This is a genomic window from Alloiococcus otitis ATCC 51267 (genome assembly GCF_000315445.1).
Lineage (GTDB): Bacteria > Bacillota > Bacilli > Lactobacillales > Carnobacteriaceae_A > Alloiococcus > Alloiococcus otitis.
In genome coordinates, this window is the sequence record NZ_JH992958.1 from 47,625 (window position 1) to 105,295 (window position 57,671).

The window sequence follows — 57,671 nt, forward strand, 5'->3', positions numbered from 1 at the left end:
AAACTCCTTTATTGCTCAGTAATTGTCGCGTTATTGCTCCAGAACTCCTTTATCGCTCACCGATTGTCGCGTTATTGCACCCAAACTCCTTTATTGCTCAGTAATTGTCGCGTTATTACGCCAAAACTCCTTTATCGCTCACCGATTGTCGCGTTCTTGCTCCAGAACTCCTTTATTGCTCAGCAATTGTCGCGTTTCAAATCCAAAACTTCCCAATTCTGAATTATTCTCTAGTTTCAACTTTGAAAGTACCAGTATCTAGATTCTCATATAACGTTTGTTGTTTGAGAGATCCAGTAAATACCTTATACTTAAGCCTAAATTTGATAATAACGATCGTTTTAAAAGACCCAGTCCCCTGTGGCAACTGAGTTGTCGCCTGTCCACAAGCCGACAAATAATGAACCAGGATACACCAATACCAACTTTTCAGTTTAAAACTCTCCAAATAAAAACGAGCCACAGATCCTTCTGCGGCTCGTTTCTACTATCTAGCTATATTCAATTGAGCTAAACGATCATGCTTATCAATTTTTGCAAAGTTCCAGCCTCAAACATAATGTAGAATCCAAGTATGACAAGGACAACCGGGACTATGACTCGTTCGTATTTTTCAACTGTTTGAGAGATAAAGGGGGCCTCAGACAATTTTTGGCTAAGCTCGCAAAGGATAACAATTCCGATAACAAAAACGAAGAGGGCGACCACTATTTCCTGCCAGGCTAAGGAAGCAAAGTAAGGCAGGTAGACTCCCAAATTGTCCCCACCAGAAGAAATAGTGAGGAGGGTTACGGTCCAAAAAACTTGGCGAGACGGGTTTTGCTCTAGCTGGTCAATTAAAGACTCATCCACCTCATCATCTTCTTCTCCCTGAATGGCAAGGCGGATTCCTAAGAAGATCGGAATCAAACCCAACAAACCCACTAGCCAATCTTCAGGAAGAAAGTTGACCACATAGGCTGCAAGCAAGCTGACCCCTACTAAGATCCCGGTCCCCAGGTACTGGCCGGCATAAATGACAGCCTTGTGCTGGTTGCCGGAAACTTGGGCAAAGATTAGAGTCAAAATAACCAGGTAATCGATGCTGGTTGCTACAAAAACTCCCGCTGCCGATACGATAGTCTGGAACATATCTCAACAACTCCTTTGTCATAAATTCTAGCCTTTAGAACCAAAACCAACTGGCGATTTTCACCGAAGTAAGTCACACCAAAAGTGAGTGAGTTAATCTCGGCAGGGTTAAAAACACCAAACCCTTAAAAAGTGGAGATTTAGACTTCAATTTCCACTTGACTGCCAGTTTGTTGGCGCTTGAGGACAATTTTAGAGGAAATACGGGCTTTAAGCTCTTCCACGTGGGAGATAATCCCAACCAACCGGCCAGTTTGGTTGAGTTCCATTAAGACTTGGACTGCCTGGTCTAAGGAGTCGGGGTCCAAGGTGCCAAAGCCTTCATCCACAAAGAGGGTATCGACTTGGACACCACCCAATTGCCCTTGGATGACATCACTTAAGCCCAGTGCCAAGGAAAGGGAGGCTTTGAACATTTCTCCACCAGACAAGGAAGAGACCGGTCGTTTCTTACCGGTAAATTGGTCGAAAACTTCTAGGTCTAACCCCTTGCCACCACTTCCCTTAAAGTTGTCCCGCTGTCGTTCTAGGTTAAAACGGCCACTGGTCATCTGGTCAAGGCGCTGGTTGGCGGCTTGTAAAATCTCATCAAAGTAGACCCCGAGGACATAACGTTCAAAGGAAATCCGGTTGGTCTCGGACGATTTACCACCTGCCAGGTCACTCAGGTCTCCATAAAGGCTAGCCGTCTTGTAAAGGTCTGCCTGTTCTTGGTAGTATTTTTGGATGTCTGCTAAGTGTGTTTTGTTGGCTTCTTTGCGAACATTGACCTGGTCTCGTTGGCCTTGGAGCTCTACCTTCTGTCGACCCAGGTCTTCTTCCTGGGCTTTCGCCTCTTCTAAACTCAGCTGGTCTTCTGCTGGGGGCAGTTTGCCTTTAACGGTCTTCAAGGCTGAAGTCACTTCAATTTGTGCCTGCTTGTGTTGGTCAATTACATTTTTCCGCCGGTCCATTTCCTTGTCACTAACCAAGTATGCTTGGTAGTCGGTCCCCATTTCACTCTTAGCGACTAAGTCATTGAATTCTTGCGAATATTCCTGGAATTCTTCTTCCAGTTCTTCGATCCGGTTTTTTGTGTAATCAAGACTGGTTTGCTTTTGGGTCAGGTCTTGGTTGACTTGGACCTGATGAGCTTCCAAGTCTTTTTCCTTTTTCCGAATACCCTCTATCTCAGTCGTGATGGTTTGAATTCTTTCTTCCACCTGACTTTTAGACTCCTGGGTCAGCTGATCTTGCAAGTTCTCCACTTCTTCTTTCAATTTGACTTGTTCGGCCTGGTCGCGGTCCAAGTTGGTTTTGATTTCCTGCAAGTCGGCCTGGAGAATTTCCGCTTCTTTTAATAAAGTTTCAACTTGCTTTCGCCAAGCTTCTTCTTGGGCAAGAGACTGGTTCAAGTCTGCTATTTGGTCAGCTGCTTTCTCAGCTTCCTGTTTCAATTTTTTCCGGTCTTTATGGGCCTGGTGGTGGGCTTCTTCCAAATCAGATTGGGGAACTTGGTAAGGTTTTAAAATTTTTGTCAGGGATTCTTGCAAATGGTTCAAATTGCTTTCTGCCTGGGTGAGGGCTGATTGGGCCTGGTTTTTAGCTTCTTCACTTTTATCTAAGGCAGCCTTGGTCACTTCCCCCTGGTCGAAATGGGCCGGTGCTGGGTGGTGGGTGGACCCACAAACCGGGCAGGGCTGGTCCTCTTCTAATTGGTCGGCTAAAAGGGCCGCTTGGTTGGCAAAGTAGGCCTGGCCAAGTTTGACATAAGCTTGGTCAGCCTGGTTATAAGCCTCTTCTTTTGCCTTAACCTCTTCTTTGCTAGCTTCGATTTTCTTGGACTCTGCCAAGGCATTGGTCAAGTCTTTTTCCTTGCGGTCGGCATCCTGTCCTGCTTGGTCTAGCCTTATCTTTTTAGCTTCTACTTCCTTCAATTCGGTCCGCCATTTTGGCAATTGCGTCAACTTTTGGTCGAGCTCAGTCTTGGCAGCTTGACTTGCTTTTAATTTCTCCTGCTTGTCTTTTTCCTGGTTCCGGGCTTGGGCCTGGTTAGCTTTCAATGCCTCAACCTCTTTAAAACGCTGGGACAAGTCTTCCCAAAGTCCCTTCTCTTTTTCCAATTGCTGGCGGTTTGCTTCCATTTTTGGGATAGCAGCAAGTTTTTCTTGGTGGGCTTGGATTTGGTTTTGGACCTGTTGTGCTTCCTTTTCCAAACCTGCTAACTTGCTGTCCAGTTTCTCTTTAGCTTGCTGGTTTTGGCTTAAGTTATCCTGGGTCTTGGCCCGTTTTTGGTCAACTTCCTGCAAGTTTTTAGCTTGATCAGCCTGGTCTAAACTCTTCTGGTAGGCTTTGATTTGGTCCTGAGCCTGGTCCAAATCTTTCTTTTGCTGGGAAAGTTGGTCTAGTTCTTGCCGGTGTTCAATGTACTTATCAAGTTGGTTCAAGTCCCCCTCTAATTTCTTAATAGCCTGGTCTAGGGCACCGACTTGGGCTTGGTCCCGGTCAATTTCCTGACTAAGACCCTCCATCATGCCAGTATAGTCTTTTTCTTTAACAGCCTGGCTGAGTTTAGGGTTTTTATCCCAATCTGCCACTTGAATGGCGTCAACGACCTGGGCCAATTTAGTTTGGGAGTTGTCTAAGTCTGCCTCGTAGGACTTGTAGCGATCGGATAAGAGCTTTTCAAAGATCTGGAAAATATCCGTTTTAAAAATATTGCGGAAGATTGCCTCCTTGTCCTTACTACTTGCAGTTAAGAGTTTACGAAACTCCCCTTGAGGTAGCATAACAATTTGCTTGAATTGGTCAGCTGTCAGCCCCAACAAGTTCTCCATTGCATCTTTAGCTTCAGATATCTTGGTCTCCCAGACCTGGCCATCCACCTTAAGGGAAAACTCCGCGTTCAACTGGACCCCATCCTTGGTCTTACCGGGGCCAGTCTGCTTGGGCTGACGGTAAACTTGGACTGTTTTTTCGCCCAGAGTAAAAGTCAATGACACGTAGCACAGCTGACTGCCATCTGCGTAGTCTGACTTAAGATTGCTGGCATCCCGGACCTGGCCACTGGCTGACCCATAGAGAGCGTAGGAGATAGCATCAAAGATAGTCGTTTTGCCAGACCCTGTTGGCCCAGTCAAAAGAAAAAGAGAGGCTTGGTTGAACTGGCTAAAATCAATAACAACCCTGTCCTTAAATGGACCAAAGGCACTCATGACTAATTGAACAGGTCTCATTTATTCGTCTCCTTCCTGGATTGCCTGGTTGGCCAGATTGGCAACTTCTTGGACAATTTCCAACTGCTGGTCGGTCAGGGCTTGCCCCCTGTAATTTTGGAAAAATTGCTGGAAGAGGTCGTCAATAGCCAATTGTCGCATGTCGCTGACATCTTGACCCCTTGCAGGATCGACTTGTCTTCCTTTTAAATTGACATAATCGATCCCCATGGCATTGGGATATTTTTTGCGCAAACGGGACATGGCATCCATGATATAAGCCGGGTCTTCCAGGTCAAAAAAGATATAGTCGTCAGACTGGCCCTGGATCAAGTCGTCAAAAGTCCCGCGCAAAACCCGCATGTCCCGGTCTGGGATGAGGTCTCGGGTTTCAAGCTTCAAGACCGGGTCCCGGTCCTGGTCGATATCCAAAATAACCACTTGCTTGTGGTGGTTGACTTCAGATTTGGAGTACTTGAGCAAGGAGCCACTGTAGCGAATGGACTCCCGTTTAACCTGTTGTGGGCCGTGCAAGTGACCCAAGGCTACATAGTCAAAGTCGTCGAAAATAGAAGCATCCACATATTCAGTTGTCCCAATACTTAAGGGGCGTTCAGAGTCCGACTCTTCAATCGAATCCCGACTCTGGTTGACAACATAACCATGCATGGTTAGGATGTTAAAGGCATGAGGGTCAAAGTCAGGGCCTTGGACAATCTGGTCAACCTGAACTTGGATGGCTTCTTCCAGATTTTTAATCTGGTCTTCCATGTCCAATTCTTGCCGGACCCAAATATGGTCCGCAAAGGGCATGAGGTAGACATGAACCCCGCCCAAGTCAACCATCTTAGTCTTGGGCTTAAATGTTCCTTCTATATAAACATCATTTAGCTTGAACAAACCATTCCCAAATTCCAATCGTTCATTGCTGTCGTGGTTGCCCGCAATCATCAAGATAGGGATCTTCACTTCAGCCATCATCCGGTTGAGGAAGTCATTAAAGGCTAACACTGCTTGTTTAGGCGGAACCCCCCGGTCGTAGAGATCGCCTGCCATCAAAAGAGCATCAATTTTCTCTTCCTTTATGATTTCAATTAATTGGTCAAGCATGGCTATTTGGTCGTCCAGGAGGGAAAACTCATTGACAATCTTCCCTAGGTGCCAGTCCGCCGTATGTAAAATCCGCATCTCTTCAACTCCTTACATCCATTTCTCTTGTTTGAAATTGCTTCTATTATACCATGCTTTAAGGGTAGACCAATAATAAGAACCTATGTTTGGTTTAAAAATTAAAGAATCCTATCGCCTCGGTTAAACCCTTCAAATTTTAACCAATTGCTAGTCGCTAACTTTGTCTTAGATTGGGTTTTTCTATCGCACAACTTGGCCATCAAGCAACAAACTTATTCTCAAACGAGCACTTTTGCTCGAGACTTTTTAGTCGCTTTTCTTGAACGGAAGGCTAACTTTAAGAAATCGGGTTCTGCTTCTTGAACCGAGTGTCTTCTTTAAGGCTATAATTTTTTTCTCAAATTATTCCCTTTATTTTAGAATTGTTATTGGCAAAAATATAGCCCACCCATAGGCTATGGGTGGGCTATTTAACTTCTATTTGACCTTTTTACCAAGGGCGTTTTCTTTGTTGATTTGGGTGATGCCACCCATGTAAGGGACCAGAACTTCTGGAATGTCAATTGACCCGTCCGCATTTTGATAGTTTTCCATAATCGCAGCAACTGTTCGCCCAACTGCCAGACCAGAACCGTTCAAGGTGTGGGCTAGGCGGACATTGCCATCCTCATCTCTCAAGCGGATCTTAGCCCGTCTAGCTTGGAAGTCGTAACAGTTAGAACATGAAGAAATTTCACGGTAGGTATCTTGGGCCGGGAGCCAAACCTCTACATCATAAGTTTTAGTCGCAGAAAAGCCCATGTCCCCTGTACTCAAGACAATTCGGCGGTAAGGCAAGCCCAATTTAGCCAGGATGTCTTCGGCATTTGCAGTCATTTCTTCTAACTGGTTAAATGAATCTTCTGGAGTAGAAATTCGGACCATCTCAACCTTATGGAACTGGTGCAAGCGGATCAAGCCCCGGGTGTCCCGGCCAGCTGAACCGGCTTCTGACCGGAAGCAGGGAGATAGGGCCGTTACCTTGAAAGGTAGGTCTGCCTTGTCCCAAATATTGTCTCCGAAGTAGTTGGTCAAGGGAACTTCAGCGGTTGGAATCAAGCTCATGCTGCGGTCATCAACATTATCCACCCGGTAGGTATCTTCGGTAAATTTAGGGTACTGACCAGTCCCGTACATGGCATTGTCATTGACCAAATAAGGGGTAATCATTTCTACATAACCATTCTCATGTTGCTGGGTGAGCATAAAGTTATAAACTGCTCGCTCCAAGCGAGCCCCCAAGCCTACATAGTATAAGAAGCGAGAGCCGGCAACCCGGGCCCCATTCTCAAAGTCTAAAATTCCTAATTCTTCCCCTAACTCATAGTGGGCTTTAGGCTCAAAGTCAAACCTTGGATGATCGCCTTTACGGTGGATTTCCTCATTAGCATCTTCATCTTCGCCAACTGGAATGCCTTCAGCCCCAATATTAGGAACCCGGGCCATGATTTCAAATTCAGCATCTTCTAATTCCCGGACTTGCTTTTCTTTGGCTTCAATTTCTTTTCCAAGGTCCCGCATTTCTTGGACTTGGTCGTCAGCGTCTTGACCCGCACGTTTTTGCTTGCCGATCTCTTCAGAAACGGTATTCCGTTTATTCCGCAGCTTGTCTAACTCAGCTACCAGATGAGTTCTTTGCGTGTAATAATCCAGGGCCTTTTGCAAGTCTTCCCGGCTAGTCCCGCGGGTCTGTAAATTTTGGGCGACAGCTTCAAAATCATTTTTCAACTGCTTCATGTCAATCATTTTTGCCACTCTCCTAATCTTTTGTATAAAAAAACTGTTCCGCCATCCTAAAAGATGACCAGACATCTTTTAGGGACGAAACAGTTTAATACCAATTCATTGCGCGGTACCACCCTACTATTTGAGTACAGCTATACCCAAACACTCAAACCATAACGGCGGCTACCGGAATGACTTAGTCAACTAGACTTACGTCTTCAATCTAAACAGGGGGATTCATGGAGGGTTACTGACCATTCGCATCCACCATGGCCTTTCTGTAAATAACCCATCCACTACTAGTCCTATATTTTTCAGAATATTTTGTTTGTGGATAAACTCTACCACTTTAAAGGGATAAATGCAAGCCCTTTATTTTTTATTTTTCGACACCTGCTTGGTAGAAGACTTTGCGGTCTTCTTCAGGAACCATTGATCCACCGGTTCCCCAGGCAATGTGGGTGGCATTATCCATGTTCAAGCCTTTGTCTTTAATGTATTTTTGCCCTTCTTCAGACTTGAAGAGGTAGGCAGGCCCCGATAGTCCAGCAGTTGCAGCGGGTTCAAGGAAAATCTCTTCTGTATCGTAAAGACGGGTCAAGTTATGGTTGGCTTCATCATCGGTTAAGGTGTAACCTCCGTCAAAGAAGTGTTCCATCACCTGTGACACAAATTGGGAAGTACGAGGCACAGCTAGCCCGTCCATGACGGTTTGACCATCGATCCCAAAGTCGCCGACGTGAACCCCGGAGAACTGACCGGTTAAAATACCGATTAGCAAGGAAGGAACATGGGTTGGTTCAGCAAAGAAGGCATTAACATTGTCGCCAAAAATGTGTTTAGCCCCAAAGGTAATGCCACCTGGAGAACCACCAACACCACATGGTAACCATAAGAAGAGTGGGTGGTCATCATCCACTTTAATGCCGTCATCTTCTAGCTGTTTAGCCAGACGTTGAGCAGCTGTGGTGTAGCCCAAGTAGAGGTAGATGGAATCTTCATCATCGACAAAGTAAGAGTTAGGATCTGCTTCAGAAGCTCGACGTCCCTGGTTGACCGCTTCAGTAAAGTCAGTGTTGTGCTCAACCACTTCAGCTCCGTTTTTGCGCAAGAAGTCTTTTTTCCATTGTTTGGCATCAGAGGACATATGGACAATCGATTGGAAGCCAAATGCTGCGGCAGTGACCCCGACCGAAATACCAAGGTTACCGGTTGTCCCAACAACCACACTGTAATTACTGAAGGCATCTTTAAATTCATCTGAAGCAAATTTAGTATAGTCATCATCAAACCCGGACAATAGACCTTTTTCGATGGCTAACTCTTCAGCGTGGTGGATGACTTCATAGATAGCCCCACGAGCTTTGATAGTTCCAGCGATTGGCAAGAGGTCATCCCGTTTGACGTACATATTACCAGCTATGTCAACATCGTAGCGTTTTTCCACATCTGCTTTAAAATTGTCAATTCGAGTGTAAGGACCTTCGATAATGCCTTTTGTTTCCTTGGTGTCATCAAAAGCAATTTCAAACCATGGTGCAAAACGATCCCAACGGTCGGCTGCATCCTTAATGTCTTCGGCAGAGAATTGGACTTGGTCTTTTTCTGCTTCAAAGTTTCCTTTCTTGTCATTGACCCAGAAAACTGGTTTCCCATCCACAATGTCATGGATGTAGGGGTTTCCTTGGGTCCATTGTTCCACTGTTTTTCCGGCAATTTCCTTAGCCATAATTAACACACTCCTATTGATAAATTAGATAGTTAACTTTATTCAAAACGAAAGGGTAGTTTGATAGTGGTGTGACGAACTTAAGAATTTTCACTCGCATTCAAATCAGCTGTTGTGGTAATTGGGAGGTGGCGGTTGTGCCAAATTTTAGCAACGATAAAGGCAACGACGGCTCCGATGACCACAGTGATCACGGCTGCTATTATAACTTGTTGAACGGGGTTATAGGCAAACATAACGGCCAAACCGGCAAATGGGGTTGCTGTACTGGAAGCCATGTTGTTCATCCCCATCAAGGCAACCACTGAACCGGATATGCCTCCGCCAATAATATTGGCTAGGTAGATGGGAAGCGGGTTGGCTGATGTCAGGTCAACCTGGGTCTTCGGCTCAACAAAAACAGACAAGCTTTCTCTCTTGCCACCCAAGTTGAGCTGGCTGTACATGACCAAGTTGATAAAGGATGATGACCAAATGGCCATGGTGGTCGCCGCCATTGGGAGACCGGTCAGTTGGAGCATAGCAGACAGTGCCATGGACGAAATTGGGGAAGAGCCCACAACTGCCATAATGCCACCAACGACAAAGCCCATCACTGCTGGGGCACTTTCAGCGCTGGCTGCAATAGCCCGACCAATATTGGATAGGAGGGCTGTGACTACCGGGTCACTGATCAAGGCCAGTCCTCTTGATAAGGGAGCTAAGAACAAGATCATTACCAAGAGGTCAACGCCTTCTGGAATTTTGTCTTCAATCAACTTCACTAAGTAAGACATGACATAGCCCACAACAAGACCTGGCAAAATCCCAAAGCCGTAGATGGAAGCCCCGATTAAAACCGCATTGACTGGAGAACCGCCAATTGCCATGATGACCAACAAAGCGGTGGCTGACCCACCCAATGAACCAGCGGCATCACCTAAATTTGTAAAAAACTCGATGCCGAAGACATTCCCAACAAATGAACTCAGGAAGGCTTCGACCAAAAGAGTTGCCACCGAGGCATCCGCAAATGCACTCATGGTCTTCCGGCCATAGGGAGCCTTGAAGGTAAACAAAGTAAAGAAGGCCAGCACCAACAAGAGCAATACAATACCAATAACTAAATCCACCTAATTAGCCTCCTTTCTTTATCGTATTGATAATAATTTATTATCATCACAATAATAGCTTACAACCACTTGAAAGCGCAGTCAAGTTATCTATTGAACATATTTTGATGAATTTTATTGGCTCGCCATGAGAAAGCCTTTTAAATATTGTAATATTGAAGGTTTAGAAGATGAAATTTATCTTTTATCTCGGATGATTTGGCATCTAAACTGAAAATTACTGTTATCCTTTTCACTTATTTTTTGCATTCTAACGGTGAGCGAGGATAATTTATTATCAGGATAAGAATCTTAGTCACTGAAATTTATCGCACAAAAAAGAGCATGGACCCCATCTTAAGGTCCATGCTCAAAACAGTAACTGACACTGCCATTAGTTCATTTTTTCTTTTTGAATTTTAGTCCTGTAGCGGTAAATGGTGGGTTCAGAAACCCCCAGAAGGTCTGCCACCTCGGTAACTGCTCCCTTCAGTTGGAAAATATTTTTCTCTTCTAAAACTTTAACAATATCCAGCCTTGCTTCCTGGGTCAGGGTCAAGTTATCGGTTTGTAAGTCCACACCAATGAATTGTTTGATGGTATCCTTGACACTTTCTGATAGGATTTCAGTGAAATCGTCTTCCGCTGGTTGAGCTTCTAAACTTTCAGTCTGCAATTCACCCGGCAGCAAGGACAGGTTGAGGTCTTTTAAAATGGCATTGGCCAAGTCCACCCGGCCAGAATAGTCTAGGTTAAAACATAACATACCTTCAATAGCTTGATTATCTTCGTCCATAATAAAAAAGGTCGACCCCTGCAATCGCTTATTATCCTTGGTAACGGTCTTGTAGTGGGTCACATAGTGCCGCTCAAGGTAAACTTTGGACTCGATTAATTCCAAGGCAAATTTGGTTAAAGGGGAATCCTCGGTTCTGCCACTAATATGGCCGTTAATAATCGTGTCGATATAAGTCTTATCCTCATTGATCACATGAAAAACAATTTCGTAGTGGTCCCCCAAAATGCGGCTCAAAAATTCAATCAATGACCTTATTTGTTTGATACGGTTGGCGTCCATTGGTTTCTACTCCCTTAAAATAATATCCTTACTTCCAACAATCCAGATCTGCAAATTTCGACCTATTGGCTTTGTTTGATCAAAAATACCAGTCCACCTCTCTTCCAATTTGTATTTATGTACTGGCAAGGCTGAAGATTGACAGCGGTTTCAATACCTTGTCTTTCGCAACAGCCAGTGGCCCCACGACTATCTTTTGTGAAAGCACTTTAAGATATCACTTTCATTATATGAAAAGCCAAGATTAAATACAAGTGGCAAAATAAGTTTGACGAGGCCATTAGCTACAAGCATCTTAGCTTCCAGCCCGGAACAAGTTTTAGATGTCTTATTAATTTTTAATATAAGGAATGCTCCATTCCTTGATTTTTGACTAAAAGTCTGTCTTTCTCTTGCCTGAAGCGTTATCCTATGATTAGATGATAGGTGTTTTACTTAAACTTTACACTAAATTGACTGGAAGTCTACATGTCCCTTGTATAATAAGGCCAGTATTTATGAAGGAGTGAATATTTTGGAAAAAATGATGCAGAAATTTTGTCTAATGTCGGCCACTACACTAGCTTTAGTCGGGTGTAACAACGAAGGTGATACAGAATCAGCTGAAGGTGGCGACACTTCTCCTGAGACCTTACAAGTTCAGTTTGTCCCAACCAACAACGATGGTTCAATGGAAGCTATGGCTGAACCTTTTGAAGACTACCTGTCTGAAAAATTAGATAGAGAAGTTAACGTGACACTGGCGACTGACTTTTCTACCATTGTCCAAGCCATGGGGTCAGACCAAGTTGACTTGGGGATCATGCCACCAGCTGCCTATGTCCAAGCTCGAGACATGGGAGCGGCTGAAGCTGTCTTGTCCTCAGAACTGGAAGCTTATGACCGTGAAACTGGAGAACCGCTTGAAGGGGAAACAACCCCATCTTTCAAAGGAGAAGTTCTCGTTAAAGCAGACAGCGACTTGCAGAACTTAGAGGACTTGGCTGGGGCTAACATCGCTACCTTGTCTCCTTCTTCTGCTGCTGGTTACATCTATCCTGTTGCTGAAATGAACGAAGCAGGTATCGACCTCAGTGATATCACCTTCACCACTGTTAACGACATTCCTTCTCAACTAACTGCTGTCCTCAACGGCCAACAAGATGCTGCTTTTGTCTTTGAAGGAGCCCGCTACGTTTTCCAAGATGCTGTCGGTGACAACGATTTAGTTGAAGATTTGCGTGTCCTTTACCTGACTGAAGGTGACATTCCAAACGACGCCATCGCTGTTCAACCTGACATGGACCAAGACTTAAAAGACCAAATCGCTGAGGCTTTCAGACAAATGCCTGAAGACGAAACCGGTCAAGAAGTCATGGGCTTATGGGGCCACCAAGACTACACTGAACCCGATGAAGAAGCCTACGATACCCTAAACCAATACACTGAACTGGCTGCTGATTAAGCTTGCAGTCCGTTCATCTTGTCCTGTTCGTTTTCGAGTCATGTATAGGAGAGAGATAGATGATTGAATTTAAAAATGCCCGCATTGTTTACAGCAACGGAACTGTCGGCTTGAACAATGTCAACCTCAAAATTGATAAGGGGGAATTTATCGCCATTATCGGACTTTCTGGTGCCGGCAAGTCCACCCTCCTGCGGTCCATTAACCGCCTGATCGACCTCACTGAAGGTGAAATTTTTATCGACAACAAGTCCATTACCCAGGCCAAGCCTAAAGAATTACGCCACATGCGCCGGAATATCGGTATGATCTTCCAACACTTCAACCTGGTTAGAAGAAACACGGTCCAAAAAAATGTCCTCTCTGGTCGTCTGGGCTACTACAGCAATTGGGAATCCTTGATTGGTAAATTTTCCAAAGAAGACTACCAAAAAGTTGAACAAGCTCTAGACCAAGTCCGGCTGGGTGACAAGTTGAAAACCCGGTCCGGTGACTTATCAGGTGGTCAACAGCAGCGGGTCTCCATTGCCCGGACTTTGGTTCAAGAAGCTGACATTATCTTAGCAGATGAACCTGTTGCTTCCCTGGACCCCATTACCTCTAAGTCTGTTATGGATGACATCCGGACCATTAATCGTGACTTAAACAAGACTGTGTTAGTCAACATTCACTCCATTGACCTTGCCCGGGAATACGCCGACCGCGTTATTGGGATGCGAAGTGGGGAGATTGTCTTTGACGGTCCAACCGAAGAAGCCACCGACCAGCGATTAGGTGAAATTTACGGACAAGATATCTTCTCCGACCAAGACAAGAGGGAGGCATAGGCTTGAAATTAAAAGATACCATTCACGACAAGCTACCCCAAAAGCTCCTCATATTGGTCATTATCCTCCTCCTCTTCTTCATGTCGGCCCAAGCTATAAACTCTTCTTGGTCAGATGTCTTTTCTGACCAGTCTTACTTAGTCAACTTTCTAAACGGCTTTGCCCGACCTGACTTCTCCTACATCCCTGACCTCTTGGTTCCGATTTTGGAAACCCTGGCCATGTCGCTTGCTGGGACCTTTTTTGGTGTCATCCTAGCCATCCCTGCAGCTTTTTTAGGGACTGAAATTGTGACCAAAAACAAGCTGGTTACCTTCATCTTCCGGACCTTCTACTCCCTTGTCCGGACTATTCCTAACCTTCTTTTGGGGGCAATCTTTGTAACCATCATTGGGATTGGGTCTTTCACTGGGGTTGTAACCATCACCATCTTTACCTTTGGGATTGTCTCCCAGTGGCTTTATGCAGCAATCGAAAACATTGACCTGGGCCCCTTGGAATCTGATGAAGCTGTTGGGGCAACCCGCTTTCAAATTGCCCTTAACTCCGTTTGGCCCCAAGTAGAATTTTTGGTCTGGTCCTACAGCCTTTTTGCCTTTGAGATCAATGTCCGAGCTTCTGCCGTCTTAGGATACGTTGGAGCGGGTGGGATTGGAACCATGCTGAATGCCCAAATGAGCCTCCTCCGCTATGACCGGGTAGCCGTCATTATCCTCTTTATCCTGCTCATGGTTGTGATCATTGACTGGATCACCGGCTTAATTGAGAAGGAGATGGCCTAAATGAGTCAAAAAAGATTAAAATTCGATACCAAAAAATTCTTCTTTATTATCTTAATCCTGGTTATCCTCTCCATGCTGGCCCTGGACTATTCCAACCTGAGTCAGTTTTCTTTGGATAACCTAGTTTCGACCTTTATTGGTCTGACCAGTCCGGAATGGGCTTATATCTATACGGGGACGGGTGAATCCTTAATCCCACTAATGGTCGAAACCATCGCCATTGCCTTTTACGGAACCATCATCGGGTCACTCATCTCCATCCCCTTTATCCTACTTAGTTCCAATATTATCTGGGGCCAAAATAGCTTTGTCCCAAAAGTAGGCCGATTTTTGTTAGATATCTTGCGAGCTATCCCTACCTTGATTTATGGTTTAATCTTCGTTATTGTGGTCGGTCCCGGACCCTTTGCCGGTGCCCTGGCCCTGGGTCTGCAACTAGTTGGAACCTTGTCCAAGCAAGTTGCGGAGGCCATGGATGCCATTGACTCAACACCCATTGAAGGCTTGGAATCTTCTGGCTCAACTAGCTTCCAAACCTTCCAATACGCTATCCTGCCACAGACCATCAGTCCTGCCTTCACTTATATTATGATCAACTTCGAAATTTCCATCCGGTCCGCTACCACACTCGGTTTGGTTGGGGCTGGTGGGATCGGGGCCCCTATTATCTTCGCTTTACAAGCCCGTAACTGGCCCCGGGTCTCCATTATACTCCTGGCCATCATTATCATTGTCTTGATCTTTGACCAACTGTCTTCCTTGATCCGGAAAAAATTAGGATAAGCTAGGTGAGCTTATGCAACAAATTCAAATTTTATCTACGACCGATGTACATGCTTATACCCAAGAAGGTTTAAACCAGGTGGTTGACTTTATCAACGATTCCAGCCTCCTAATTGACAATGGGGACTTCCTAACCGGGAGTCCCCAAGCTACTTTCCACTATATTCAGTCTGACCCTAGTCCCTTTGTTGAAGTGGCCAACCGCCTGGGCTATGACATTATGATCCCAGGCAACCATGACCTGGACTATGGCCTAGACTGGTTAGTCACCCAAGTCCAGAAGCTAGAGGCCACTTATATTTGTGCTAATCTCTTTGACAGTGAAGGTGAGCGAATCTTCCCCCCTTATGCCATCAAGACGGTCCAAGGGGGGAAAGTTGGGGTTATTGGCCTCTTAACCGGTGGCTACAGCCAAATCGCCCGGCCAGAAGTGCGCCATCAAACCTTGGTGGGAGATGCCCTGGAAGCAGTCGACCAATGGCTGGACGAACTTGCTAGTCAAGTTGACTTAGTCCTAGTAGCCTACCACGGTGGCTTTAGCCTGGACCCCATGACAGGCCACCGCTACAATTACCCTAACTTGGAAGACCAGGCCGGGGAAATCCTGGCGGCTTATCCCCAGATTGACGGCCTTATTGCCGGCCACCAGCACTTCACCAATGCTGGGATCACTCCTTCTGGCACAAGCTATGTCCAGCCAGGAACTCGGGGCCGCTACTTGGGCTACCAGTCCTTTAATATTAAAAGCGATTGGCCGAAGCAAGCTCCGGGTAGGACTAGTGAAGAAGGAAAAGTCGATGACCGTCCCGCCAATTCAAGTCACAGAAAAGCTAAGCCAGTTGGAAGCAATCCCCTACCTTTCGGAAAAAATACTGGTCAAAAACAAGTCACTGCCGACCAGGCCAAGCTAGTAACCTTACAAGCCGACGAAGCTGAGACGACCGACCCAAACTATGAAGTCTGGTTGGGAACTTCCCTCCAGGGACAAGACTTAATCGACTTTATCACACATAACTTTCAAGCCGACCTCTACTTTTTAGACTTTCCAGAGAACTTGACCTACCGAGACCTCAGCCACTACCTGGATGTGGTCATCCCCCTTAAAAGTTACGCCTTCAAGGGATGGGAAATTAAAAAATACAGCAAAAAATTGGCCCTACCCGCTTCCAGCAAGGACCAAGTCAACCTGGAAGCAGAGGCCCGACACCGCTTAGATGACCAAAAAACCTACCAAGTCCTGGCTTCGGGTGAGATCAACCTACCCCAAGCCCGCCTAGTTACTCCACATGTCTACAATTTATTTGACAACTTTATGTTATGGCATAAGCGGTAAATTGACAGTACTAAAAACACTGAAAGCCCCGAAGTTTCAATGGAGAAGCTTTGGGGCTATTATATTTAGCAAATATTTTACTGATCCATTTATATACCACTGGAAAAGTAGTCTATAAGCTCAAACCAAGTACCCCTCTTCGAAAGTCCCCCAACATTTTCTCAAAATTGTTCTACCAAGAGATAAATATTACATTTAGATTAAATTACTTTAGTTATATTATCTTAAAACATTTTCCCCTTTACATTCTCAAAATGGATACCTGGTTGGAGTGGCTACCTTCATTTTGGTATGGGATAAGGCTTTAGCCATGGTCTGGGGTTTAAAATCTAACAAATTTTTCAGATATATTGGTATCCATTCATATTTTTGGTAAAATAGATTACATTGATATAAAATCACAATTTTACATTTTCTTTACATATAAGACAAATCCAGTAAGGAGCCAGTACTTTTGAGAAATTTTAATCAATCTGAGCCTTTTACTTTTTTTAACCAGATTTTCCGCTTTAGTGTCAAAAGCAATTTGATCTGGTCCCTCTTCAACCTCCCAGTCTTCCTCTTTATCATTTTACAGATCTTTGCCAGGGACTTTACCGCAGCCATCCTGTCCACCATCCTCTTGCTTTTCTCCTTACCCCTCCTTGTTTTCCCAGCCACAGCCAGCCTCTTTGCCTTGATCCGGGACTTTATTGTCAACGAGGAAGAAGACCAGCTCATGAACCGCTACCTAGGGTATTTTAAGGGCAATTACTTGCGGAACTTTGCGGACGGCCTCCTCTTTAATGTAGCGATGGGCTTGTTGGCCTCCTTTTATACCTTTATCTCATCCCTCTCCATTGTCCTCAACCTTCTCATCATACTTGCCGGACTCCTCTTCTTAATCTTGACTTGCAACTACCTCATCTTTGCGAGTTATGGCTACAATATTGGCGAAGCCATAGCAAGTGCCGTCCAACTAATCTTTTCCGACTACAAGATCCCCCTCTACCAATTGATAGCCCTAGTCATTTTCCTATTAGTAGCTCACTACATTCCGATTTTACTGCCCTTCTTTGCCGTCTCCCTCTTTATCTGCGCCCTAATCCTTATCATACATTACCGGCTGGGGCAGGATTCTTGATTCAAATAAGACTAAAACACCCCAGCTCTTGACAGACAGGAGCTGGGGTGTTTGTTAGCCTCTTCATTTAAATCTATGAAAGCGATAGGTAGCAACCCCTACCAAATTTCATCCTCGAACGGGTCGTCTTCTTCCCCTTCCAGTCCGTCTTCCAGGAGGTCGATCTCCGTGTCGATTTTAACGATCAGGTCTTCGATAACCTGGCGAAAGTCTTCCAATTGCTTGATGGCTTCCTTGATCTTGCCTTGGACCATATAGTCGGTAAAAAAATGTCCAGCCAAAGGCCCCAAATATTGTCAGACAGGGTGTCACTAACCGTCTCCGGTAAGACCATGTCCACATCGGCCAGCTCTTGGCGCAAATGGTCAACTGCATAATATCTGTAATCTCCTCATTGGCCACTTTGATTCTTTGCCGCTTAACCCAGGAGACCATAAAGTCGCCGCCAAACATATCCTAATTGCCCCAAAACTTAGCCTTGCCCAAGGTATCAGCAGCTGAGTCAATCTGGTCTAAAACGTCAACCGCTGCATCCCTAGCTTCCTCTAATTCAATTAACCGGTCCATGGCTGTCAACCTCCTTATTTGTTCATATTATACCTTGTTTTGGCCCAAAAAGGACCAGAAACGTCATGAATTTACAAGAAATCTTCTGCGGTAAAAACTTCCCCGGGCTCAACTTGGAAAGTGTCCAGTCCTTCACCCTCTAAAGCCTGGCGGAACTTGTCAGGTTCAAAAGTGTGCCAAGCAAGAGTCTTTTTAGCCCCGATAGCCTGGGCAATTCCCAACAAGTCCGCCTTAGTGGCATGACCGCTCACCCCAAAATTTTGAAAGCTGAAGCCCTTGTCCTGTAAAAAAGTCTGAAGCTGGTCAAAGTGGCTGTCAAAGTCCCCAAGGGGTTCACCATTTAAGTGGAGGTAGGTCCCAGGCAAAGACAAGTCTTCCAGTCGTGATAAATGGGCAAAACTGTTTTGCAGGACATACTGGTTGGGCTCGGCCTTGATATTATCCCAAAAAACTGTCCCAGATCTTGCCGTTCCGTCTTCAGGCAAAACCAGCAAACTCTCTTCCGGGAAAAAAGCTGCGATAAGCTTGGCATAAGGCTCTTCCCAGACAATTTGCCGGTTAGCCTGGGTGGCCACTTGGTTTAACTGGCGCAAGCGGTCAACATTGCGAGGATAGGGGTTGATGACCAAGAAATCATCCTGGTTTAAGGCTTGGTCAAAGGCTTTTAACATGACTGCTTCTGAGTCAAAGCCTTCCTTATCCTCGTCAAAGCTAAAAGCTGTTCCTTCCATCAAAAGCAGGTCCGGCTGAAACTCACGGGCCAAGTCCACCATCTGGTCGGTCAAGTCTGGCTGGTAGCCAGATCGGCGGAGGTCACCGGAGTGGAGAACCTTAAAGCCGGAAGCCTGGATAAATACAGCAGAAGCCCCTACCACATCATGGTCAACTGGGAACAATTGCAAGTGGAGGTCATCGTCCAGGGTCACAAGCTCCCCTGGATCAAGCGGGATAACTTGGGCTGAAATTCCTTCTTCCTCTCCCACTTCCACTAAAGTTTGAAGCAGGCGGTAGGAGTCCCGGGATAGGTAGATTCGGGCAGAAGCCGGAAGAAATTTCAAAGCCCCCATATGGTCGATATGCAGGTGGGAAATGGCTATAAGCAAGGGCTTGTCCCGGTCTGCTTGAAAGGGTTGGATGTTTGGAGAGTGCTCCAGTTGGTTGACTTCAAAGACATGATGGAGTTTGGGCAGGGCCTGCTGGTTGATTTCCCGCTCTAGGTCAGACCAGTCCGGCCGGTCGTCGGCAGGCTGGCCCGCACTCAGGCCAAAGTCCATAAAAAACCGAACCCGGTCGGTATTGATCTCCAAAATATTGCCCCCAATGGTATCGATCCCACTGTGGATAATAAACTCTTGACTCATTTTGCCACTCCTTGTTTCGTTTTCTTGGGTCGTTGCTTTAGATTTGACTAGTCAATCAAGCATGAACAGACCCATTCTTCATTATGTACTGAAAGAGACGACTGGCCAGCCGCCTCTTTCCTAGCCTGGTCGTGTTAGTTCAAAATTTGTTCGGTTTGCTCTTGCAAGCTGTCTAGAGCATCTTGTGGTGCCACCCCGTTGACCGAAACTTCTTCCATGGCAGTAACCATGTTGTTGCGAAACTCGCCATAACCTTCAAAGGTCGGGGAAGACATACCGTAGCTGAGCATCTGGGTTGGTGCTTCGTATTCTGGGTTTTCTTCCAGGTAATTTTGGTAAAGGTCTGAGTTGATGGCTTCTTCTCGGACTGGAACATAACCAGTATCAATAGCCCATTGAGCTGCATTTTCAGGTTCCAGGAGGAAGGAAAGATAAGCAACGAAGCCTGCTTGCTCTTCCTCAGAAGCTGAGCTAAACAAGCCCAAGTCGTTACCAGCAAAAAAGGTTAATTCGGTGTCATTGAAGGTTGGAATTGGAGCAGTTGACCAATTAATCCCTTCCGCAGCAGGGGCGACGTGGGTGGTCCCTGCAGAAGATCCGATGTAAAGGGCTGAGGCACCGTTGCCGAAAGGTCCTGACATAAAGCCGTCTTCACCAGCTGTTCGAGCCTGGCCATCTTCTAACATGCCTTGGATCAATTCTAAGGCTTCAACCGCTTCAGGGCCATTCAAGTCAACAGTACCAGAGTCTGGGTCAACAAAGTCCGACCCGTTTTGCCGGGCCATGGTTTCCCACTCCATTTCAAAGCTGTTTTCAAATCCCATGGCGTAGGCATCGTCTCCAGCTTCAATCATTTGGTCTGCTAAGTCTAATACTTGGTCCCAAGTTTCTGGCACCTCTACCCCATATTCATCTAAGATATCTTGGTTATAAAACATAATCCGGGTCGACTTGGAAAATGGCATGGCGTAACGTTCCCCGTCAAATGTTCCGCTTTCCAAAAAGCCAGGGTAAATGTCATCAATGGCTTCCTGGTCCAAGCCATTGGAAGTCAAGAAGTCATCAGTTAGGGGGACGATCAAGTCATTGCTAGCCCATTCTGGGACATCGGTTGGGGTAAGCTGGGCCATGGTCGGGAGTTCATCGGAAACGGCTGCTGCTGTGACGGACTGGTTCAAGTCCCCATATTCCCCTTGGCTTTGCTCATTGACAAAGTATTGGTCTTGGGACGCGTTAAATTCATCGGTTAAGGCCGTTAAAGCCTCCTGGTGGGGGCCATTCATGGCATGCCAGAAGGTAATTTCAACAGTCTCCCCATTTGAAGCTTGGTCGTCTGATCCTTCTTGGTCTGATGCTTCACCGCTAGTCTCTTCACTTGAAGCTTCTTCACCATTTGACGGGGCATTCTCTTCTTGGGTCTGGTTATCTTGACCTTCCTGGTTATCTTGACCATTGTCCCCACAAGCTGCTAGGACAAAACCAGCTAACAATAGGGTTCCCAATTTAGGCCATTTGGATTTGATTGTCATTTTTTCTCAAGCACTACTTTTAAAATTTAAACCTTTTACATCTGACTAGGCAACCGGGCAACAGCTTTTTGGGACCAACCACCTCCTTTAATGACTATTGGTCTACCCTTCAACTGGCAAGCTAACCGATGAATTCTAGTTAATCAGCCAGAATAGCTTCAATCGTTAGCTAACCTTTTACGCCAGTGCTGGCAATCCCTTTGATGATGTATTTTTGCAGGAATAAGTAGATCACTATCATGGGCAGGACCACAATAGTAGCAGCCGCCATCAAGAGTTCATAATATGTTCCAGCTTCTGTAGTAAAGGCTTGGAGGCCTACTGGGAGGGGCCTTATGTCTGTTTCATTGGTGACGATCAAGGGCCACAAGAAGGCGTTCCAAGAGCCGATAATTTTTAAAATGGTCACCGCTACAATGGCTGACTTGGACAAGGGGACGACAACTTGCCAGAGGAATTTAAAGTCACTGCATCCATCAACCTTAGCAGCATAGTAGAGTTCATCCGGGACCGCTTCAAAGTTTTGCTTGAGCATGAAGACGGAAAAAACAGAAGCCAAGAAGGGAATAATCATGGCCGCATAGGTATTGATCAGACCCATCCGGGACAGGGTGAGGTAGTTGGGGATCATCAAAAGCTCAAAGGGAACCATCATGGTGGCGATAAGAATAGTGAAGAGGACATTTTTAAAGTAGAAGTTCATCCGGGAAAAAGCAAAAGCTGCTAGGATGGTAAAGAGGAGTTCCCCTGCCGTTGACAGGCTGGTAATGACCACCGAGTTAAGGAAGTAACGGCCAAAGGGGGCTACTTCCATGGCCCTGACATAGTTTTCAAATTGCAGGCTTTCTGGTAGCCAAACGGGCGGTTGGGCCACAGCTTCAGCTGGGGTTTTCAAAGAAGTAGACACCATCCAAAAGAAGGGCAAGATCATGGTAATAGCTCCCAAAATAAGGATGGCATAGGCGACTATTTTTAAAATTTTAACCTGGCTGGTTGTTTTTTTCTTTTGCCATTTTCATCACCTTTCTTAGTAGTGAACATAGCGCTTGTTAACCCACATCTGCAGTAGTGTAAAGACAAGGATGATCAAGAACAAGATGATCCCTGCAGCCGAGGCAATCGCATACTGGTTTTCTTCATAGAATTTTTGGAAGATGTAAAAGACCATGGTCATGGCAGAATTAGCTGGTCCCGGCCGGCCGTTAAAGAGGGAGTAGACCTCGTCAAAAACCTTGAAACTGTTAATGACCCCCATAACGGAAACTAGGAAGGTCGTTGGTCCCAATAAGGGCAAGGTAATATTGGTAAAACGCTGCCAAGGACCAGCCCCATCAATTTTGGCTGCCTGGTAGTAAGACTCATTGATATTGTTCAGACCAACCAGGAAAATAATAATATTGAAGCCGAGCCCCTTCCAAATCGACATAATCACCATGGCCAAGAGGGCATAGTCTGGATTGTTCAAAAACTCAATGGGCCCAATATTCAAAAGGCCTAAAAAATAGTTTACTAGACCGTAATTGGTGTGGTAGAGCCAGCGCCAAACAATAGATACAGCGACAGTCGAGGTGACAAAAGGAAGGAAGTAGATGGACCGGAAGAAGCCTGACAGCAAATCAATGGAATTGAGCAAGATGGCAATCCCCAAGGAAATAAGGATGGAGAGGGGGACCACTCCCAAAACAAAGATAAAGGTGTTTCGGATGGCTGACAAAAATTGAGGGTCTTGGAAGAGTTCAATGAAGGGATCGATCCCGTACTCCTTCACTTCCTGGGTGTAGAAGTTGAAGTCAGCGTAAAAACTCATTTCAAAGGACTTGAAAATTGGGTAGAGGTTAAAGGTGCCGATAATCACTAACATGGGCAGGAGGTACAAAAAGGTCTTGCCAGTGGACTTCCAAGTGGGTTTTTGCATCTTAACTCACCCTCCCCGAAACTTGCGTCAAAGTCTGATCCGCCCGGTTGAAGCAGTGGACAGCTTCAGGGCTTGCCACTAGTCTCAGAACTTGACCTTCTTCTGGATGAAAGGCTAGGTTGGTGGCTAAGACCCCTTGGCCGTCCTTGTCAATATGTACGGTGGTGTCTTTACCGACTCGCTCAACCAAAGTCACCCTACCTTCTAAGAGGTAGTCATCTGATTCAGTTGCGACTAAATCTTCAGACCGGACACCCACTTCTGCAATCTCAGTAATGGGCAGGTCCAACTTGTCGGCAAAGCGGGGACTAACCTGGTCTATGGCCAGGATATTTATGACAGGGGTGCCGATAAACTGGGCCACAAACTTATTGGCTGGTTTGGCATACAAATCGACCGGGTTCGCGTACTGCTGGATAGCTCCAGCATTTAAAACCATGACCTGGTCGGAAATACTTAGGGCTTCTTCTTGGTCATGGGTAACAAAGATAGTCGTAATCCCTGTTTCTTGTTGGATCCGTCTGATTTCTTCCCGCATTTCAATCCGCAACCTAGCATCCAGGTTAGAAAGGGGCTCATCCATGAGGAGAACGGAAGGCTTTTTAGCCAAGGCCCGGGCAATGGCTACCCGCTGCTGCTGGCCCCCAGACAATTGCTTGGGCTTCTTGTCTAGCTGGTCTTCAATTTGAACTAATTTAGCCAGGTCTGTAGCCCGGGTTTGCCTTTCAGCTTTGGAAACCTTGGCCATCTTCAAGGGGAACATGATATTCTCCAGAACCGTCAAGTGTGGGTAGAGGGCATAGTTTTGAAAGACCATGCCGACCTTACGCTTGACCGCATCCAGTTTGGTTACCTTCTTATCCCCAAAGTAGATATCCCCCTGGGTAGGAAAGGTCAAGCCAGAGATTAGCATAAGGGTGGTAGACTTCCCGCAACCAGACGGTCCCAGGATGGACACCAATTTCCCTTCTGGAATGACAAAGTTAATATCCTTCAAAACTGTTTTATCGTCAAAAGTCATCTCAATATTTTGGAACTTCACCTGCAAGAAGATCACCTCTTTAAATATTCCTGGCTCTTTGCCAGTATTTTAGTTTCTCATGCTTTCGTTAAAACCAGTCACATATTTGGGTAAAATTTGTGTAAATTGGAGTCAAGGGTGAGTTGATTTATCAAGCCCAACCAAAAACATGTTTTGCTTTAAAAATCGAAAAAGCCGTGGCAAGAAGTTTTTAGCCAGCATAAAGTTCGAGTTTCTCTAGACTTTTCTCATTTCCCCATGACAAAAACCCTGCACCGGGTTTGGTACAGGGTTCTCTTTTCCTAACATAGCTAGGATTCATTTTTAAACGACAAACTGGATATAAGACCGGTCATCAAAAGAATAATTGCCTGGGTCAATCCCTTTAGTCGAAGGATTTTCATGCAGACAGTGGGGGTCTTTTTCATTGACCTGTTCTAGGTAGTCTTCCGTAGTTTGAAAGTCTTCCTTTAAGTCAGGATAGCCATCAGATGCTAGGGTCACTAGGTCTCCTTCTTCTACATCAATTTCCGTAATCAGACTAGACGGGATTGGGTCACCATTTAAAACGGAATAGCCAAAGGGAACTTCCCGGTTCATAAACCGAGTTGTCTCTAAAATGTAGGGTAGGATCTCTTTCCTAGCTACTTCTTCACCATTTTCGTATAGGTCTTGACCCTGGTCTTTCCGGACAGCTGTAATGAAAGACCGCAAGTCAGCCAAGATATCATCCATCTTCTTAGGGGACTCATATATTTTATCATTGACCCGGACCTGGCAATCACCTATGATATAGACTTTTTGAACCGCCTTTAGGTAAATAGCCATGACAGCTTGTAAACCATAGCGTCTTTTGTCCTTGGAAAAAGGAACATTCTGGTAAAACTCGTCATAGTCTTGGTTAATAGATTCAATAACCTGGTCTAAAGATTCAATTGTCTTTAAGTTTTTTAAACTGCAGAGAATAATTTGGCTCGCAATCCGCCCAGTTTTCTGCCCTTGATAGGTAAAATCTGATTTAGAAGTGACGCCATCGATCACAGCTAGAGCTTGGTCAGAAGTAAAAATAGCATCTTCACATAACTTTTGGTCTGGTCTTTTTCCTTTGAGAAATTTTTTGATTAACTTAATAATGATCACCTCGCTTAGATAAATCAGTATGGTAGGCTAACATATCATTAAAAATAACAAATTCAGGCTGGCTCACTCTTATCGTTAAATCCCCGTCTTGGACTTGCTTGTTCATTTTGGCTTTAAATGCTGCAAAATCAGCTTTTTCTTCCTGGTTAAAAGGTCGGTTGGTATAAGCTAAGGTAATATGAAAAGTGTAAGTATCTAAATCATTACGATCAACTTGAGTCTCTTCTACTAAAGCTTTGCGATATTCATATAAATTTTTAAAGCTATCTTTATCATAGGGTTCTAGCCTAAAGCGAAAAGCTGAAAATTCAGCAATTTTCATTTTTATTGGACCTGAAAATGGAACCTGATCTACCTTCTCTTTCAATATAGGATCAATTTGAGCAAAAGCTTGGTCAGGTAAATAGGAGGGCCAAACCTCTTGCCCCCTATCAATATCCCGGATCAGGCTTAGAATGGTCATGTGCAAGGATGAGATGGGTAGGAAAGATAACTTGGCTGCATAGTCTTGCTTTTTTAGTGCTGACTGAATTGATTTAGCCAAATGGATAACATCTGGGTCGTCCAAAGTCAAGTCCAAGTATTCTATGACAGTATTGCCGTAATAATCAATAGCATTTCCCTCCCTGTCAAACTTATTAGGGTCAATTATACTGTTTATAGTCAATAGCATCATCTCTTCTATAAAAATCTCAATAACTCCCAAACAGAACTCAACAAAATTAATTCTGGAAGAGTGTCCAACAGCTTACGATAATAAACCAGGACCAACTTATCGGTTATCATAAGTTGATCCTGGTTAGAATTGAGGATATCCCTCTTATATTTATCCAACACCAAGGTCAGCTGAAGTATAACCATACTATTTCAGTTCCCCGGCTCTTTTATTCCTATCAGATAATAGTGAATGATAAAAGAAATTGGATTGTTAAGATTAGAGCCTAATTGTTGGCTGACCGGTAGCTAAACAATTGTTCAGGCCAATCAGTTTGAATAATTCGAGCACCCATACTGGTTAGTTTACCCCAAACCTTGTCTGGTGAATCAAAGAGAGCGACGTGGTCATCCAAGCCAGCATAGAGGTCCTTGGTATCATTAACCTGTATGGTGTTAATTTGACTAATCCAACCCTTTTCATCCTGTAATTGCTGGATTAAGTCTGCCCCGTACAAGTCATCTTCTGGACTAGAGGCCAAAATTTCGACACCAATAATGTTAATATTCTCAGCCTGGACTAATAAGTTTAACTCCTCTTTTGTGCTGACAATACCCATGTACATGTATTTTTCAGGGTGGTTAGATAACTTGTCTAAGTCATCTTGGGTTACTTCACTTTTCAGAAGAAAACGCTTCTTGTGGGTATCTGCAAATTGGTCTAAAAATTCTAAAAATTCTGGCCAATAGTTCCAAGACTTGTCAAATTGTAGGATAAGGTCTTGAGGGCTATCAATGATAAGCTCTTTTAAGCTTTCAAGACTTCGGGTCGTCCGACTCCCAAAAGCATTAATCAGTTTATGGGTCTCTAATTCTTCGAAGGTCAAGTCACGAATATCAAAGTCTTCGCCAAACAATTGCTGTTCTTGTCCTGGGTGGAAAGGCAAGTAAACCCCATCCGCTGTCGCCACAATATCAAGCTCGGCAATTTCACAACCGCTAAGTTTAGACAGTTGCATGGCTTGGGAAGAATTTTCAATGACATTCCCACCCCAGCGACCCCGGTGGTTGGCTATTAAAAAGGAATTGTCCTGCAAATAACGGTCTAATAGTTCCCGATAGTTTTGAAAATCAACTGTTTTGTTCATTAATTAACACAGCTCCACTTTGAGATTTGCTCTTCAATCTGAACTTACCTTTAATACCAGTAAAGAGGCTAGAAATCTTACTCATACCACCGAAGTATACTAACCAAACAACTAGAGCGTTAATGATAATCAAGATAACGGAGTAGACTAAGTTCAGCGCGATACTATCAGTTGCGTACTCACTGGACAAGTTATTTCTAATCACAATACCTAAAGTTGGGTTCAATGGGTGGTATAAGAAAGCTGACAAGTCGAAGTCATCCAGCTTACCGTTGAAGTTTAGGGCGAAGAGAGCAAGTACTGTTGGTAAGATAAGGGGTAAAATAACCTTGAAGAATGTATACATTTTCTTCGCACCTAAAATAGTTGCTGCCTCTTCTAAACTATCATCAACAGTGTAGAATGCCGATTTAGTAAACCGTAGTGTGTTTGGAATAGAAACCACAATATAGCCAATTAACATAATCATGGTTGTTCCTGTTAAGACTTGATTGAAGACAACAGTTTTAGGTTGATTATAGTAGAGGATCATACCTAAGGCAAAGAGGACACTCGGTAATAGCCATGGAATATGTAGTAAGTATTCCAGTACGGTCCCCCATTTACTTTTTGTTTTATATATGAGGCGGGCTGCATAGATGGTAATAACTGCAACAACAGTCGCACTGAGGAAAGAATAGATGACCGAGGTTACAAATGGACGGTAAGCAGTTGAATCACTTAGGATTCTACCGTAGTTTTCTAGGGTAAAACCACTAAAGGATAGAGTTCCTTCTGCAATTGATTGGTAGTCCATGAATGAGAACAAGATAACTGTTACAAATGGAAGAAGGTGGGCTAAGGCAAAAACATAAGCAGTAATGTGAGCCAAAACATTAGTTGCTGGGTTGTTAATCTTCATTTTTTTCTGTTTGACCTTCGTTTTAGAAACAGAAGCAAAGTTAGAATTCCGTTCAGTACGTTGAATCACATAAAGAACGATGATTTGGAAGACACCTAAGAACAAGGATAAGAGGGCTGCTAGCATGCGTGAGTTCGGTCTATTAGCAAAGGTCAAAATCAAGGGCATAATGGCATCATAGTCTTGACCACCTACAATCAGGGGAGCAGAGAAAGCTCCAACCCCTTGTTGGAAAAGTAAAATCACACAGGTATTAATCACTGGACGTAACTGAGGTAAAACAACATCTTTTAGAATTTCCCATTGGCTAGCACCCAAGTTTCTGGCTGCTTCAATGGTTGAGTAATCGATGGAACGAACAGCGTTTCTGAAGAAAATCATATAGTTAATTGTACAACCGAAAGTCATAACGACGATAACAGCTGCATAACCGCTAAACCAATTCGGATCTATGTTTGGATTGATTTGACTAAGTAGTTGAGTTGCAATTCCGTTAGGACCGTAGACGAACATGTAGCCGTTGTTAATCAACAACCCACCAAAAACGAGCGGAATCATGTAGACAACTGTTAAAAACTTAGAACCTTTAACATCAAAGTATTCGATAAACAAAACTTGTAAAATACCGACAATAGAACAAGTGATCGGCAAGAGAAGTCCGATCATAAATGAGTTCCTTAAACCTGTCATGGCCCGGTCACTTTGAATGATGCTAGAGAAACCATCAATAGTAAATGAACCATCTGGGAAGAAAGTACTCTTCAACACTTCCCAGTTGGGGAGAATTAGGAATGCAAAAATAAACCAGACTAAAACAGCAATAGCAAAGATATTGAATATCTTATATAAATCAAACTTGTTTTCCTTCATGGTATTAATCCCCCTTAAATTTCATAATGTGCTTAGGATCAATATATAGCTTAACCTGAGTGCCTTCCTCCATGGGTTTTTCGGAACTGACTTTTTGGTAAACAACAAGCTCGAGGTCATATTCTTCACTGTAGAAAATATAGTCGATATACTTACCGTAAAAATCGATATGGCGTAATTCTGCACTAAAGCCATGTTCAGCATTAGCATCAAGAATCTGAATCCGTTCCGTTCTCACATAGAAGGAATCGTATTGGCTGGCTATATCTGGTGAAATTTGAGCCACTAAACGTTTGGTCAACTTGTTAGAGTCACCAATAAAGGTACATACAAACTCAGTTGCAGGGTTGTAATAAACATCATATGGTGTCCCAACTTGCTCAACGCCTCTATTATTAAAGATAGCAATTTGATCCGATAAGGTGAGGGCTTCTTCTTGGTCGTGGGTGACGTAAAGTGTAGTCAAGCCAGTTTTAGCCTGGATGGATTTGATTTCATGACGTAAACTTTTACGTAATTTTGCATCCAAGTTAGATAAAGGTTCATCCATGGCCAAGACTTGTGGTTCTTTAGCAAGCGACCGAGTAATGGCTACCCTTTGTTGTTGTCCCCCAGAGAGTTCAGATACGTTTTTTTGTAACTGTTGCTGGTTCAAGTCAACCATTTCAGCCATTTCTTGGACCTTTCTCTCAATGACAGTCTTACTTGCCTTTTCAGTTTTTAAACCAAAGGCAATATTTTCGTAAGCAGTCATGGTTGGGAAAAGGGCATAGTTTTGGAAAATCATCCCAATCCCCCGTTTCTCAACGGGCAAGTCATTCACAACTTGCCCACTGATTTTAATATCGCCGGATGAGTGTTGAATAAAGCCAACAATCGCTCTTAACATAGTACTTTTACCAGATCCAGATGGACCTAGGAAGGTAAAAAAGTCACCCTTGTTGATTTCAAGATTCACATGGTCGAGCGCTGTAAAGTCACCGTATTTAATTTGAACATCTTCTAAACTAATCATGCTCATGTATATCCACCTCCAAATGAATTGATTATCTTATAAGATATTTAGTTCGACGTATTCAATCCACTCGTCTAGGTGGTCACCAACCCAATCATAGTCTAGGTCGACTGGTGTGGTATTTTCCATAATTTCATTTAAGCGTTCATCGACACTATCAGAAGCATTTGCATTAACTGGGACTTGACCGTGTTCCTCTGCAAAAGCAGCCATGACTTCTTCTGAACCAAACCAGTCAATAAATTCTTGTTCGACTGTGTTATCTTCACCGTCATTAATAATACCAATTTGTTCAGTGGTTTGGATAACTCCTGGGTCGAGGTCAAGAACTCCAATATTAACATCATATTCTTGTTCAAAATTGGTAACGTTCCCCATAAAAGTGAAGGAGTATGGAACTTCACCTGAAACGAAATCTGGCATCCAAGTTTCAGGACCACCTTCTGGCATAGTGACACCATTTTCGAAGTATTGAGCAACGTTGTCTAGGCCTTCCTGGGTTACGCCCATTTCTTGGCTATCATCTCTATGTTCAATAAGGTTAATGTACATAACCGCCGAGTTGGTAGCCCCACCTAAGGCATTTGGCACAAAGTATCTGTTTTCATATTGAGGATCATTGTAGAAGTCATTCCAGTGAGTAGGCAATTCACTTTCGTCCACTTCATCTTCGTTGTAAATCGCAAAAACTCTGGCGTAATCAACTGGAGCGTAAAGGTCATCATCACGAGTTGGAACGTCTTCAGCAATTTCGTCTTTCCAGGCTGGAGCGTGAGATTCTAATAATTCTTCATCAGCAATTTCTTGGAAGCTAAATTCATTAAGACCAAAGACAATGTCAGCAGTAGTAGATTGACCTTCTGCCAGTAATCGGTTGGTCAAGTCTGGCCCGCCCAATTGTACGAACTCAATGTCAAAACCCGCTTCAGCAGCTCTTTCCTTGAAGAACTCATCCCGGCCTGTCAAGGGCAGTTTAAAATTGTAGGTTTTCGGCAAGATAAAAATGTAGGTTTTTGGCAATTCAATTGTAGGTAATCGGTAGTTTTTTATTTCATTCGGTATGATTTTCCAGTGATCTTGAATACCTTCACGTGATGTACCAGACGGTCAAGTATCGCTGCCGCAATCTCTGAGTTCTGAAATAATTCCCCCCAACGGGATAACACAATGTTGGTTGTTATGACAGTTGAATTCTTTTCATACCGCATCGTCATTAGTTGAAAGAATAAGTCTGCTTCAATCTTTTGAATAGGTAAGTAGCCAATCTCATCAATGATAAGCAAGTCATAACGTGCATAACGTTTTAATACGCGCTCTTCTGTCCCTTTTTCAAAAGCTGAACGAAGACGTAAAAGTAATTCATGACAACTAATAAACAATGTACGATAGCCTTGGTGGCAAGCTTCAATCCCTAAGGCAATTACCAGGTGGGTCTTACCCACACCTGGATTACCAATAAATACAAGGTTTTCTTTCTTTTCCATAAAAGCCATATGTTTGAGGTCAATGATTTCGTTTTTATTAATACTTGGTTGGAAATCAAAGTCAAACTCCTCTAAAGAAGTTCTTTTGGGGAAATGAGCGCGCTTAATCACACGTTCAATCTTTTGGTTCTTTTGATAGTGTAGTTCTTGGTTTGTCAGTTCTAATAGAGCCTCAGTTAAAGAAATTTCATTTTTGTTTGCGACATCGATATAATTGGGCACATATTCTCGCATATGGTTTAAATTGAGTTCTTCTAGATTATATAAGAGTTTTTGATAAGCGCTACTCATTCGTTGGCTCCTCCAAAAAGTCATACTGTTTTAAACTATTTTCAATATAGGACTGAATATCATCTTCATCCTTATGACTTAGGACATCAGATTTTAGAATTTGAACCATATCATCATAGTTATAATTCAATGGTTTCTCCGTTAATAAGTGCGAACGGATGCGTTCTCCGTTATAATAGATGTGCACGTGCGATTCGTTATCGGAAAGGGCTAATTCAACTTCTTTTCCAATATAACGAGGATCTACCGAGTACCTACATTTGCGGAACAGAACCATCGCTTCCTTTGTGACTTTACGGCAAATAGAGTCATTGAAATATGGCGTTAATAGGTTTTCTGGTAGCTCATGTAGGTGCTCTTTTTCTTTATCCTTCCATAGGAAATAGGGTGTTTCTCCTGTAGCTTGAGACACTTCCCGATTAAGGTCGTGGCAAAGCATATCTACGATGTGGATAAGGTCTGTACTATCATGGAATTCATGATTATAGACACGTAATCGTTCAACTGTTCGGGCAAGTGCTTCCACACTTCCTTTTGTTTGAGGGCGAAATGGACGGCAGACCATCGTTCTAAACCCTGCATCTTTACTAAATGCATAGAATCGTTCATTCAATTGTACTTTTGAAAACTGAGTTCTTGATTGATCGACAACTGTTTTCATATTATCAAACCAAATTTCTTCTGGAACGCCACCGGTATGTTTAAAAGCCTCATTTAAACACTGAAATAATGTATCTTGTTTGCGGTCAAACGTCAGTGTTATAAACTTCATTTTTGAAAATGGCAATACATAGAGAAAAATATTAAAGCAAATAATTTCTCCTTGTTCACTGATAAGATGTATGTTTTCTTTCCAATCAACTTGAGCAGAAAGACCCGGCGTATGTTCAACACGGATCGTCGCTTTCTTGACTCGCTCTTTCTTTAACTCACGACAGTAAGTTTTTACCAAACTATAGCTGCCATCAAAACCTTTCTTCTCAATAAATCGGAAGATACTATAGGCACTACAGTGGCCTTCTAGCTTTTCGTGAATCATGTTTTTAAACGGATCCAGTTTGCTTCCACGTTTCTTACGAGGAGAGGTTGAGCTTTCTCCTTTCAATGCTTCATGATAGGCTGCCTTAACCGTGCGGTAATCGCACCCAAATTGTTGAGCTAAAGCAGAAAAATTAGGTTTAATACCGTCTATCATATATTTTTTCACTCCTTCTCGAATATCTCTTCTCATCCCAATACCTCCATTTCTAAAGGGATAAGAAGAGTATATAAAAAATGTAGGAAAACCAACAATTTTAAATTGCCGTTTTCCTACATTTTATAGCTGCCGTTTACACGGCCTTCACTGGAAGCATTAGAGTAAATAACGAGCTGTTTGTCTTCTCTACTCTCCTCAGCTGAATCTCCAGACCCATTGTTACATGCTCCTAGTAGAAGCAAACTTCCAGAAAGCATGGCGAACTTAGCGATTTTCTTCATAATCAAAAAACTCCTTCTCCTATAAATATTTCCCTTTTTTAGGTAATATGTAATACCATGACCTATAATATCAAGCGTATGTTTATTTCTTGTATGGAGTATGTGTAGTATATGTAAATATTGTTAATTAAATGTATGCATGTAAAGTAGAAAAATATACAAAAAATTTCCCTTCAAAGATACAATAAGGTATCTCTAAAAGGAAATTGTAATTATTTTTAACAATACTACAGCAATCCTGCTAACCTAGGTAGAAATAGAGACAGTTCTGGTAAAAATGTCATCAGTATTAATAGTACTACCATTCCAATTAAATAAGGTAGTAGGGGCTTAAATACCTTCTCAATAGATACCTTACTTATCCCACAAGCTACAAATAATACAGACCCTACCGGAGGAGTCATAGTACCTATACACATAGCTAATATTAATACAATACCGAAGTGAACTGGGTGCATTCCCAAATTAGTTGCTATAGGAAGGAAAATGGGGGTAAAAATAAGGATTGCTGGAGTTATATCCATAAAAGTTCCTACAATTAATAAGATAGCTATCATGATAAGATAGATCAATATAGTATTATTCGTTAGTCCTAGTAGAGCCTGACTAATAGCACCAGGTATTCCAGAATAGGCCATTATCCATGACATAGCAGAGGAAGCAGAAATCAATAACAACACCATACCACTTGTTCTTGCACTATCTATAATTATATTTTTGAATGACTCCCAATTTAAGCTACCATAAATAATTGATAAAATAGTACAATATAATACAGATATGCCGGCCCCTTCAGTCGCTGTAAAAATTCCAGAAACAATACCTCCTACGACTACTACAATCATCCCTAAACTTGGCAATGCGTCTAAAGTAGCTCTTAAACGCTCCTTATTTGAAATATGTTGTTTAACCTTATAGTTTCTCTTCTTAGCATAAAAATATGCAATCAACATAGTTATAATCCCCATTAAAATTCCAGGAACATAGCCAGCAAGGAATAAGGCTGATACGGATACCCCTCCGGAAATAGCAGAGTAAACGATAATTGAACCAGAAGGTGGGATCAGTAAGCCAGAAGAAGCCGAGGCAATGTTAACACTCGTTGAAAACGCTGGATCATATCCCTCATCTTTTTGAATTGGACTTAATGTTCCCCCAATAGCTGAAGAAGCGGCAACAGCTGATCCGGATAAAGCTCCAAACAACATATTTCCTAACACATTGGTATGAACTAATGACCCAGGTATTTTACCCGTAAAAGCATTAGAAAAATTCACTAGTCTCCTTGCTATACCCCCGTTATTCATAATATTTCCGGCTAATATAAATAATGGAACGGCCAGTAATGAGAAACTTTCTATTCCTGTATACATTCTTTGAACGGTAATAAATACTATTTGCTCCAAAGGTAATAAAACTAAGCCAGTCATTATAGTTGAAGCTATGATCCCTATTGAGATGGGCACACCAATAGCCAACAATATAAAAAATGAAACAAATAAAACAAGTGCTGGTAATAGAGAATCCAATTTAATTATCCTCCCCACTTGATTGATTTAATACAATATCTTCGTAGATATTTGCACATTGTATAATCGAAATTAAAATACCTGAAATAGGACCGACTCCATACACTAATGATCTAGGTATAGCTAGTATGGGTGAGCGAACTCCAGTAACGCTAAGTGAAATTTGAAACCCACCCACTACTAAGACAAGGAAAACTACTATTAAGCAAACTAAGTCAATTAAAACGGATAACCATTTATTTTGATTTGATTTTAAATAATTTTGTAAAATTGTTAAGGACATATGTTCTCTGGTCCCAAAAACATAAGCTGCTCCGATAAACCCAGTCCATATCATTACATATCTGATCAACTCTTGGGTCCAATCTGATGGATTATTCATAACATATCTCATAAACACCTGATAGATTGTCAAAATAGCCATTCCCGATAATAAGATCGCAGCTATATAACCTAGTAAATTTTGTGCGTACCTTTTTAAACTTAATATTGCTGAACCCATCATATTCACTCCCTTTCAAAATAATTCTGTTTAATTATTTCGTATAATATCCACTACCTGCTCTATTCCTGGATCCATAGCTACATAGGAATCAATAATGTGTTCTGTTTTTTCCTGAAAAGGTTTAATATCTATATCTTCATAAAATTCTACATCCATCTCATTTTTCGCCATATTAATAGCTTCCTCAACTTCTTTATCCCATAAATCATAAAATTCTTCAGTGATCTCTTCTGCCACCTCTAGAAACATTTCTTGGTCTTGAAGGTCTAGCCTTTCCCATAGTTGCTCATTAACTACTAAAACATCAGGTATACGAGCATGTTGGGTATAGGAATAAGCTTTGGCAACTTCACCATGGTATCCATTTGTCAAAGATATCTCATTATTCTCTGTACCATCGATCAAACCAGATTGAAGAGAAGGATATACTTCACCATACTCCATAGCAATTGGGGTACCACCCATAGCCGTAACCATCTCCATTTGGGCACTCAATTCTTGCACACGAATATTTAACCCGGACAAATCTTCTGGTTTAAGTATTGGTGTATCCTTGGTATAAAAAGACCGTTGACCAGCCGTAAAGTATGTGAGGGTAATAAAGCCATTGCCTTCTTCCATAAAAAATTCTTTCATAGCATCAGAATTCATCACAGTCTTAAAATGTTCCTCGCTTTCAAAGAGGAAGGGTAAGCCAAATGCCTCATATCCCATACTGTAATCAGACATTTGAGGTGCAGCTACCTTGACGATATCTAAGACTCCAGCTTGCATTTGTTCCAACATTAAAGGCTCACTACCTAATTGCCCGTTAGGATAGATAATTATTCGTATTCTGCCATTACTTCTATCTTGGATTTCAGTTCTGAATTTGTCTAATGCCGTATGAACAGGGTGGTCTTCATTCATATTATGACCTAATCTTAAGACTAAGGGATCATCTACACTAGCTTCTGAACTATCATTTAAAGCCTTTCCATTGGTGCAACCTATTAAAATAAAGCAACAAAATAATAGAATATAAACTATCTTTTTAAACGACATTCTTCTCCCTCCAAACTACATTCCTATTAAATCGTTTTCAATAAAATCAATAATAACCTCATAGTTTTTTCTTTGATTTGGATATTTAATCATCACAGATTTAGTATCGTGATTGTATCGCCAACCTATTGAAGCTTTAGCGAATTCTTTATTATTTAATATATGAGGTAACATTTGATCATCAATCGCTACACTGTAAGCAGATTTTTCAGGTTTTACAACATCTAAGATTATATTTTCTATTGGGGATTTATAGTTCCCTTCCTTTTTAAATCTGACTATCGTTTTAGATCCCACTTCTACATTTATACTTGTATTTAAGTAATCTCCCTTTGTATAGTTATAAGTTGTCCCATCATCTTCATATAATTTAAATTCTGTATCTTTATCTGGAGTTATTATTAACTTCAAATCTTTTACTCTATCTTCATGTAGGTCATTAATTTTATTAATAGCTATGGGAATAATGGAACCACCTTTTATAAACAATGGGATCGAACTAATATCCACTTCTAATGAAATGTTCTGGCCTCCAGAATATTTCTTACGTGAATAATAATCGTAAAAAACTTCTCCTTCAGGAAGGTAGATACTTTTTTCTGTTTGACCTTTGTCAACAACATTAGCTACTAGTAAGCCATCTCCTAACATAAAATTGACGTCCTCATCATAGGAATTGACATCATCTTGAAAGGCGCTTACAAAAGCTTCTACAATTGGCAGACCAGTACGATGTGCTCTTTCCATCAAACTATAAAAATATGGCACTAATTGATACCTGAATTGCATAGCTTCTTTTATTATGGGAAGGTATTCTTCAAACATCCAAGGTTCAGTAACGGTATTGTCAAAATTGGTAGAATGAATTGAAAACCTAGGCTGAAAGATTCCATGCTGTATCCATCTAACTAGTAATTCAGCTTCTGGAGCTGGACCGTAAAAGCCAGCGATGTCACACCCATTATTTGCCACGCCGGATAGGCCCATACCTAAAATAGTTGAAATATTATATTTTAATGTTTTCCAGTCCGTATAATTATCACCAGCCCAGGTTTGTGCAAACCTTTGAATGCCACTTTGGCCTCCTCTACATACAATAAATGGTCGTTGATCTTGATAAATTTCATTAATGGCCTCTTCAGTAATTTGACACATAATATTGGCCATAACGGGTCTTGCTTTTTCTATTTTAGCTCCTTTGCCTTCAAATGATACTTTGCTGTCATCATCAATAATACCGTCATATTCACAATTATCATTCCATATTGAAGTTGTTCCCTTTTTAAGAATGTTCTCTTTCAACATTTCTTTCCAATTATCTCTGGCTGACTTTTTCGTAAAATCGACATAGGCTCCTGGTCCTCCCCACCAACTTGCTACACTTGGTTGGCTTGAAGTGCTATTCTGTACAAACATATCTTTATTTTTCATTTCCTCAAACAAAGGGTGTTCTAGTAAAATTCCAGGTTTTACGTTAGGAGAAACGCTTACATTTTTTTCGTTTATAATTTCAAAAAAGTGTTCAGGATCGCTAAACCTGTCTTTGTTCCATTCGAAAACACATCTTTTTAGTCCATTTTTAGTTTCTATATTGGAATAACCGGAAGATAATTGGAAACCATCAATAGGAATATCATGTTCTTTCGTGGTTTTAACAAATTCTTCAATTGAGTCATCAGCATTTTTTGGAAGTTCAGCATAATACATTGATGACCCCAAGTAACCAAGAGCATACTTAGGAAGTAAAGTCGATTTACCAGTTAAATCTGTATAACGCTCAATAACTTCTCTGACTTTAGGTCCAGCAATTAAGAATAAATCAATATCTCCTCCATCCGTTCGATATCTATTTTGAGCTGGCCAATAATTACTATGAGATTGGCCAACATTAAATTCAGATCTATAAGTACCATGATAATAATATCCTACTGCCTTTTTATGATTTTCATTCAATTTAATATAAAAGGGAATGTGTTTGTATAAAGGATTCCGTTTAATAGGGTTATATCCCATTGCATCTGTTTGACCTATTAAGATTAAATCTTCGTACTTGTCTAACTTGCCAGTTGTTTCACCAAAGCCATAAAAGTGGTCCCCGTCAAATATTTCATGTGTATGTGATCGTCTATTATTATTATCTTTTACATAAGCTAGTTGGGGTATGTCGCGGTGAATCATAGTATTATCTTCATCTTTAACTTCTATAATAAAAGGCGATTTCCATATTTTAACAGTCAATTTATTTCCAGTAATTAGATAGTACCCTTTGACTTCAGTCAATGTTGATTCAGCGCATTCAATTCTATTACGACTTTTTCCCATAAAATTGTCCATATCATCATCCCAAGCTGTAGTGACAAGGCTATATGATTCTTCCACAAAGTCTTGATCAAAACCAGCTCGGATTCTGATAATATCATCAGTTAAAAACCAGAGTCTTAATTGAATAGAATTGGTGGTTATTTTGTAGTAAGACTCCATCTTTTCAACAAGTTTGACATCTTTACATATATCCATCCTGTCTCCCCTCTTTCATATAAGCGAGTAATTCTGCTTCACTGGGCAAGCCTTCGTTATCTCCAGGGTTTTGGACTTGGAGGGACCCGATGGCATTGCCAATCTGGACGGCTTGGGCTAGGCTTTGGCCAGTTAAGAGGCCATGAAGGACACCGGTGGCAAAACCGTCCCCTGCTCCAACACTATCTACAACATGGTCTACCTGGTAACCTAGGATAAATTGGCTTGGCTGACCTTGTTCAAACAAGCTAGCTCCTTCAGCCCCATTTTTTACCACGACGGCCTGGACTCCCTGGTCAAAATAAAAGTCAGCAATAGCTTGACCATCTCGACTGCCAGTAAGAACTGCTGCTTCATCAATACCTGGCAGGACAATATCAGCCAAGGAGGCAAGCTGGTTTAAGGTCTCAACCATGAGGGCTTGGCTTTCCCACATGGCAGGGCGAATATTTGGGTCAAAGGTCACCAAAATACCTTGGTCTCTTGCTTCTTTCATCAAATGAAAGCTAATTTCCCGGATCTGAGGGTTGATGGCTGGAGGAATGCCAGTTACATGGAAAATCTTCATATCTTTAAAGTTCAGTTGAATATCTTCTTTTTGCAAATGGGTAAAGGCAGAGTGAGATCGGTAGTAAAGGGTCTTGGGATCTCCTTCTGCCACCTTGTTTTTAAACATTATCCCGGTAGGACCTAGCTTAGACTGAGAGATATATTGGCTGGCTACTCCCATGGCTTGTAACATCTGGATGATATAGTCGCCAAAGGGGTCTTGGCCAACTTGTGAGATATAGGCTGGCCGGTGGTTGAGTCGAGACAAGCCAATTGCCACATTCAATTCAGCTCCAGCCAGTGATTTAGTAAATTTATTAACAATACTGAGTGGGCCCAAGTCCTCGGCCGTAAATAAGACCAAGGCCTCACCCAAAAGTGTGATTTCTGCCATCCTAATACCCTCTAACTTCTTTTAACTTAGCCACAAAGCGACTGGCATTAATAGTAATATCGTCTTGGCCCTGAGCATTTTTGGTTAAAGCACTGCCGACTCCTACCGCCCAGGCACCTGCCTTGTACCAGTCTTCGATATTGTCTAGATCCACACCGCCAGAGGGCATCATTTCCACATTGGGGAGGGGACCGTGGACATCCTGGATGAATTTAGGACCGAGTAAACCGCCAGGAAACAGTTTAACCACGTCCACTCCCGCTCTTAAGGCAGTCACTATCTCATTGACTGAAGCACATCCCGGCAGATAAGGAGTGGTATAGAGGTTACATACTTCGGCAATTGCCGGGTCAAAATGGGGACTAACCACGAACTGGGCTCCTTTTTGAATAGCTAGGCTGGCCGTTTGCGCATCCAAGACCGTACCTGCTCCTACTAGCATGTCAGTGTCTTGGTTAGCTTGGACAAGGCTGGCAATGGCTCTGTCAGCTTCCGGAGTGGTAAAGGTGACTTCGATATTTTTAATCCCAGCTTGAAAGGCCGCTTGGGAAATCGACACAGCATGGTCCTGGTCTTTCCCCCGAACTACCGCAAAAATATAATGGTCATGCAATCGCTTTAAGACCTTCATTTTTTTCATATTTCTACCTCCTATAAATCAAGTATCGTCTTAGACACCGGAATAAGCAGAAAAGCCTCCGTCAATGGCAATGATAACCCCATTTACAAAGCTAGCGGCAGTTTCATCCGCTAAGAATAAGATGCCACCAACCAGCTCTTCTGCCTTGCCAAACCGTCCCATTGGGGTATTGTTAATAATTTTCTCCCCTCTTGGGCTTAGGGTCTCGTGGTCTGCTTCAAACAATAAGTCAATATTTTGCTTGGAGACCAAAAAGCCAGGAGCGATGGCATTACACCGGATACCCACCTTGGAAAAGTGGACAGCTAGCCACTGGGTCAAGTTTGAAATAGCAGCCTTGGCTCCGGAATAAGCAGGAATCTTGGTCAAAGGGGTCAAGGCATTCATGGAAGAGATATTGATAATGTTAGCTCCTGGACGGCCAATCATCTCCTTGGCAAAGACCTGGGTGGGAAGTAAGGTGCCCAAGAAGTTTAAGTTAAAAACAAATTCAATCCCTGTCTCTTCTAGGTTGAAGAAGGACTTAACCTCCTTGTCAAGGTCTTCAGAGTGGAATTCATTGTCGGTGGTTGCCTTAGGATTGTTTCCCCCAGCCCCATTAATCAAAATATCACAAGGGCCAAAATCAGCCTTGATTTGTTCATTGACTGCTTTAAGCGACTCCTTTTCTAAAACATTGCATTCGTAGGCTTTAGCCTGGTTAGGATTGTTTTGGTTGATTTTATCTGCCACACTTTGAGCGGCTTCTCGGTTGAGGTCTAGGAGGGCAACATTGGCCCCTAGTTGGGCAAAGGCTTCCGAAAAAGTAGAGACCAAAACACCACCTGCCCCTGTTAAAACAACTGTCTTACCGGTAAAATCATGTTTGCCAAATTTTGACATTGCTTATTCTCCTTTCAATTTGGGCGTGTCGAAATGAGGATTCTTGCCAAGAGCTTTCATATTTGCTTCATATAAACCATTTAAGTAAGTCGCACCCAAAGCCCGATCATAAAGACCATAGCCAGGTGTTTCCACCTGGTCATGCCATATTTGCCGGCCATGGTCTGGTCGGAGAGGGCCAGTCCAACCGTAGTCTACCAGTAGCTTAATAATAGCGTTCATATCAATACTGCCGGCTTCAGACAGGTGGGCAGTTTCTTGAAAGCCCCATGATCCAACAGCCACATTCCGCATGTGCATAAAGTTAATCCGGTCGCGTTTCAGGGCATATTCGGTAATTGCTGCAACATCGTTTTTTTCACTAGAGGCATATGACCCTACACACATGGTTATCCCATTGTATTTTGAGTCGTAAAGGTCCAGGAACCGTTTGACCGCATCGAGGTCAACGATAATCCGGGGCAGGCCAAAAATGTCATAAGGGGGGTCGTCCGGGTGAATGGCCATTTTAACCTGGGCTTCTTCTGCCACAGGGATAATTTCCTTGATAAAGTAAGCTAAGTTATCCCATAAGTCTTCCTTGCTGATTCCCTTGTAGTCATCCATGACCTCTTTTAAACCTTCCTTATCGTAAGACAGGTCCCATCCAGGTAAGGTAAGGTCGCCAGACAAGGGGTCCAAGTCTTCAATGTCTGCCTTAATCAAGGCTAGGGAATGGGACCCGTCCGGCAAGGGGTGGCTCAGGTCAGACCGGGTCCAGTCAAAGACTGGCATAAAGTTATAGCAGACAACCGGTATCCCTACCTGGCCGATGATGCGGATGGTTTCTTTGTAATTGGCGATGAGTTGGTCTCGGCTCTCCTTGCCAAGCTTAATATCTTCGTGGACAGGGACCGATTCAATACAGACCAATTCTAAACCAGCTGCTTCAACCTGGTCTTTAAGGGCCTGGATGGTCTCGGCCGGCCAAACCTCCCCTACTGAAATATCATAAACAGCTGACACAATCCCTTGCATACCTGGGATTTCCCTTATTTCTTGCAGGGAAACCGGGTCATCCGTCCCGTACCAGCGAAAGCTCATCTTCATATTAGTCTTCCCCTTTCTCAAAGAAGTTCTTGGCATTCTTGTAGGCGATATCTTGGACGATAGCTCCTGCCCAGTCAAAGTCGGCTGGAATTTCCTCCTGGTCAATCCAAGTCCCAATGTAAGAGGATAGGATCCGTCTGAAGTAATCGTGGCGTGGGTAAGACAGGAAGGACCGTGAATCAGTCAGCATGCCGACAAAGTTTGAAAGCAGGCCTTGGTTGCCCAAAACCTCTAGCTGGTCTAAGATACCGGTCTTGCTGTCGGCAAACCACCAGGCTGCTCCAAATTGCAACTGGCTTTTAATGCCCTGGTCATTGGCCTGGAAGTTGGCTAGGGTATTAGCTAGGACCGTATTGTAAGCTGGGTTAAGGTTGTACCAGACCATCTTAGGCAAGTCGTTTCTTGCTTCCAGTTCATTTAAGAAGGCATTGAGGTTCTCAGCTAGCTTGCTTTGGGTCCCCATAGAGTCAAAGCCAGCATCCGGTCCAACTCGGTCAAAAAACTTGCTACTGTTATTCCTTAAGGCACCGAAGTGGATCTGGGTCACCAAACCATATTTCTTGTAGAGCCGGCAAAGTTCCAAAAGGAGGCCAGTTTGCCATTGGTCCACTTCAAGGTCGGTTAGGTCTTCTTGACGGCGGGCCTTGTCCAGTAGGGCATCCAAGTCAGCCTGACTTGGGTCTTCATAGACAATTTGTCCAAGAGACAAGTCACTGGCCCGAGCCCCAGCTTGAGCAAAGTATTTGATTCGAGCTTCAAGGGCTTGGCTAAAGTCGGCAAAACTTGTAATGGAGTGAGTGGCTACTTCCAGTTTGTTTAAAAAATCTGGGAATTCTGGATGAGAAACAAAGGCCTGGTCCGGTCTAAAAGTTGGATCTACTTGGACATGAAAAGTCGGATCATCTTTCAATTTTTGATGCCATTTTAAGTCATCCAAGGGGGAGTCAGTCGTTCCAATAAAGTCCACCTTGGCCTGGTCGATCAATTTGCGGGGACTCAAGGACTGTTCTTCGATATAGTCATTCAGCTTGTGGTAAATATCCTGCCAATTTTTCCCATTTAAGTGGTCTTGAATGCCAAATACCTGGCTCAATTCCAAGTGGGTAAAGTGGAACAAGGGGTTGCCAATTGCCTGGCCCACGGTCTCCGCCCAGGCCTTAAATTTAGCTTCATTGGATGCCTGGCCGGTGATTTTATCCTCTGTCACCCCATTGGCCCGCATCAGCCGCCACTTGTAGTGGTCCCCTCCGAGCCAAAGGTCAACAATATTGTCAAAAGGCTGGTCTTCATAAATTTCCTTGGGATCTAAGTGACAGTGAAAGTCATAAATAGGCAGGTCTTTAACTCTTTGGTAGAGTTCAAGACTGGCCTTATTTTGTAACATAAAATGATCATCCATAAACATGGTAAAGTCCCTCTTTCCTATCCATCATCTCGTCTAACTGAATCTTCTTTATTTTAGCTAGTTTACTTAGCTAGGGCAAAAGTTTGACTCTCAGCTTAGACATTTTATAAAACGCTTTCAATAGTCATTGTTTGCAAAAGCCAGCTTAAAAATGGCTTGTCTTTTTGTATAGGTCAGTCGTCTGATGTCTTACCTATATCATAGCCCCTCCTCTCCTTCCTGTCAATAACTTTCCTTTACTTAGCCAGAAGCTCTTTTTTAAATGCCCCTTTATCAAGCTTGCTTATGAACAAACCTGGAAGTATGGTATCATGGAGGGGTATAGACAGAGATGACGGTTAAAAAATACAGAGTGTGATAAATATGACAAAAAATACAAAATCTTTGGTTGACCAAACCGCAGACAAGATCTTAGCCTACATGGCTGACCGGAAGCTAACGGTTGGTGACAAAATACCTAACGAATACGACCTGGCAAAAGACTTAGAGGTCAGTCGCAGTACCATCCGGGAGGCTGTCCGGGTCTTGACCTCCAAAAATATCCTAGAAATCAGACGGGGATTAGGAACCTTTGTCAGTAGCAAACGGGGAATAAGCGAAGACCCACTAGGCTTCTCCCTAGTTCCTGACACCTTAAAGTTGGTTCAAGACCTCTTTGAAGTTCGATCACTCTTGGAACCACGGATGACCCAGCTAGCTGCAGTCCATGCTAGCCAAGACGAAGTGGCCCAACTCAAGGAAATCAAAGAAAAAATTGAAGACCAGGTAGAGACTTCGGGCCAGCTTCACTTCCAATATGACATGGATTTCCACTCCCTCATTGCCCAGGCTTCTGGTAACCTGGCCATGACTCAACTTATCCCCATCATTAACCAGTCCATCTGGTTGTACAATACCCAATCCTACAGCTCTGAAGCCATTAAGCGCGAAATGGTCATCTCCCACCAGGAAATTTTAGAGGCCATCCAAGATCAGAAGCCAGACCAAGCCTACCAGGCCATGGCCAACCATATCCAAAAAGTCCGGGAGAGCCTGGTTGACCTAGGATGAGAAGTTATTAAGATTTATATAAAGAAACCCCAAGTAAAAAGGGCTTTGCTTGGGGGTTCTTATCTTCTGCCTTATTTAGGGAGAGTTAGCTGAATAAGACAGTCTAAAAAGGGAAGCGAGCAATTTGAATCCGGTCCTTACTGTTTGACAACCCTTCATTTCTAAGCTTATAGCTTATTCGTGGCTATTAATAAAGTTACTGAAGTAAGACCGGATAGAGAAACCGTTTAAGAGGCGACCAACAAGGTAATCAAATAAAATGAGACCAATGATGGGAGCAAAGACCACGAGAAGGGGCGACACTGTCCATAAAACCAGAGTTAAAGCCACATGGATAACGGCTACAATCAAGAATTCTAGTAAGTGGCTGAGGACAATAAACATACTATTTTTGACTTGTTCTTTAATAGAAATATGGGAGTAGTCGTTTGCTACGACACTATAAGTTGTCATAATCCAAAACCAAGCCAGGATCATGGCGATGGTTAAGTAGAATAGCAGGTAGGTGACAAAACCACTTGTTCTACTGAGGAACAAGTAATTCGTGATCAAGACGACTAGTAAACATGTAGCAGCTAGGCTGATTAAATAGTAGTCCTTTAGCTTGTCAAAAAATAGGGCATAATACCTTGACCCTAAGGCCAGTTGTCCCCGCAAGTTGTCTTTCTTCATTAAGTGAATTTGCTGGATTGCGGTGACACAGGCCGGGATAAAGGAAAACAGGACTAAGCCCACTAGCACACTCGTAATCCAGAGAAGAGATAGGTACATAATAAAATAGATCCAAGTAAAAGCTTGTCTTACTTTTGTCATCCAAGTATCTCCTTTCTAAAGCCATTTCTTCTGCCGCCATCTTTGGTAAAACAAGACAGCCCGAACCAACTCATCTAAAGCGAAGATAATGTAGATTACAAATACCCCAGACTTAGCGTAACCGGCCAGTAAAGCTAGGGGAACAGTTAGCAAGACCTTGGTCACGATACCAGCATAGACAGGGTATTGAACATCTCCCGGCACCTGCAAAATAGCAATCAATATTTCATTCGCTACCCTTCCCAAATCATAAATAATGCAAATCCAGAGTAAGTTTTGGACAGTTTGGTGGACAAAGGAATCTTGGGTAAAAATTGGGATCAATACTGGGCCAAGAAGGGCTAGAGTTAAGGATATGAGAATGGAGGCTAGACCATAGCGGTGGACAATGTGGAGGCCAAAGTTTTTAGCCCGGTCTACCTTGTCTTGGCGGAGCAACTTGCCAATTTGAACTTGCAAGGCTTGGCCACCAGCCACAGCTACCGTGAAGGCAATAGCCGTAATGGTATCCGTATAAACCTTGGACGCAATGGCAATAGACCCCATGGAGGCAATGACCCCCATAATAATAGTTTGGACTAAATTGTAAACCACATTTTCCATACCAGAAGGGATCCCCAAAGACAAAATTTCTTTAACATAATCCCACGACTCCACACTTTTGTTAAAAATATTGCGCCAGACATTTGGCAATTGCCCAAAAGCCGTTATAAAGCCAATGACCAGCCCCACAATGCGGGCTAGGACTGTAAAAATTCCAATCCCAATCAAGGCCCTGGTTCCCTCAAAAATATTCGTATAGACCACAAAGCCGTTCCCCAAAATAATGAGAAGGGTATTGATAATAGAAATAGCCATGGAGGCCTTGACTTTTTCAAAACTGCGCAAGAGAGCGGCTAGACTGGCAAACAAGCCTTGTGTAATGAGGCTAATGCTGACGATATTCAAATAAACATGGGCCAGGTCAATGATGCCCTCTGGTGTTTGCATCAGTCGTAAAATGGGGTGGCCAAAAATCCAAATAATAGCGATGATCAAAGTAGCTAAGCCGATATTGAGGACCACTGTTTGTTTAAAAATAGATTGAATGGGGCCAAGTTGGTCGGGGTCAGCTAAACGGAGCATCAATATGGTAGACCCTAAAGTGATAATCCCCATGGCCATTGTCCCAATACTCATAACTTGGTCCGCAATCCCAGTGGCAGCGACTGCCCGGTCAGCCACTTGCGACATGAGGAAAACATTGACATTGCCGATTAACATCAGAAAGATTTGCTCAATCAAAAGGGGGTAAAGGAGATGCCGGTATTCCCGGTCTAGAGCTTTAAAGGATGTCATCGGCTAAGATCCGCTCAGTTGACACTGTGTTATCATTTTCGTCCAGAGTGATCAAGCGAACACCCCGGGCCTCATCTCCATAAGTGTCATAGCCAGACACCTGGCCATAAAGGCAATGAATGCCGCAATAAATGCCATCAAAATTATTATCATGGTCGTGTCCAGCAAAGACCCCCCAAATATTTCCAGCTTCTACAAGTTGGGTGAAGAGACCGGAATTCAAGTCAGGTGAACAAATTTCATGGTCCCCTTCATTAAAGTGGCCTTCAATAATATGATGACCAGCCTCCTTGTATTCTGGTAGGGGAATGTGGAGGAAAAGCAAGTTGTTCATGGCTGGGTCAGGATAGTCTTGAGCCACTTGGCGGAACCAGGCTACCTGGTCAAAAGAAACCCAGTCATAGGTTCCATAATCTATCTTGGGGTAGTCACCAGAGTCGATAACATAAATAACCGTTTTGACAGCCTCTTGGTCAGACCCATAGATTTCCAGCAGGCAGGACTCCCGGCTGTCCATGACTTGAATTTGTTTTTTGGGTGCATGGTTGACTTGGGCGTCAGCTTCAATATATTTCCTTACGGCATCCCGGGAAATCGCCCCCTCACTATCATGGTTGCCCAAAGTAGTGATAAGGGGAGTCGACTGGCCATGAAAACAGTCTAAAAAGCTTTGCAAGCTCTCCAACTGCTTGTTGACTCCCTCAGACCAAGTAATGTCTCCCGTGTGGACAACCAAATCAACTTGATACCTGTCCAAGGCAGTCTTAACTAAGTCTAGGGTCTTTTGACTAGCCTCTGACAAGGGAGAGTCGCCAATATGGGTATCGGTGATTTGCATAATGGTAAAAGAACCGTCTGAATTGTAGCTTAGTGTCATAAGAACTCCTATTCCTTAACAGAACCAATTGTTATCCCTTCAACAAAATAGCGTTGAATGAAAGGATATAAAATGACAATCGGTAAGATCACAACAATAATGGTAGCCATTTGCAAGGACTGACCAGTGATTTCAACCGCATCCAATTGCTGGTAAACGTTAGCCCCACCCCGCAAGAGAATATCCGACAAACCCTGTTGCCGGGTCAGCATATCTTGTAAGATAGTGGCGAGGGGTTTAAGGGACTCAGACCGAACATAGAAGGTCCCAGCAAACCAGTCATTCCAGTGACCGACTGCGGTAAATAAACTGATGGTGGCAATTGTTGGCTTACTCATTGGGATAACCAAACGCAAGAAGATATTAAACTCGCTCATACCATCAATCCGGGCCGCTTCAAAGACTGACATAGGCAGCTGCTGGAAAGATGATCGCAGAAGTAAAATATTAGTCACACTGTATAGGGAAGGTAGAATATAGACCCATATGGTTTCCGTTAAATTCAAGGTGGACAGGACCATGTAGTAAGGAACTTCCCCTCCCTTAAAGAGCATGGTAAAGAAGATAAAGAAGGTAATGGTGCCTTTAAAGGGAAGATCAGGAATGGACAAGGCCCAGGCTGTCATAGCCATGAGGAAAACACCGACCACAGTACCCAGGACGGTTCGAAAAACCGATATGCCAAGACCGGTGACTAAGTTCTGCTCTTTAAAAACTTCCTGGAAGTTCTCTAATGAAAACTGCCGGGGGATAAACCAGATGCCACCCGTTGCAGCATCCCGGCCACTGTTAAAAGCTAAGGCTAAAATATGTAAAAAAGGTAAAATAATACTTAAACACAAGAGTACAACAATCAGATGAAATAAAAAGTTGTTAAAGCGGTTATGCTTGGTTACGCCAGGCATCTTGCATTCTCCTAACTTCATTTAAACTGTAGTTATAAAGGGAAGGCTCCCAATACTCAAAAGATTGGGAACCAACCTTATAACCTGGTTACATAAACTGAATTTTAGTAGAAAATGACTTCGCCTTGGTCTTCTTTTTCTTTCAAAAACTCAGTAAATTCTTCAATATTAGCATTTTCTAACTGGCTACGCATCTGGTCAATAATGTCTTGGGCTTCTTCATCACTGTTAGCGTAGTAAGCCTTTTGGATATCTTCTTCCCAAGTATCCAAGGCAGTAGTTAGGGTGTCGTCGCCATCTTCAAACTCAAACAAGTAGGCTCTTGGGGTTAAACCGTCGATAACTTCCTTGTTGTCGTAGCGTTCATCATAGTTATAGAAGTCAATAATGTCTCTTGCCGCTTGTTCGCTGACGTCATCTCGTTGACTTTCGCCCCAAGCTGCTTCACCAAATTGCTCCAGGTTGTTCATATCAGTCCAAGCTAGGTGTTCGCCCCAATAACCCCCCACACCGCGGAAACCTTCTTGTTTAGCTGCTTCTGGGTCTTCATCTGCTAGCTGGAGCATTTCTTCTTTGACAACTGGCTTACCGTCTTCATCTAGGTCGTAGTGCTCACCTTCCAAGCCGTACATGTAAAGGCGTTTCCCTTCTTCAGAAGCCATCCAGTCCGCAAATTGGACGATTTCTTCAGGGTTTTCTGTTGTCGATGGAACGGCCCAACCAGCATAACCTGACTTGTAAGGCATGACCATGTGGTTGCTACCATCTGCCCGGTTGATCGGCCCAAGTGGCACATAAGATCCATCTGATAATTCTGGTCGGTAATTGTGGACATCGGCTACAACAGCGAAGGATCCATTGGTGACCCCTTCATTGGCCCGGGTTTCTTCCATGGTGAAGAATTCTGGGTGCATCAAACCTTGGTCCAATAAGCGGCGGACAAATTCTACTCTTTGTTCAGCATAATCTGTCATGGACTCGTGAAGGATATTCCCTTGGTCATCTTTCATAAATTTCTCGTTAGACGGACCACTCCAGACCAAGTCATTGTATGGCCATGGTCGGTCTGACCCACCCCAAACAGTCGGGCCAAGTGGGGTGACTGGGCTTCCGTTGTCATCGGTATAGTCGCCATCTTTGATGTCATTCAAGAGGTCTTCTAACTCTTCAGAAGTATTGACTTCCAAGGGGTCAATGCCCAAGTCTTCGGCGATGTCTTTACGGATATAGGTCCCACCAATTTCCTTTTGGCCTGGATCAGCGGGCTCTTGGTCGATGGCCATATGGACGAGGTAGGTCGCTCCATCATGGTCATCCCGCATCATAATGTTTTCACGGGTATCCCGTGGCAGGTAGCCATCTTCAAAGTATTTACCGTAGATCTCACCTGATTGCAGCTCTTCAGAAATATCATGGAACATACCTTCATTGGAAGCCTGCAAAAGCATGGGGAATTCTGGTCGACCGGAGTCATTAAGGTAAAAAGCGATGAAGTCAGGCAGGTCTCCTGCTGCCAAACCAGAAGCCAGGGCCGCTTGGGAGTCTTCATTGGTCACTGCTTCGATTTCCAAAGTGATGCCAGTTCGCTCTTTAATATAGTCAGCAATTTCTGGAGACATGGTGCCGGCCCCAGCATCGTTAGCTGACTGGAAGACTAGACCAGTAATGGTCCGGTCAGCAATCCAAGTGTCCGGTGCATCAGCTGGTTTTTCAGCCGATTGGTTGTTTGCTTCCGAATCATTCCCACAAGCCATTAGGAGGAGGGAAGTGGTTAAGACGACACTTGCTTTTAGCATGGATTTCATTTTCATTGGTTTTCCTTCTTTCTTTTATAGAGTCCTCGTGTTTTTACCAAAGCGCATGTTCACTGTATTTATCTGCAACTTTGTTGACGATAATGGTTAGGATGAGACCTGCCCCACCTTGGAGGAGGCCGATCGCAGTAGCGGGCCCGTATTGAGCACGCTCTAGACCAGTTTTGACGATATAAGTATCAATTGTTTCGGAAACAGCATAGTTACCCGGGTTTTGCATAAGGTAGACCTGTTCAAAACCAGCATTTAATATGCCACTGAGCGACAAAATAAAGAGGATAATGATGGTACCTAAAATGCCAGGTAGGGTAACGTGGAGAGTTTGCTTCCAACGGTTGGCCCCGTCAATGGCAGCCGCCTCATACAAGGCCGGGGAAATGCCCATAATGGCCGCAAAGTAGATAATGGAGTCCCAACCAATGTTTTTCCAAATGTAGGACCCTAAGATAGCTGGATAGAAGAAGGAATTCTCCATCATCCAGAAAGTTTCCCCGTCAGCCAAGCCCAGGTTTTCAAGTAGAACGTTGAAGAGGCCCGTATCAGGAGCAAAGATCCGGTTCATCATCCCAATGACAATGACCCAGGAAACAAAGTAAGGGAGGTAGGAAATACTTTGGTAGAGTCCCCTGGTTTTTTCGGCTTTAATCTCATTAAAGATCAAGGCCAAGATAATAGGGAAAGGCAGGTAGACAAATAATTTAATAGCTGAAATAATCAAGGTATTTCGCAAGAACATCATGGTTTCTGGATTGTTAAAGAAGTCCCTAAAGTATTTCAAACCGACAAAACCAGTCCCGTACATGCCACTGGAAAAGGAAAATTCACGGAAGGCTAAAACAACCCCCGTCATTGGCCAGTAAGCAAAGATGATAAAGAAGATAATGGCTGGTAGGAGCATCATGTAAAAAGTCCCATATTTTTTCCAAGTTTGCTTGAGAGTCGGCTTGTGTGGCTTAAAATTGGGATCCTGGTCTCCCTGGTCAACCTCCCGCTCTTGCTTGCGCCAAAAAGCTAGGGACCGGGGCAGGCGTAATCTAGACCGTTCCATCTGCTTTCACCTCCTCAGCCAGTAAGCTGTTGTAAGTCCCATGGCCAGGGACCTCGATGCGGGAACCATCATCAGCATTAAAAAAGTGGAGGAAGCCCTGGTCTAAGACGAGATAGAGGGCTTCTTTAACCCTAAAGGTGTCTAGGGTAGACTTTTTGGCAATAATCGACTGGTCAAAAACACTAAAGTGGAGCAAGCTTTCACTGCCCAACATTTCAGCTAAGTCCAGGGGCAAGAGCAAGGCATGCTGGTCTTCGGGGTGGTCCTTGTAGACGTTAATATTTTCAGGCCGAATACCAATGACAATTTCTTGACCCTCATAGCCCATTTGGCTAATTTGCTGGGCCAGGTCCGGTGAAATGGGCAGGTCTTCATCCCCAACATGGACACGGTTTTTGGAGACTTGGGCTTGGATAAAGTTCATGGCCGGGGCCCCCATAAAGCTAGCCACAAATTGGTTGGCTGGTTTTAAGTAGATGGCTCTCGGGCTACCCACTTGTTGAATTTTACCTTGGTTCATGACCACGATCCGGTCCGCCATGGTCATGGCCTCCACCTGGTCGTGGGTGACGTAGATGGTTGTATTCGACAAGTTGCGAGACAATTGGCTAATTTCTGCCCGAGTTTGGACCCTTAATTTTGCATCCAGGTTGGATAGGGGCTCATCCATCAAGAAGACTTTAGGCTGGCGGACAATGGCCCGACCGAGGGCAACCCGCTGCCGTTGCCCCCCTGACAATTCCTTGGGCAAGCGGTCCAAGTAGTCCCGCATATCAATCATATCGGCCGCATCTTTGACCCGGCTCTCAATTTTGGACTTGGCTTCTTTTTTCATCTTGAGGCCAAAGCTCATATTATCCTTGACCGACATTTGGGGGTAGAGGGCATAATTTTGGAAAACCATGGCGATATCCCGGTCTTTGGGAGCCTTGTCATTGACCAGTTCCCCTTCAATATGTATCTCCCCTGACGTAATATCCTCTAGACCTGCAATCATCCGCAAGGTGGTCGACTTGCCACACCCAGATGGCCCGACAAAGACAACAAACTCACCCTTTTCAATCGTTAAATTCATGTCTTCAACCGCATGCTCTCCTTGGACATAGTCTTTATAGAGATGCTTAATTTCAATACCAGTCAACATGACACTTCCTTTTGCACTAATTTGGTTCCAATACGTATGATACAGGCGGTTTATTAATATTTTGTAGATCCTGTGTAAAATTTACATAAAAAGAACCACCGCTTATGAGCAGTGGCTAAGTTAGTGATGATCATATTTTGACCTCATGGGCTTGTTGGTTGAGAAATACCGATACTTTTTCGACTCCGTGGCTTTTTAAGATTTGCTTAGAATCCTCAAAATTGAGGCAAAGATCACAAGCTTGGTGGGCATCTGAGCCTAAAGAAAACCGCCGTCCTCCCAAACTCTGAAAGAGGTCGATGGCATAGTCATATAATTCTTTATTACCGTAGCGGTAGATGCTCTTGGAGTTTAATTCAAAGGCCATATCCGCCTCAATAACCGCCTGAAAGATAGGGATGATAAGGGACTCATAAGGCTTTAGGTCTGAGACTTGGAGGTCATGGATGCGGAGCCCATAATCAAAATGGCAAAAAATATTGGCCTGGGGAAAAGTCTTTACAGCATCTAGTAAATTGATAAAGTACTCCTCAATGGGGTCATCAACCTGGTCCTTGATGGCCTCGTCCATGTAGTCATAGTGGCCGTTTTGGTGGCAAGACAAAAGGATAGCATCAAAGTCATAGGTGTCTAAGACTTTCGCAATAGCTTTGGTGTGACTGGCCAAAAAACCAACTTCTACCCCTAAAAGCAAGTCTAACCCAGCCTGTTTAAAGGCAGCTTGCCTGGCCAGAATTTGATCAAAATCCGGAACATGGTCGGGATAAGTATCAAAATAGGGGTTGTGGTATTCTAGGTGGTCGGTAAAGATTAGATAATGGTCAGCCTGGTCCATATAACTTCCCATCGACGCTTGACTGTCAAAGGAAAGCTGACAGTGGCAGTGGGTATCAAATAATTCCATCCTAACTTCCTTTCCTTGGGGCCTTCTCTCACTATTCGGCAATATAAATAGGGTTGCCAATAACGACTTTCACTTGGTCTTGGCCCCGGTATTGGCCTAAAACTTCATAGCGCAAGTAGCCAGCTTCCAAAGCCTCACCTAAATCAAGCTTAATGCGGGTGGGTGCCTTTAATGATTCGATTGTGTCTGAAACAAGGACTTGCCTTCGGTTATTCCAAACCACCACTTGCAAGTCTCTCAAGTCAAAAGCTTGGAGGGCTGGCAGGCTAGTTGGACAAAGTTCTAGGTCTAGGCAGCCCCCTTGGATTGTTTCGAGACTGACTTGGTCTCCAATGTGGACGGTCTGGTGAGCAGTATCAATTTGGAAGTGTACTTCCGGACCCAAACTGATATAAAAGGCCCCCTTAGCCAAGGCCGATTTAAAATTATCTTCTGTTAGACTTGCTTCATCCACTTCAAGATAGGTGACCCCCATATTTTCCTGGTCACTGTCTGGACCGTGCCAGTCTCTTCCGGTTGAAGCAGCAACTTGATAACCCTGGTCTAACTTATCTAACCAGTAGTCATAGGCTGCCTGGCTTTCCAACTTTTCCTGGGGCCGGTTACTGTTCCAGACTTCGATGTAATCCACTAAATGAAAATCCTGGACTTGGAAATCCCAGTGGCAACCCGTACAAATCGGACTACCCATATCAAAGGGGTGGGCAATGCCAACAAGACCGCCCGCCTCTTTAACCTCTTGCATATAGGAATCGATGGTATCAATCTTGGCCTGGCGCCAATCCACGTCGTAACTCGCATCGTGAACAAGCATGTGGCCATAAAAGGTGGTCCACTCCATCCCTCTCAAGACTAGTAAGCCTTCTTGGTTCAGTAAATGCTTCTCCTTCATTTCCCCATAAGGGGCGCTGGTATTGTGGTCGGTAATAATCAAACCACGGTAGCCAAAGTCTAAGGCTGCCTGGATCAAGTCTTCTGGCGAAAAAATCCCATCGCTATGGTGGGTGTGAGTGTGGACTTCAACTGGAAAACTATGCTTCATGGTGGCCCTCAATTCTAAGACTAGCGCTTAATGCTTTACTGGCTATACAATGGCAGTTCAACTGGGCTTCCCACTGGCCTGACAAATGGTCTACTGGCCAAAAGCCCAAGGAAGCATCCTCCCTGGAAATAAGGATCTTTTGGTCTTTGGACTTGTTGTGGTAGCCGCCAAGGTAGTGACCATCCTTAGCTAAAGAGAGGGTTATGAAGTTATCGACCGGCAAAAAATCCTCTAACCTAGTCCGGTCCCTAGCTCCTTGAGTCAAGGAATACTTAAGGATAGCTTCTTTCACCTGGTCTTGGGCCACTTGGTCTGAACTTTGACCCGGGCTATAAGTAAAGTTGATTTGCAAGAAGTTAAAAGCCTCTTCAATGGTAAAATTTAGTTTGATATTAGTTTGGGTGTCCCTTCCGGATAAGCGGAAGTCTTTGTCTAGTAGAACTTGCATATGTCCCCCTCCTTTAAAAGCTAATATCAGTCTACTGAGGCTGGGTAAGATGAACAAGCATGATCAAGGAAACTTTACATAGTTGATAGAAAGTTAACATTTGAATAATAAAAGCTTCTATCTAAAAAATCCCCAATAAAGAAGACAAAAAGGCAACTTTAAACAGTTGCCTCAAAAACAAATATTACCATATTGATCGCAAATACAGATAAATGATACGTCTATAAATAAGGTGATCTCAGCATTATTCAAACGATCGAAAAAACGATGCCACCTATTATGCCAGATAAAATAATAGTCTGGATAGTTGATAGTCTAATTTTCCGTAAGCCATAGAGGGCTAATAGAAAAATTGCTAGGTTAATCAAGTTAAGATCAGATAATGTGACGTCAAAAGAGGAGCTACTAAAGAGGGCTGTCATAAAGATAGTAACACCAGCTGAAGCTATTAAAGCAACCACTGCCGGTCTTAATCCTTCAATCGCTCCCTGGAAAAGTGAGAGGTTGCGGTATTTAAAGTAAATATAGGCCAGAACCATCACAATAAATAATGACGGGAGAACTACACCTACTGTTGCTACAATCCCTCCTGTAATTCCAGCGACATTATTACCAGCAGCTGTTGCAGCATTGATGGCAATAGGGCCGGGGGTCATTTCCGACAAAGTGAGAACATCGACAAATTCTTCCAGAGTCAACCAGGATAAATCTTGAACAAGTTCCTCCTCAATTAGAGGTAAAACGGCTAAGCCACCACCGAAACTTAAGGCACCAATTTTCATAAAGGTGATTAAAAGTTGCCAATAGATCATTTTTGACCTCCTTTACCATGAACCAGGCTGGTAATAATGCCAACGCTAGCGGCAAAAATTAATATATAAAGTATATTGACCTGGAAAATAATAGCAGCGACTAAAGCTAGTACCATTACAATAATTTGGATAACATTACGACGGATAACTATTTGTTTAGCCATATTATAAACGGCGTTAACAATGATAGCGGCTATTCCACCGGCCATACCTAGAAGGATATTATTGATCAAGACATTATCCCGAATAAAAAAATAAATATAGGAAATTAAAGTCATAATAACTAGTGGTGGAAGGACAGTTCCTATAGTAGAAACTAAGGCTCCTAAAACACCATCTTTTTGGTAGCCAATTAAGATGGCAGTGTTAACTGCAATAGGGCCAGGAGCAGATTGACCTAGAGCAACTAAGTCTAGCATCTCTTCCTCGTCAATCCAATGAAGTTTATCGACAAATTGCTCTTGCATCAGAGGGACGATACTGTAGCCACCTCCAAAGCTAAAAGCACTAAGGGTAAAGGTCGATTTAAATAGAGTCCAGTATTCTTTTGCGTCAAGCATTATCTGCCTCTTTTCTAATTTTCCAGTTTTATATAACAGTATGTATATTTATTTAACATTGTTAACATTAAAGATTGCCCTCGCCAGAATGGCAAGGGCAATCAGACTTATTGGCATATATTTTATGCCCTATTCTTTAATGCATCTAAAACTAAGATGACTACTAGTGGATTCGTTATCCACTCCATTCCGACCAGCAACTCTATACCGATTGCAGTAGCAAGAATGACATAGAAAAGATCCACCGCGAATAGCATATTCTCCTACTAACTTATTTTTATTAACTAAAAACTCATTGCTGTTGAAATCTTCAAACAATGTGTAGCGTGGATTTCGACACCATTCCCAAACATTCCCAATAACTTGGTAGAGTCCCCAGTTATTGGGTTCATAATTGTAAACTGGTGCTGTAGCTAAATAGCCATCATCTAAGCTATTAACTTCTGGAAACTTACCTTGCCAAGTATTAGCATGATAAGTATTATCTTCAGTTAAAGAATCGCCCCAAGGAAATTCACTTGTTGTGCCTGCTCTAGCTGCATATTCCCACTCCGCTTCTGTAGGTAGATGGGTCTCAGACCAGTCACAATAAGCCAAGGCATCTTTTAAGGATACATGAACAACTGGGTGATCCCATAAATTATTTAAGTTGCTTTTTGGTCCATAAGGATGAGCCCAGTCTGCACCAGGAACGAGAAACCACCAAGGTGTCCCCAAAACGTGTTGAGCCTTGCTTTTTTCTTCTTCATCTAGTAACTTACCAAAAACGAACGAACAACCCTTTTGCTCTGCTGTTGTGACATAACCAGTATCATCAATAAATTCTTTAAATTCCCTATTTGTTATTGGAGTATCAGCAATTTCAAAGTTTGGCACATTAACGATAGTTGAAGGACCTTCGTAATCTTCAGGAAAGCCTTTATTGTCATCTGTACCCATTCGAAATTCTCCGCCAGTAATAGATACTAACTTCACTATTGGTCCCCCTTATTTAAAGTAGACACAATTTTATCAAGAGAAACTTGTCTAAGTTCACCATCTTGAACAAATCCTTCTTCTCTTCCCTCAAGCGCTTTGATTAATTTACCTATTAATTCTTTAACAATCGGTTGATATTTTTCCTGATCTATCAAGTTATTTTTTTCATTTGGATCATTCACCATATCAAATAGTTGATATTCATCCCTAACCGAAAACCAAATTAACTTCCAACGATCAGTTAAAATATACTGACTTGAATCTTCACCAAGACTATGTTCCCCGTGGAATTCTGTTCTCCAGCCTTCATAGTTACCAAACAGCAGCTGCTTAACACTTTTTCCGTCAGTTTCTACTGACTCTCCGGTAGCCAAATCAATCAGCGATGGGAATATGTCTTGAATTTTAACCAGTTGTCTGACCGTCTGATTTTTAGCCGCTATTAAGTTGCCAGGATCATAGATAAACGAAGGAATATGGACACTGCCCTGGTATGGATAACCCTTTCGCAATAAATAGTGTTCTCCCAATTGATCTCCATGGTCAGAAACAAACCAAAAAATTGTATTTTTATCAAAGCGAAACTCTTTTAGAGCAAT

The 57,671-nt window shown here is 43.2% G+C and carries 52 protein-coding genes (1 of these 52 only partly in view); 7 read left to right on the top strand and 45 right to left on the bottom strand.

All coding sequences use genetic code 11. From position 1 onward, the window contains the following. Window positions 1–510: 510 nt before the first annotated feature. The 7 genes from HMPREF9698_RS02900 to HMPREF9698_RS02930 form a co-directional block, all read right to left on the bottom strand. Entirely contained in the window at window positions 511–1,131 is a 621-nt protein-coding gene (locus HMPREF9698_RS02900; RefSeq protein ID WP_003777141.1) for a CadD family cadmium resistance transporter, read from the bottom strand. 140 nt (window positions 1,132–1,271) lie between these two features. Continuing rightward, window positions 1,272–4,346: an AAA family ATPase gene (locus HMPREF9698_RS02905; RefSeq protein ID WP_003777142.1), complete on the bottom strand. Its 3,075-nt coding sequence runs from the start codon at window positions 4,344–4,346 to the stop codon at window positions 1,272–1,274. Next, window positions 4,347–5,513, bottom strand: a complete 1,167-nt coding sequence (locus HMPREF9698_RS02910; RefSeq protein ID WP_003777144.1) for an exonuclease SbcCD subunit D — start codon at window positions 5,511–5,513, stop codon at window positions 4,347–4,349. Between the two features lie 420 nt (window positions 5,514–5,933). Then, the gene (gene serS / locus HMPREF9698_RS02915; protein ID WP_003777146.1) at window positions 5,934–7,241 is read right to left on the bottom strand and encodes a serine--tRNA ligase; all 1,308 of its coding nucleotides are present in this window, start codon (window positions 7,239–7,241) and stop codon (window positions 5,934–5,936) included. 358 nt (window positions 7,242–7,599) lie between these two features. Continuing rightward, a complete protein-coding gene (locus HMPREF9698_RS02920) occupies window positions 7,600–8,949 on the bottom strand; it encodes a D-serine ammonia-lyase (protein ID WP_003777148.1) in 1,350 nt (449 codons plus the stop codon). Window positions 8,950–9,029: 80 nt separating this feature from the next. After that, a complete protein-coding gene (locus HMPREF9698_RS02925) occupies window positions 9,030–10,061 on the bottom strand; it encodes a PTS sugar transporter subunit IIC (protein ID WP_003777149.1) in 1,032 nt (343 codons plus the stop codon). Between the two features lie 373 nt (window positions 10,062–10,434). Then, window positions 10,435–11,118 carry a helix-turn-helix transcriptional regulator gene (locus HMPREF9698_RS02930; protein ID WP_003777152.1) on the bottom strand — a complete coding sequence of 228 codons (684 nt, stop codon included), beginning with the start codon at window positions 11,116–11,118 and terminating at the stop codon, window positions 10,435–10,437. Between the two features lie 523 nt (window positions 11,119–11,641). Here HMPREF9698_RS02930 and HMPREF9698_RS02935 point away from each other — a divergent pair. The 6 genes from HMPREF9698_RS02935 (at window position 11,642) to HMPREF9698_RS02960 (ending at window position 17,410) form a co-directional block, all read left to right on the top strand. Further along, window positions 11,642–12,562: a phosphate/phosphite/phosphonate ABC transporter substrate-binding protein gene (locus tag HMPREF9698_RS02935; protein WP_051011783.1), complete on the top strand. Its 921-nt coding sequence runs from the start codon at window positions 11,642–11,644 to the stop codon at window positions 12,560–12,562. Window positions 12,563–12,621: 59 nt separating this feature from the next. Next, the gene (phnC, locus tag HMPREF9698_RS02940; protein ID WP_003777156.1) at window positions 12,622–13,389 is read left to right on the top strand and encodes a phosphonate ABC transporter ATP-binding protein; all 768 of its coding nucleotides are present in this window, start codon (window positions 12,622–12,624) and stop codon (window positions 13,387–13,389) included. Between the two features lie 2 nt (window positions 13,390–13,391). Further along, a complete protein-coding gene (phnE, locus tag HMPREF9698_RS02945) occupies window positions 13,392–14,171 on the top strand; it encodes a phosphonate ABC transporter, permease protein PhnE (RefSeq protein WP_003777157.1) in 780 nt (259 codons plus the stop codon). Further along, window positions 14,172–14,954: a phosphonate ABC transporter, permease protein PhnE gene (phnE, locus tag HMPREF9698_RS02950; protein ID WP_003777159.1), complete on the top strand. Its 783-nt coding sequence runs from the start codon at window positions 14,172–14,174 to the stop codon at window positions 14,952–14,954. 13 nt (window positions 14,955–14,967) lie between these two features. After that, window positions 14,968–16,287 carry a metallophosphoesterase gene (locus tag HMPREF9698_RS08395; RefSeq protein ID WP_003777160.1) on the top strand — a complete coding sequence of 440 codons (1,320 nt, stop codon included), beginning with the start codon at window positions 14,968–14,970 and terminating at the stop codon, window positions 16,285–16,287. Window positions 16,288–16,741: 454 nt separating this feature from the next. Continuing rightward, window positions 16,742–17,410, top strand: a complete 669-nt coding sequence (locus HMPREF9698_RS02960) for a DUF624 domain-containing protein (protein ID WP_003777162.1) — start codon at window positions 16,742–16,744, stop codon at window positions 17,408–17,410. Between the two features lie 98 nt (window positions 17,411–17,508). On the opposite strand, the gene HMPREF9698_RS02965 is transcribed toward HMPREF9698_RS02960, so the two are convergent. The 24 genes from HMPREF9698_RS02965 to uxaC form a co-directional block, all read right to left on the bottom strand. Beyond that, window positions 17,509–17,691, bottom strand: a complete 183-nt coding sequence (locus HMPREF9698_RS02965; protein ID WP_147292223.1) for a hypothetical protein — start codon at window positions 17,689–17,691, stop codon at window positions 17,509–17,511. Between the two features lie 357 nt (window positions 17,692–18,048). After that, window positions 18,049–19,338, bottom strand: a complete 1,290-nt coding sequence (locus tag HMPREF9698_RS02970) for an MBL fold metallo-hydrolase (RefSeq protein WP_003777167.1) — start codon at window positions 19,336–19,338, stop codon at window positions 18,049–18,051. Window positions 19,339–19,472: 134 nt separating this feature from the next. Continuing rightward, window positions 19,473–20,867, bottom strand: coding sequence for an ABC transporter substrate-binding protein (locus HMPREF9698_RS02975; RefSeq protein ID WP_003777170.1), 1,395 nt, complete (start codon window positions 20,865–20,867; stop codon window positions 19,473–19,475). A gap of 169 nt (window positions 20,868–21,036) precedes the next feature. Beyond that, a complete protein-coding gene (locus HMPREF9698_RS02980) occupies window positions 21,037–21,798 on the bottom strand; it encodes a carbohydrate ABC transporter permease (RefSeq protein ID WP_003777172.1) in 762 nt (253 codons plus the stop codon). 96 nt (window positions 21,799–21,894) lie between these two features. Continuing rightward, entirely contained in the window at window positions 21,895–22,782 is an 888-nt protein-coding gene (locus tag HMPREF9698_RS02985) for a carbohydrate ABC transporter permease (protein WP_003777174.1), read from the bottom strand. A gap of 1 nt (window position 22,783) precedes the next feature. Further along, window positions 22,784–23,803: an ABC transporter ATP-binding protein gene (locus HMPREF9698_RS02990; RefSeq protein WP_374189086.1), complete on the bottom strand. Its 1,020-nt coding sequence runs from the start codon at window positions 23,801–23,803 to the stop codon at window positions 22,784–22,786. A gap of 324 nt (window positions 23,804–24,127) precedes the next feature. Continuing rightward, window positions 24,128–24,943 (bottom strand): hypothetical protein, encoded by an 816-nt coding sequence (locus tag HMPREF9698_RS02995; RefSeq protein WP_003777178.1) that lies wholly within the window; start codon window positions 24,941–24,943, stop codon window positions 24,128–24,130. Then, window positions 24,930–25,649, bottom strand: a complete 720-nt coding sequence (locus tag HMPREF9698_RS03000) for a DUF1868 domain-containing protein (protein ID WP_003777180.1) — start codon at window positions 25,647–25,649, stop codon at window positions 24,930–24,932. Before HMPREF9698_RS03000 ends, HMPREF9698_RS02995 begins: the two co-directional genes overlap by 14 nt. Before the next feature lie 235 nt (window positions 25,650–25,884). Further along, on the bottom strand, window positions 25,885–26,745 hold the full coding sequence (locus tag HMPREF9698_RS03010; protein ID WP_003777182.1) for a glycerophosphodiester phosphodiesterase family protein: 861 nt from the start codon (window positions 26,743–26,745) through the stop codon (window positions 25,885–25,887). Then, entirely contained in the window at window positions 26,729–28,516 is a 1,788-nt protein-coding gene (locus tag HMPREF9698_RS03015; RefSeq protein WP_003777185.1) for an ABC transporter permease, read from the bottom strand. The genes HMPREF9698_RS03010 and HMPREF9698_RS03015 overlap by 17 nt, the downstream gene beginning before the upstream one ends. Before the next feature lie 4 nt (window positions 28,517–28,520). Next, window positions 28,521–29,531, bottom strand: a complete 1,011-nt coding sequence (locus HMPREF9698_RS03020; RefSeq protein WP_040292503.1) for an ABC transporter ATP-binding protein — start codon at window positions 29,529–29,531, stop codon at window positions 28,521–28,523. A 36-nt stretch (window positions 29,532–29,567) separates the two neighbouring features. After that, window positions 29,568–30,551, bottom strand: a complete 984-nt coding sequence (locus tag HMPREF9698_RS03025; protein WP_003777189.1) for an extracellular solute-binding protein — start codon at window positions 30,549–30,551, stop codon at window positions 29,568–29,570. Window positions 30,552–30,577: 26 nt separating this feature from the next. Then, on the bottom strand, window positions 30,578–31,306 hold the full coding sequence (gene istB, locus HMPREF9698_RS03030; protein ID WP_003776438.1) for an IS21-like element helper ATPase IstB: 729 nt from the start codon (window positions 31,304–31,306) through the stop codon (window positions 30,578–30,580). After that, complete coding sequence (gene istA / locus HMPREF9698_RS03035; protein WP_003776440.1) at window positions 31,299–32,537, bottom strand: IS21 family transposase; 1,239 nt, start codon at window positions 32,535–32,537, stop codon at window positions 31,299–31,301. Before istA ends, istB begins: the two co-directional genes overlap by 8 nt. Window positions 32,538–32,617: 80 nt before the next feature. Continuing rightward, window positions 32,618–32,785 (bottom strand): hypothetical protein, encoded by a 168-nt coding sequence (locus HMPREF9698_RS08770; RefSeq protein ID WP_003777191.1) that lies wholly within the window; start codon window positions 32,783–32,785, stop codon window positions 32,618–32,620. Between the two features lie 227 nt (window positions 32,786–33,012). After that, window positions 33,013–34,314: a TRAP transporter large permease gene (locus HMPREF9698_RS03040; RefSeq protein ID WP_003777193.1), complete on the bottom strand. Its 1,302-nt coding sequence runs from the start codon at window positions 34,312–34,314 to the stop codon at window positions 33,013–33,015. Between the two features lies 1 nt (window position 34,315). Then, complete coding sequence (locus tag HMPREF9698_RS03045) at window positions 34,316–34,819, bottom strand: TRAP transporter small permease (RefSeq protein ID WP_218914946.1); 504 nt, start codon at window positions 34,817–34,819, stop codon at window positions 34,316–34,318. 27 nt (window positions 34,820–34,846) lie between these two features. Continuing rightward, a complete protein-coding gene (locus HMPREF9698_RS03050; protein WP_003777199.1) occupies window positions 34,847–35,863 on the bottom strand; it encodes a TRAP transporter substrate-binding protein in 1,017 nt (338 codons plus the stop codon). A 15-nt stretch (window positions 35,864–35,878) separates the two neighbouring features. Beyond that, a complete protein-coding gene (locus HMPREF9698_RS03055) occupies window positions 35,879–38,380 on the bottom strand; it encodes a glycoside hydrolase family 31 protein (RefSeq protein WP_003777201.1) in 2,502 nt (833 codons plus the stop codon). After that, window positions 38,367–39,323: a sugar kinase gene (locus HMPREF9698_RS03060; RefSeq protein WP_003777202.1), complete on the bottom strand. Its 957-nt coding sequence runs from the start codon at window positions 39,321–39,323 to the stop codon at window positions 38,367–38,369. The genes HMPREF9698_RS03055 and HMPREF9698_RS03060 overlap by 14 nt, the downstream gene beginning before the upstream one ends. A 1-nt stretch (window position 39,324) precedes the next feature. Further along, complete coding sequence (locus HMPREF9698_RS03065) at window positions 39,325–39,963, bottom strand: bifunctional 2-keto-4-hydroxyglutarate aldolase/2-keto-3-deoxy-6-phosphogluconate aldolase (RefSeq protein ID WP_003777204.1); 639 nt, start codon at window positions 39,961–39,963, stop codon at window positions 39,325–39,327. A gap of 30 nt (window positions 39,964–39,993) precedes the next feature. Next, window positions 39,994–40,845: an SDR family oxidoreductase gene (locus HMPREF9698_RS03070; protein ID WP_003777206.1), complete on the bottom strand. Its 852-nt coding sequence runs from the start codon at window positions 40,843–40,845 to the stop codon at window positions 39,994–39,996. Window positions 40,846–40,848: 3 nt separating this feature from the next. Then, entirely contained in the window at window positions 40,849–41,934 is a 1,086-nt protein-coding gene (locus HMPREF9698_RS03075; RefSeq protein ID WP_003777207.1) for a mannonate dehydratase, read from the bottom strand. Between the two features lies 1 nt (window position 41,935). Then, window positions 41,936–43,339 carry a glucuronate isomerase gene (gene uxaC, locus HMPREF9698_RS03080; RefSeq protein ID WP_003777208.1) on the bottom strand — a complete coding sequence of 468 codons (1,404 nt, stop codon included), beginning with the start codon at window positions 43,337–43,339 and terminating at the stop codon, window positions 41,936–41,938. Window positions 43,340–43,702: 363 nt separating this feature from the next. Here uxaC and HMPREF9698_RS03085 point away from each other — a divergent pair, with 363 nt between their 5' ends. Then, window positions 43,703–44,389 (top strand): FadR/GntR family transcriptional regulator, encoded by a 687-nt coding sequence (locus tag HMPREF9698_RS03085; protein WP_003777210.1) that lies wholly within the window; start codon window positions 43,703–43,705, stop codon window positions 44,387–44,389. A gap of 174 nt (window positions 44,390–44,563) precedes the next feature. Here HMPREF9698_RS03085 and HMPREF9698_RS03090 read toward each other — a convergent pair whose 3' ends face one another. The 14 genes from HMPREF9698_RS03090 to HMPREF9698_RS03155 all read right to left on the bottom strand — a co-directional run. Beyond that, the gene (locus HMPREF9698_RS03090) at window positions 44,564–45,202 is read right to left on the bottom strand and encodes a YesL family protein (protein WP_003777212.1); all 639 of its coding nucleotides are present in this window, start codon (window positions 45,200–45,202) and stop codon (window positions 44,564–44,566) included. 15 nt (window positions 45,203–45,217) lie between these two features. Continuing rightward, window positions 45,218–46,540 (bottom strand): MATE family efflux transporter, encoded by a 1,323-nt coding sequence (locus HMPREF9698_RS03095; protein WP_003777214.1) that lies wholly within the window; start codon window positions 46,538–46,540, stop codon window positions 45,218–45,220. Next, entirely contained in the window at window positions 46,527–47,417 is an 891-nt protein-coding gene (locus HMPREF9698_RS03100) for a metallophosphoesterase family protein (protein WP_003777216.1), read from the bottom strand. Before HMPREF9698_RS03100 ends, HMPREF9698_RS03095 begins: the two co-directional genes overlap by 14 nt. Window positions 47,418–47,425: 8 nt before the next feature. Then, on the bottom strand, window positions 47,426–48,322 hold the full coding sequence (locus HMPREF9698_RS03105; protein ID WP_003777218.1) for a carbohydrate ABC transporter permease: 897 nt from the start codon (window positions 48,320–48,322) through the stop codon (window positions 47,426–47,428). A 104-nt stretch (window positions 48,323–48,426) separates the two neighbouring features. Then, complete coding sequence (locus HMPREF9698_RS03110) at window positions 48,427–50,133, bottom strand: extracellular solute-binding protein (RefSeq protein WP_003777220.1); 1,707 nt, start codon at window positions 50,131–50,133, stop codon at window positions 48,427–48,429. Window positions 50,134–50,170: 37 nt separating this feature from the next. Then, window positions 50,171–51,184, bottom strand: coding sequence for an ABC transporter permease (locus HMPREF9698_RS03115; RefSeq protein ID WP_003777222.1), 1,014 nt, complete (start codon window positions 51,182–51,184; stop codon window positions 50,171–50,173). Then, on the bottom strand, window positions 51,171–52,325 hold the full coding sequence (locus HMPREF9698_RS03120; protein WP_115629510.1) for an ABC transporter ATP-binding protein: 1,155 nt from the start codon (window positions 52,323–52,325) through the stop codon (window positions 51,171–51,173). The genes HMPREF9698_RS03115 and HMPREF9698_RS03120 overlap by 14 nt, the downstream gene beginning before the upstream one ends. Window positions 52,326–52,458: 133 nt before the next feature. Beyond that, entirely contained in the window at window positions 52,459–53,232 is a 774-nt protein-coding gene (locus HMPREF9698_RS03125; protein WP_003777225.1) for a PHP domain-containing protein, read from the bottom strand. Window positions 53,233–53,263: 31 nt separating this feature from the next. Further along, window positions 53,264–54,274, bottom strand: coding sequence for a CehA/McbA family metallohydrolase (locus HMPREF9698_RS03130; protein ID WP_003777227.1), 1,011 nt, complete (start codon window positions 54,272–54,274; stop codon window positions 53,264–53,266). Next, window positions 54,264–54,722 carry a hypothetical protein gene (locus tag HMPREF9698_RS03135; RefSeq protein ID WP_003777230.1) on the bottom strand — a complete coding sequence of 153 codons (459 nt, stop codon included), beginning with the start codon at window positions 54,720–54,722 and terminating at the stop codon, window positions 54,264–54,266. Before HMPREF9698_RS03135 ends, HMPREF9698_RS03130 begins: the two co-directional genes overlap by 11 nt. 248 nt (window positions 54,723–54,970) lie before the next feature. Next, complete coding sequence (locus tag HMPREF9698_RS03140; protein WP_003777231.1) at window positions 54,971–55,534, bottom strand: chromate transporter; 564 nt, start codon at window positions 55,532–55,534, stop codon at window positions 54,971–54,973. Continuing rightward, the gene (locus HMPREF9698_RS03145; protein WP_003777233.1) at window positions 55,531–56,094 is read right to left on the bottom strand and encodes a chromate transporter; all 564 of its coding nucleotides are present in this window, start codon (window positions 56,092–56,094) and stop codon (window positions 55,531–55,533) included. The genes HMPREF9698_RS03140 and HMPREF9698_RS03145 overlap by 4 nt, the downstream gene beginning before the upstream one ends. Window positions 56,095–56,223: 129 nt before the next feature. Further along, a complete protein-coding gene (locus tag HMPREF9698_RS03150; RefSeq protein ID WP_003777234.1) occupies window positions 56,224–57,069 on the bottom strand; it encodes a formylglycine-generating enzyme family protein in 846 nt (281 codons plus the stop codon). Continuing rightward, window positions 57,069–57,671, bottom strand: partial view of a manganese-dependent arylsulfatase gene (locus HMPREF9698_RS03155; RefSeq protein WP_003777236.1) — the 3' end only. It continues 858 nt past the right edge of the window; only the last 603 of its 1,461 coding nucleotides appear in the window; the start codon falls outside the window, past its right edge; its stop codon occupies window positions 57,069–57,071. The genes HMPREF9698_RS03150 and HMPREF9698_RS03155 overlap by 1 nt, the downstream gene beginning before the upstream one ends.

Excerpts from the sequence above, each read along its gene's own strand:
- HMPREF9698_RS02900 (WP_003777141.1), bottom strand. The coding sequence starts at position 1,131 with ATGTTCCAGACTATCGTATCGGCAGCGGGAGTTTTTGTAGCAACCAGC.
- HMPREF9698_RS02905 (WP_003777142.1), bottom strand. The coding sequence starts at position 4,346 with ATGAGACCTGTTCAATTAGTCATGAGTGCCTTTGGTCCATTTAAGGAC.
- HMPREF9698_RS02910 (WP_003777144.1), bottom strand. The coding sequence starts at position 5,513 with ATGCGGATTTTACATACGGCGGACTGGCACCTAGGGAAGATTGTCAAT.
- serS (WP_003777146.1), bottom strand. The coding sequence starts at position 7,241 with ATGATTGACATGAAGCAGTTGAAAAATGATTTTGAAGCTGTCGCCCAA.
- HMPREF9698_RS02920 (WP_003777148.1), bottom strand. The coding sequence starts at position 8,949 with ATGGCTAAGGAAATTGCCGGAAAAACAGTGGAACAATGGACCCAAGGA.
- HMPREF9698_RS02930 (WP_003777152.1), bottom strand. The coding sequence starts at position 11,118 with ATGGACGCCAACCGTATCAAACAAATAAGGTCATTGATTGAATTTTTG.
- HMPREF9698_RS02935 (WP_051011783.1), top strand. The coding sequence starts at position 11,642 with ATGATGCAGAAATTTTGTCTAATGTCGGCCACTACACTAGCTTTAGTC.
- phnC (WP_003777156.1), top strand. The coding sequence starts at position 12,622 with ATGATTGAATTTAAAAATGCCCGCATTGTTTACAGCAACGGAACTGTC.
- phnE (WP_003777159.1), top strand. The coding sequence starts at position 14,172 with ATGAGTCAAAAAAGATTAAAATTCGATACCAAAAAATTCTTCTTTATT.
- HMPREF9698_RS08395 (WP_003777160.1), top strand. The coding sequence starts at position 14,968 with ATGCAACAAATTCAAATTTTATCTACGACCGATGTACATGCTTATACC.
- HMPREF9698_RS02970 (WP_003777167.1), bottom strand. The coding sequence starts at position 19,338 with ATGAGTCAAGAGTTTATTATCCACAGTGGGATCGATACCATTGGGGGC.
- HMPREF9698_RS02975 (WP_003777170.1), bottom strand. The coding sequence starts at position 20,867 with ATGACAATCAAATCCAAATGGCCTAAATTGGGAACCCTATTGTTAGCT.
- HMPREF9698_RS02980 (WP_003777172.1), bottom strand. The coding sequence starts at position 21,798 with ATGATCTTGCCCTTCTTTTGGATGGTGTCTACTTCTTTGAAAACCCCA.
- HMPREF9698_RS02985 (WP_003777174.1), bottom strand. The coding sequence starts at position 22,782 with ATGCAAAAACCCACTTGGAAGTCCACTGGCAAGACCTTTTTGTACCTC.
- HMPREF9698_RS02990 (WP_374189086.1), bottom strand. The coding sequence starts at position 23,803 with ATGACTTTTGACGATAAAACAGTTTTGAAGGATATTAACTTTGTCATT.
- HMPREF9698_RS03010 (WP_003777182.1), bottom strand. The coding sequence starts at position 26,745 with ATGAACAAAACAGTTGATTTTCAAAACTATCGGGAACTATTAGACCGT.
- HMPREF9698_RS03015 (WP_003777185.1), bottom strand. The coding sequence starts at position 28,516 with ATGAAGGAAAACAAGTTTGATTTATATAAGATATTCAATATCTTTGCT.
- HMPREF9698_RS03020 (WP_040292503.1), bottom strand. The coding sequence starts at position 29,531 with ATGATTAGTTTAGAAGATGTTCAAATTAAATACGGTGACTTTACAGCG.
- istB (WP_003776438.1), bottom strand. The coding sequence starts at position 31,306 with ATGAGTAGCGCTTATCAAAAACTCTTATATAATCTAGAAGAACTCAAT.
- istA (WP_003776440.1), bottom strand. The coding sequence starts at position 32,537 with ATGAGAAGAGATATTCGAGAAGGAGTGAAAAAATATATGATAGACGGT.
- HMPREF9698_RS08770 (WP_003777191.1), bottom strand. The coding sequence starts at position 32,785 with ATGAAGAAAATCGCTAAGTTCGCCATGCTTTCTGGAAGTTTGCTTCTA.
- HMPREF9698_RS03045 (WP_218914946.1), bottom strand. The coding sequence starts at position 34,819 with ATGATGGGTTCAGCAATATTAAGTTTAAAAAGGTACGCACAAAATTTA.
- HMPREF9698_RS03050 (WP_003777199.1), bottom strand. The coding sequence starts at position 35,863 with ATGTCGTTTAAAAAGATAGTTTATATTCTATTATTTTGTTGCTTTATT.
- HMPREF9698_RS03055 (WP_003777201.1), bottom strand. The coding sequence starts at position 38,380 with ATGGATATATGTAAAGATGTCAAACTTGTTGAAAAGATGGAGTCTTAC.
- HMPREF9698_RS03060 (WP_003777202.1), bottom strand. The coding sequence starts at position 39,323 with ATGGCAGAAATCACACTTTTGGGTGAGGCCTTGGTCTTATTTACGGCC.
- HMPREF9698_RS03065 (WP_003777204.1), bottom strand. The coding sequence starts at position 39,963 with ATGAAAAAAATGAAGGTCTTAAAGCGATTGCATGACCATTATATTTTT.
- HMPREF9698_RS03070 (WP_003777206.1), bottom strand. The coding sequence starts at position 40,845 with ATGTCAAAATTTGGCAAACATGATTTTACCGGTAAGACAGTTGTTTTA.
- HMPREF9698_RS03075 (WP_003777207.1), bottom strand. The coding sequence starts at position 41,934 with ATGAAGATGAGCTTTCGCTGGTACGGGACGGATGACCCGGTTTCCCTG.
- uxaC (WP_003777208.1), bottom strand. The coding sequence starts at position 43,339 with ATGTTTATGGATGATCATTTTATGTTACAAAATAAGGCCAGTCTTGAA.
- HMPREF9698_RS03085 (WP_003777210.1), top strand. The coding sequence starts at position 43,703 with ATGACAAAAAATACAAAATCTTTGGTTGACCAAACCGCAGACAAGATC.
- HMPREF9698_RS03090 (WP_003777212.1), bottom strand. The coding sequence starts at position 45,202 with ATGACAAAAGTAAGACAAGCTTTTACTTGGATCTATTTTATTATGTAC.
- HMPREF9698_RS03095 (WP_003777214.1), bottom strand. The coding sequence starts at position 46,540 with ATGACATCCTTTAAAGCTCTAGACCGGGAATACCGGCATCTCCTTTAC.
- HMPREF9698_RS03100 (WP_003777216.1), bottom strand. The coding sequence starts at position 47,417 with ATGACACTAAGCTACAATTCAGACGGTTCTTTTACCATTATGCAAATC.
- HMPREF9698_RS03105 (WP_003777218.1), bottom strand. The coding sequence starts at position 48,322 with ATGCCTGGCGTAACCAAGCATAACCGCTTTAACAACTTTTTATTTCAT.
- HMPREF9698_RS03110 (WP_003777220.1), bottom strand. The coding sequence starts at position 50,133 with ATGAAAATGAAATCCATGCTAAAAGCAAGTGTCGTCTTAACCACTTCC.
- HMPREF9698_RS03115 (WP_003777222.1), bottom strand. The coding sequence starts at position 51,184 with ATGGAACGGTCTAGATTACGCCTGCCCCGGTCCCTAGCTTTTTGGCGC.
- HMPREF9698_RS03125 (WP_003777225.1), bottom strand. The coding sequence starts at position 53,232 with ATGGAATTATTTGATACCCACTGCCACTGTCAGCTTTCCTTTGACAGT.
- HMPREF9698_RS03130 (WP_003777227.1), bottom strand. The coding sequence starts at position 54,274 with ATGAAGCATAGTTTTCCAGTTGAAGTCCACACTCACACCCACCATAGC.
- HMPREF9698_RS03135 (WP_003777230.1), bottom strand. The coding sequence starts at position 54,722 with ATGCAAGTTCTACTAGACAAAGACTTCCGCTTATCCGGAAGGGACACC.
- HMPREF9698_RS03140 (WP_003777231.1), bottom strand. The coding sequence starts at position 55,534 with ATGATCTATTGGCAACTTTTAATCACCTTTATGAAAATTGGTGCCTTA.
- HMPREF9698_RS03145 (WP_003777233.1), bottom strand. The coding sequence starts at position 56,094 with ATGCTTGACGCAAAAGAATACTGGACTCTATTTAAATCGACCTTTACC.